Here is a 56,239-nt window from a genome sequence, read left to right as displayed (position 1 = left end):
GCGGAAGAGCAGGCCGAGGCTGGCGCCGCTATCCTGGAAGGTGGGGGTGTTCATGAGGGGCGGCATTTTCCTGTCGCCTGCAATAGTTGTCAATGCAACTATTGTCCCATCAATGGAATTGCGAATCCCGGTTTCGGGCGAATCTGCCCCGGTCGCAGACTCAGCCGGCGCGGTGCAGCACCAGCTCCAGCACGAACTTGCTGCCGAAGAACGCCAGCACCAGCAGCGCCATGGCGGCCAGCGTCCAGCGCACCGCGATGCCGCCGCGCCAGCCGTAGCGCCAGCGGCCGAGCAGCAGCGCGCCGAATGCCAGCCACGACAGCACGCTCAGCACGGTCTTGTGCACCAGGTGCTGCGCGAACAGGTCGTCGACGAACAGCACGCCGGTGAGCAGGGTTGCGGTCAGCATCACGAAGCCCGCGCCGATCGTGCGGAACAGCAGCGTTTCCAGCTCCGTCAACGGCGGCAGCACGCGCAGCCAGGCGTGGAAGTCGCGCCGGCGCAGCGCGCGCTCCTGCAGCCAGAGCATGACCGCCAGCAGCGCGGCCACCGCCAGGGTGGCGTAGGCGAGCACGGCCGCCCATGCGTGCATCTGCAGGCGCGCGTCCAGTCCTTCGGCGAGGTGGTGACCATAGCCGGCGTAGCCGCCCAGCGTGGCCGCGGCGATCGGAAACACCACCACGCCCAATGTCGCCATTCGCCCGCGCGCGCCGACCAGCAGGGTCAGCATCGCCATGCCGAGCCCGACCAGCGACAGCGCAGAGAAGAAATGCAGATCGGTGCCGCCGGCGCCCCGCCAGACGATGGCGTGGTAGCCGGCATGCAGCACGACGGCGGCCAGCGCAGGGAACAACCAGGTGCGTGCGTGGCGTCGCGGTTCGCGCATCAATCCGACCACCAGCGTGACTGCGGCCAGCAGGTACAGGACGATGGCGATGAGAACGATTGTCATCGAAGAAGTGTCGCACGATCCGCGCCTGCCCTGCGAAGGTCGGACAGGTCGGGGGGGTGGGGGCGGGTGCCGGCATGGCTTCAGGAAGAAGGCCGCCCGGCGTTCCGGCTCGATCTTCCTCCCAGGCTCGGCTGCCTTCGCAGGGAGAGGGCAAAGCTATAATCGCCGCTCTTTTTCATCCGCGGCTGTCCTCATGTTCGAATCACTGACCCAGCGCCTGTCCGGCACCATCGAGCGCCTGCGCGGCCGTGGCCGGCTCACCGAGTCCAACATCAGCGAAGCGCTGCGCGAGGTGCGGATCGCGCTGCTCGAAGCCGACGTCGCGCTGCCGGTGGTGCAGGCGGTGATCCAGCGCATCAAGGTGCGCGCGGTGGGTCAGGAGGTGCTGAAGTCGCTGACTCCGGGCCAGGCGCTGATCAAGGTCGTGCGCGACGAACTGACCCTGGTGATGGGCGCGGCGGCGAGCGACCTCAACCTCAACGTGCCGGCGCCGGCGGTGATCCTGATGGCCGGCCTGCAGGGCGCGGGCAAGACCACCACCGTGGCCAAGCTTGCCAAGCACCTGAAGGAGAAGCGCAAGAAGAAGGTGATGGTGGTCAGCGCCGACGTTTACCGGCCCGCCGCGATCGAGCAGCTGAAGACGCTCGCCCAGCAGGTCGACGTGCTGTTCTTCCCGTCCACCGCCGACCAGAAGCCCGAAGCGATCGTGCGCGCCGCCATCGACGACGCGCGCAAGTCGTACGCCGACGTGCTGATCGTCGACACCGCCGGCCGCCTCGCGATCGACGAGGCGATGATGGCCGAGATCAAGGCGCTGCACGGCGCGGTGAACCCCGCCGAAACCCTGTTCGTGGTCGATTCGATGACCGGCCAGGACGCGGCCGTCACCGCCAAGGCGTTCGGCGAGGCGCTGCCGCTGACCGGCGTGGTGCTGACCAAGACCGACGGCGACGCCCGCGGCGGCGCCGCGCTTTCAGTGCGCTACGTCACCGGCAAGCCGATCAAGTTCATCGGCACCGGCGAGAAGGTCGACGGGCTGGACGTGTTCCACCCCGACCGCATCGCCAGCCGCATCCTGGACATGGGCGACGTGCTGTCGCTGGTCGAGCAGGTCGAGCAGCAGGTCGACCAGGACAAGGCGCAGAAGCTGGCCGAGAAGGTCGCCAAGGGCCGCAAGTTCGACCTCAACGACATGCGCGACCAGCTCGAGCAGATGCAGAACATGGGCGGCCTGTCGGGACTGATGGACAAGCTGCCGGGCGTGGGCAAGATCCCCGACCACGTCAAGGCGCAGGTCACCGGCAAGGAAGTGCCGCGGATGGTGGCGATCATCAATTCGATGACGAAGAAGGAGCGTCGCAACCCGACGCTGCTCAACGGTTCGCGCCGCTCCCGCATCGCCAAGGGCGCCGGGCTCAGCCCCGCCGACGTCAACAAGCTGATGAAGCAGTACCAGCAGATGGAAAAGATGATGGGCAAGCTGGGCCGCGGCGGCATGAAGGGCATGATGCGCGGCATGAAAGGGATGATGGGCGGCGGCGGGATGCCGTTCCGCTGAGATCGCAGCGATGCGGCCTGCGTGCGCGGCGGCAGCGGCCACGGTTGCGATGCCTGGCGCTGCAGTTCTGATCACGGCCATCGCCGTGCCCATGGCAGGCTGAGGCGTGTCCGTCGTCCTGTGCAACGGTCGCGTCCTGGATGCCGACGATTGCGGATCGGCCGCCGGGTCCGCGCTGCATGCGCTGGCGTCGCGCAACTATGGCCACTTCACCTCGATGCAGGTGCGCGGCGGGGCCGTGCGCGGGCTCGACCTGCACTTGCGGCGCCTGCGCGAGGCGACGCGTGACCTGTTCGCCACCGAACTCGACGATCAGCGCGTGCTCGACGGGCTGCGTCGTGGGCTTGATGCCGCGGCCACCGCCGATTGCAGCGCGCGCGTGACGATCTGCGCGGCAGCGTTCGATTTCCGAGATCCGCTGCGCGCGGTGGAAGTCGACGTGATCGTGTCGATCTCCGCGCCTGCCGAACCCGAACCCGAACCGGAACCGCGGCGCGTGAAGTCCTTCCACCACGAACGCGCGCTGCCGCACGTCAAGCACGTCGGAACGTTCCCGCTGTTCCATTTCGCTCGCGCGGCGCGCGGCGCGGGCTTCGATGACGCGCTGTTCGTCACCCACGATGGCCGGCTCAGCGAAGGCTCGGTCTGGAACCTGGGTCTCTGGGACGGGCGGCAGGTCACCTGGCCGCTGGCGCCTGCCTTGCGTGGCACCAGCGAGCAGCTGCTGCAGGCGGGCCTGGACGCGCTCGGCGTGGCGCAGGCCCGCCGCGAGGTGCGGCTGGAGGAGCTGGCGGGCTTCCGGGCCGGGTTCGCCTGCAATTCGCGCGGCGTCTGGCCCCTTGCCGGTGTGGACGAAATGGCGTGGCCACCGGCCCCGGACCTCGCCGAGTTGCTGGCGCAGGCGCTCGCGAGGCACCCCTGGCAGCCCGTATGACCGTGGCCGTTTGACCGCGGAGCACGGAACCGGGCAGGGCTGGCCGGGAAAGGGGGCCTCAGGGCGGGCTTTTCATGATCCGCTTCAGTGCCTTACAATGCCCGGCTTACCTCGCCGTCCTGGCGACTGGGCAACACGAGAACACACCATGGTCAAGATCCGCCTTACCCGTGGCGGCGCCAAGAAGCGCCCCTTCTACCACATCATCGTCACCGACCAGCGCGCCGCGCGCGATGGCCGCAACATCGAGCGCGTGGGTTTCTACAACCCCGTCGCGTCGGGCGCCGAGAAGCGCATCGAGCTCGATATCGCCCGCGTCGACCATTGGGTCGGACAGGGCGCGCAGCTGACCGACAAGGTCCGCAACCTGTACAAGGAAGCGGGCAAGCTCGCCGCAGCCGCTCCGGCAGCCGAAGCTGCCTGACGCCCGGGCCGCGCCACGCGCGGCCCTTGCCGAAATGGAATCGCCTCCCGCGCGCCGCATCCTGCTTGGCAGGGTCCACGGCGCGTTCGGCGTGCGTGGCGAACTGAAGCTTGAATCGTTCACCGAGCCCGCCAACGCCATTCTCCGCTACCAGCCATGGATCCTGCGCGACGCGCAGGGCCACGAGCGGGAACTGGCCGGCGCGCGCGGGCGCCTGACCACGAAGGGCATCGTCGCGACGTTCCCCGAGGTCGCCGACCGCGACGCTGCCGAGGCGCTGCGCGGCAGCGAGGTCTGGGTGGCACGCTCGGCATTGCCGCCGCCGCAGCCCGGCGAGTACTACTGGGTCGATCTGGAAGGCCTGCGCGTGGTCAATCGCGAGGGCGCCGACTTCGGCCGCGTGTCGCACCTGTTCTCCACCGGCGCCAACGACGTGCTGGTGGCCGAAGGCGAGCGCGAGCGGATGATTCCCTTCCTGCAGCCGGACTACATCGTCTCCATCGATTTCGACCAAGGCGTGGTCACCGTCGACTGGGATCCGGAGTTCTGAAGCCCTCCCCTTCAGGGGGAGGGTTTGGGTGGGGATGGGTTCCGAAATGCCGCAAGATCAAACCCATCTTCATCTCGGTTCCGGCCTGTCCGGCCGCGCGCAGCACGCGCGGCGTTCAGACGAATGCGAGCCAGTGGCTCGCAAACAATTCGTCTTCATCCCTTGAAGGGGAAGGGGCAAACCCCATGCGCATCGAGATCGTCAGCCTGTTCCCCGAATTCGTCGCCCAGGTCGCCGGTCATGGCGTCGTCGGGCGTGCGCAGGAACGCGGGCTGCTGTCGCTGCACGGCTGGAATCCACGCGACTACGCCGAGGGCAACTATCGCCGCGTCGATGACCGTCCCTTCGGCGGCGGCCCTGGCATGGTGATGATGATCGACCCGCTGCGGGCCTGCCTGGAGGCGGCGCGCGCGGCCGATCCGGCGCCGGCACGGGTCGTGTATCTCAGCCCGCAGGGCCGGCCGCTGACCCAGGCGAAAGTCCGCGAGCTGGCCGCCCAACCGCGCCTGGTGCTGCTGTGCGGCCGCTATGAGGGTGTCGACGAGCGGCTGCTCGCGGCCGAGGTGGACGAGGAAATCTCGATCGGCGACTACGTGCTGTCGGGCGGCGAACTGGCCGCGGCGGTGGTGGTCGACGCCGTCGCCCGGCTGCAGGACGGGGCCCTCAACGACGCGGAATCGGCTGTCCAGGACAGTTTCGAAGGCGATGGCCTGCTCGATTGCCCGCACTACACCCGACCGGTGGAGCACGCGCTGGGTGAAGTCCCGGCGGTGCTGCTGTCGGGCAACCACGCGCTGATCGCCCGCTGGCGCCGCCAGCAGGCCCTCGGCCGGACCTGGCTGCGGCGCCCGGACCTCCTGGACCGCGGCACCCTGTCGCCTGCCGATCACAAGCTGCTGGAGGAGTTCCTGGCCGGTGCGGGCCACGGGGCCGGATTCGACACGTAACCCCCTAGCGCGCAAGGGAAAATTGCCGCTATAATTGCGCGCTTCGCTCCACCCATGCCAAGACGCGGGTCCACGTGCACTCGCGCTACAACGACGCCTTCAAGGCACTCCCAACAGGCAAGCAACCCAGGTCATCGTCATGAACAAGCCTTCGCTCAACACGCTGCTGCAGAATTTCGAAACCGAACAGACCCAGCGCGAGCTGCCTGTCTTCGGCCCCGGCGACACCGTCGTCGTCAACGTCAAGGTCAAGGAAGGCAACCGCGAGCGCGTGCAGGCCTACGAAGGCGTGGTCATCGCCAAGAAGAACGCCGGTATCAACTCCGCCTTCACCGTGCGCAAGATCTCGCACGGCTTCGGCGTCGAGCGCGTCTTCCAGACCCACAGCGCGGTCATCGACTCGGTCGAGGTCAAGCGCCGTGGCGCCGTGCGCGCCGGCAAGCTGTACTACCTGCGCGGACTGGAAGGCAAGAAGGCGCGCATCAAGGAAGACCTGGCCGGCAACGCCAAGGCGCGTGCCGCCGCCGCTGCCGCCAAGTAATCCTCGGCATCGATGCACGAACGGCCACCTCCGGGTGGCCGTTTTCGTTTGCGGCCTTTGCTTCTTGCAGGAGCGGCGGAAGCCGCGATGCCTTCCCCAGAACTTCGCGGCTTCCGCCGCTCCTACGCAGCGCCACCTTCTGCCATCACGACCTCGGCCCCTGGTCGGCCACGGGCGACGGCACCTGCGACGGCACTTCCGATGGCACGGCGACCGCCTCCGGGTCCGGCTTGAGCATCTTCGCCTTGCGCCAGCCGCCCCAGCGGAAATACGCCAGCGACATCAGCATCGAGCACAGCGCGCTGACCGGGAAGCTCCACCAGATCGCATCGATGCCCAGCGCCGGTTGCAGCAGGTCGGCGAACGGGATGCGGATCCCCCACATCGCGACGCCCAGGATCAACAGCGGCGGGATCACCGCGCCGGTCGCGCGCACGACGCCGGAGACCACGAAGCTCACGCCGAAGAACAGGAACGACCACACCGCGATGTGGTTGAGGTGGCGGCCGTGTTCCAGCGCCGCGCTTCCGTCCGGCAGGAACAGCGACAGCGTGGTGTGGTCGAACAGGATGACCGGCGCGATCAGCGCACCGGTCATCAGGAAATTGAACGCCGTGCCGGCGCGCGCGGTGGCGTTGACCCGGTCCCAGCGGCCGGCGCCGACGTTCTGCGCGGCCATCGACGAGCACGCCGCGCCGATCGCCATCGCCGGCATCTGGATGTAGGTCCACAGCTGCAGCGCCGCGCCGTACGCGGACGCGTAGTCGACGCCGTAGGCGTTGACCATGCTGATCATCATGATCATCGCCAGCGAGATCACGATCATCTGCAGGCCCATCGGCACGCCCTTGACCACCAGCGCGCGCAGGATCGCCGGATCGGGACGGTAGACGGCGTTCTCGTGGCGGCTGATCCACAGCGGGTGTCGGCGATGCCGCAACCACAGCAGCATCGCCGCGAGGCTGACGACGTTGGCCACCAGGGTCGACGTGGCGGAGCCGGCGATGCCCATTTCAGGCAATGGCCCGAGGCCGAAGATCAGCAGCGGGTTCAATACGATGTCCAGCAGCACCGCCAGCATGAGGAATGCGAACGGCGTGCGGGTATCGCCCGAGCCCCGCAGGATCGCCGACAGGAAGGCGAACATGTACAGGAACGGCACCGCCATGAAGATGATGCGCAGGTAGGACTCCGCGAGTGCGAGCGACTCGGCCGGAGTGCTCATCCACACCAGGATGTGGCGCGACAGCGGCAGGCCGGCGAAGGCGATCGCCAGCGATACCAGGAAGAAGAAGGTGGCGCTGGTGCCGATCACGCGCTTGGCCTGCGCGGTGTCCCGGGCGCCCATCGCCTGCCCGACCAGGATCGTCGCGGCCATGCCGACGCCGAAGACCGCACCGATCAGGAAGAACATGATGTTGTTGGCGTTCGCGGTGGCGGTCAGCGCCTCCTCGCCGAGGAAGCGGCCGACCCAGATCGCGTTGACCGAGCCGTTGAGCGACTGCAGCACGTTGCCCGCCATGATCGGCAGCGCGAACACGAACAGCGTGCGCCCGATCGGGCCCTGGGTGAGGTCTCGCGTCTTGGCGCTCGGCATCGGCGCATCGTGCCAGAAGTCGGATGCAGCCCTTTTTCACGGCAACGCGCGCGGGGATTCGTGCAGACTTGCACCATGCGCAAGCGTGCAACCCCGTGACCATGGACACCACCAGGCTCGACATCTGGCTCTGGGCGGCGCGTTTCTACCGGACCCGCAGCCTGGCGAAGCAGGCCGTCGAGGGCGGCAAGGTCGACGTCGGTGGCCAGCGCGCCAAGGCCTCGCGCAGCGTGCGCGCAGGCGACGCGCTGCGGATCGTCCGCGGCGAGGAGATCTTCGAGGTCGAGGTCGTCGCGATCGGCGAGCAGCGCGGCCCGGCAACCGTGGCGCGGACGATGTACGCCGAATCCGAAACCTCGCGCGCTGCCCGCGAAGCCCGGCTCGCCGACCTGCGAGCGGCCCGCGCCGGATACCAGCCGCCGCAAGGCAAACCCGACAAGCGCGCGCGGCGGCTGATCCGGACATTGGGCGACATTGACGCGTTCTGAGCGTGACGAGGCAGTCGAAGGAGGCACGTTTGTAGGAGCGGCTTCAGCCGCGAGCTCTTTGCCGAGCCTGTGGTCTGGTTTCGAAGATCAGGAGCTCGCGGCTGAAGCCGCTCCTACAAGAGCACCCTGGCAAAATGCCGTCACGCGGCCCCCACGAGTCAGCGTCGGCCGCCCAGCAGCCCGCCGCCGATCTTCATCAGGTCTCCAATCCCCAGTTGCCCGTCGCCGTCCTGGTCGAGTACCGCGTCGAGCAGGCCGCCGCCGAGGCCGCCTTCCTGGCGGATTTCCTGCTGTTCCTGGCTCAGGATGCCGCTCAATGCGTCGGGACCGGTGTCTGCGGCGGCCCGGCCGTGGTCCTGGAACATGCGCTTGGCCAGATTGGCGAGGACGATCGGCGCGAGGATCTTCAGCAGCTGGCTGGCCTGCCCGCCCCGCAGTCCGGTGGCCTGGGCGACGGCGGCCTGCGCGCGCTCCTGCTGGCCGCCCAAGATGTGCCCGAGAATGCCCGCGCCGTCGGTCTGGCGACCCTGCGCACCGCCGAGCACCGCGCCCAGCACACTGCCCAGGTCGCCGCCGGCGTGATCCTTCTGCAATGCGCCGAACAGCGCCTGCGCGCCCTGCGGCTGGCTGGCGTTGCGGCCCAGCGCGCCCATCAGCAGCGGCAGGGCCGCGCTGACGGCGGAAAATGCCTGCGCCGGATCGATGCCCAGTTGCCGTGCCACCCGCTGGACCGGTTCGCCCTCCAGTTGCGAGGAGAGATCGTGGGTGAGGGTGGACATGGCATGTTCCCGGGATTCGGAAGCGCCATCCTACGACGGCCGCATGCCGGCGCGCGTTACCGTGTCGGCGGACCATCAATGCGGCGGCTCCAGTCCTCGACGGCGCACTGCTGCAGGCGATGTTCGAGCAGCTTGCGCCAGGACGGCACCAGCGGCAGTTCCAGCGCCGGCAACAGCGCCTCGCGCGCGAGCACGCGGTCGAACAGCAGCGCGCCCAGCCGCCGCAGCGACCAGTCCGGATGCGGGCGCGCTTCCAGGCGCAGCAATTCGCCTGCGGTCGCGCTGCCCGGCTGCAACACGCGGTAATACCAGCCGGTGCGACCGCTCGACTGCACGCGCCGGGCCATGTCGGGCACGCCGAAGCGGTCGTTGAGCTTCCAGCACGGCTGGCGGCCCTGGCTGACTTCGAGCAGCGCCGTGCCGAGGCGGAAGCGGTCGCCGAGGCACACGTTGCCTTCGTCGAGTCCGCGCGTGCTGACGTTCTCCCCGAACGCGCCCGGTCCGAGCAGCAGCGGCAGCGCCCCGAGTTCGCCGTGCCAGGCAGGGTAATGGTCGAATGGATAGTGGTGGATCGCCTTGTCCGGGCCGCCGTGGACCCGTGGATCGCCCTGTTCGTCGCCGGCCAGCCCCAGCTCCCGGATCGATACCGTGCCGGTCAACGCGCGCTTGTCGATCGCGCTGCGGCTGCCGGGACGGGTGTATGGCTTCGCGCCGCCCACCAGCAGCGCGTCGACGCGCACCTCCGTCACGACGCTCACGCCCGGGAGCTCATGTCAGGGACTTGAGCCGGTACAGCGCTTCCAGCGCCTGTTTTGGCGTCAGCTCGTCGGGGTCGAGGCCCGCCAGCGCATCAAGCGCGGCGGAGGCGGGCGCAAACAGGCCGATCTGACGCGGCGCGTCCAGGGTGGCCGGAGACAGCGGCGGGGCCGGGTCGCGCATGTGCCGCTCGAGCTGCGCCAGGCGACTGCGCGCCTGCGCGATCACCGGCTTGGGCAGGCCGGCCAGCGCGGCGACCTGCAGGCCGAAGCTGCGGTCAGCCGGACCGTCCTTCACCGCGTGCATGAACACCAGCGATTCGCTGCCGTCCTTCGCACGGTGCTCGACAGCGTCCAGGTGCACGTTGGCGATCCCGCTGCCCGGTTCGGCCAGCGTAGTCAGTTCGAAATAATGCGTCGCGAACAGCGTGTAGCTGCGGTTGACCGCCGCCAGGTGCCGCGCGCACGACTCGGCCAGCGCCAGGCCGTCGTAGGTCGAGGTGCCGCGGCCGATCTCGTCCATCAGCACCAGCGACTGCGCGGTGGCGTGGTGCAGGATGTAGCTGGTTTCGCTCATCTCGACCATGAAGGTCGACTGCCCGCGCGCCAGGTCGTCCCCGGCGCCGATGCGGGTGAGGATGCGATCGACCGGGCCGATCGTCGCGAGCGCCGCCGGCACGAAGCTGCCGATGTGCGCGAGCAGCACGATCAGCGCGTTCTGGCGCATGTAGGTGCTCTTGCCGCCCATGTTGGGGCCGGTGATCACCAGCATGCGCCGGTCGTCGTCGAGCACCAGGTCGTTGGGTTCGAACGGTTCGTCGCGCACCGCTTCCACCACCGGATGGCGGCCGCGTTCGATCCGCAGACAGGCATCCTCCACGAGACGCGGTCGCGACCAGTCCAGGGCCTGTGCGCGCTGCGCGAAACAGGCCAGCACGTCGAGTTCGCTCAGGGCCGCCGCGCACTGCTTGAGCGATTCGAGGTGCTCGTTGAGCGCATCCAGCAGCTGTTCGTAGAGCAGCCGTTCGCGCGCCAGCGAGCGCTCCCGCGCCGAGAGCACCTTGTCCTCGAAGGCCTTGAGCTCCTCGGTGATGTAGCGCTCGGCACCGGTGAGCGTCTGGCGCCGGGTGTAGTGCGTCGGGGCCTTCGCCGCGTGCGCCTTGCCGATTTCCAGGAAATAGCCGTGGACGCGGTTGTAGCCCACCTTCAGCGTCGGGATCCCGCTGGCGGCGCGTTCGCGCTGTTCGAGGTCGACCAGGAACTGGTCGGCGTGTGTCGACAGCAGGCGCAGTTCGGCGAGTTCCGCGTCGTGGGCGTCGGCGAACACACCACCATCGCGGGCCAGCGCCGGCGGCCGTTCCACCAGCGCCTGCGACAGCAGCGTCGCCTGCGCATCGTGTTCGCCCAGGCCCGCCACCAGCACCTGCAGCCGCGGCGAATCCAGTGGCGAGAGCAGCCCGCGCACCTGCGGCAGCATCCCCAGCGCGTCGCGCAGCGTGCCCAGGTCGCGCGGTCGCGCCGAACGCAGGGCGATGCGCGTGAGGATGCGCTCGACGTCGCCGAGCGCGCGGAAGGTCTCGCGCAGGTCGGCATCGCGGCCACTGTCGATCAGCGCGGCCACCGCATGGTGGCGCTGGCCGACGATGCCGCGGTCGCGCAGCGGGCGATGCAGCCAGCGCCGCAGCAGGCGTCCGCCCATGGGGGTGATGGTGCCGTCGAGCACGCCGAGCAGGGTGTGCTTCTGTTCGCCGTCGACGCGCGTGTCCAGTTCCAGGTGGCGCCGCGTGGCGGCGTTCATCGCGATTGCGCCGTCGCTCGATTCCATCGCGATCGAGGTCAGGTGCGGCAGGCGCTGCTTCTGGGTTTCCTCGACGTAGCCGAGCAGGGCGCCCGCGGCGGAGATCGCCAGCGGGCGTTCGTCGATGCCGAACGCGGACAGGTCGTGCAGGTTGAAGAACTGCAGCAGCTGGCGGCGCCCGCTGTCGGCGTCGAACAGCCACGGCGCACGGCGTCGCAAGCCGCCGCGCGTGGCGGTGAAGGGAGGCCAGCCGTCTTCGTCGGGAACCAGCAGTTCGGCAGGTTCCAGGCGCGCGAGTTCGGCCTCCAGCGCGTCATCACCGGCGACTTCGTTGACCAGGAACCGCCCGCCGGCCAGGTCCGCCCAGGCCAGGCCGTAGCCGTTCTTGCCCCGGGCAACCGCGAGCAGCAACGTGTCGCGGCGCTCGCTCAGCAGGGCCTCGTCGGTGACCGTGCCGGGGGTGACGATCCGCACCACCTTGCGCTCCACCAGGCCCTTGCCCGCGGCCGGGTCGCCGATCTGCTCGCAGATCGCGACGGACTCGCCCAGCGCCACCAGCCGCGCAAGATAGCCCTCGGCGGCGTGGTAGGGCACGCCCGCCATCGGGATCGGCTTGCCGGCCGACGCGCCGCGCTGGGTCAGGGTGATGTCGAGCAGCTTCGCGGCCTTGCGCGCGTCGTCGAAAAACAGCTCGTAGAAATCGCCCATGCGGAAAAACAGCAGCACGTCCGGGTGTTCGGCCTTGGCTGCGAAAAACTGACGCATCAAGGGGGTGTGCTGTTCGTGGGACATCGGATCCGGGGCTGGGCGGCGGGCAGAACCGTAGTGTGCCCGAAGCGTCCGCGCGACCCGAACCGGGGGATGCGCAAGCCGCGCGCGGGGCGATCGCCAAAGGGCGATGCGCCTGTGCTATACGTTGCCCGGTTCGGTTTTTCCGCGGCATTCCATCGCCGCGGCCGCTCGCGGCCTTTCCCCCACGATGGCCACGTGCGAACCCGGCAGGCGCGGCTTCCATGCCGCTGTCGCGCCGGGCCGGAAGTTGAGTGACCGCATCGCGCGGGACAGGGCACGCTCATCCAATCCAGACTCGGGGGAACACATGGCCAACCGCCAACCGCAACGCAAGACGCTCGCCGCCGCTGTGTTCGCGGCCTGCCTGACGATGTCGATCGCCGCGCAGGCGCAGGAGGCAGCGACTGCGGCAGCTCCGGCCGCGCAGGCTGCCGATGGCGACCAGCCGGTCACGCTCGCCACCATGACCGTCACCGCGCAGAAGCGCGAGGAAGTCATGCAGGACGTGCCGATCATGATCACGGCGCTGCCGGAACAGCTGCTGCGCGACACCGGCGTGACCGACATCAAGGACGTGCAGCTGCTGGTGCCGGGCCTGCACGTGAGTTCGACCACCAACGAATCCCAGACCACCGCGCGCATCCGCGGCGTCGGCACCAATGGCGACAATGCCGGGCTGGAGTCGGCGGTGGGCGTGGTGATTGACGGCGTCTACCGTCCGCGCACCGGCGTGGGCTTCGGCGACCTGGGCGAGATCGAGCGCATCGAGGTCATCAAGGGTCCGCAGGGCACGGTGTTCGGCAAGAACACCTCGGCCGGCGTCATCAACGTGATGACCCGGCGCCCGAGCTATGCGCAAGGCGCGGAGGGCGAGGTCACCGTCGGCAACTACGGTGAGGTTGGCGTGTCCGGCGCCTACAACGACGCGCTCGGCGACAACGCCGCCTTCCGCATCTACGCCGCCAAGCGCACCCGTGACGGCGTCACCGACGTCAACACGGGCAAGGGTCCGCGCACCGAGACCGTCGACAGCGACCGCAACTTCCACACCGTCCGCGGCCAGCTGCTGTTGGAGCCCACCGAAGACCTGTCGATCAATTTCATCGGCGACTTCACCAGCCGCGAGGAACACTGCTGCGTCGGCGTGACCACCTCAAGGAACGCCACCGGCGCCGGCCCCGCCGCGATCATCAACGCGCTCGCCGGCGGGCAGGGCGTCATCGGCACGCCAGACCCCGAGCGCAGACTGGCCTACAGCAACCGCAGCACCGAGCAGGACGTCAAGGACAAGGGCGTCTCGGCGCAGGTCGACTGGAATATCGGCGGGCCGGGCGATGCCACGCTGACCTCGATCACCGCCTTCCGCGACTGGAAGACGATCAACGCGCTGGACTTCGATTTCTCCGGGGCGGACCTGCTGTACCGACGCAACCAGTACGACGATTCCTCGACCGCGTTCGAGACCTTCAGCCAGGAACTGCGGCTGGCCGGGAGCACCGATCGCTGGGACTGGATGGTGGGGATGTTCTATGCCGACGAGGACCTCGAGCGGCACGACCAGTACGTCATTGGCGCCGACTACGAGCCCTACCTCTCGACCCTGGTGGGCAGCCGGGTCCTGGGCGGGCTGGCGGCGCAGCTCGCACCGCTGGGCGTCACCGTCGATACCAGCAACCCGGCGACGTTCTTTTCGCAGGTCAGCGGCGTGCCGTTCGGCACCAACTTCATCGGCGACGCGGCGCAGGACCTGTACCAGCAGAATTCCAGGAGCGCCGCGCTGTTCACCAACAACACGTTCCACGCCACGGAAAAACTCGATCTCACCTTCGGACTGCGCTACACGCACGACAAGAAGAACCTGACATCGATCTACGCCAATCCCAACGGCAGCGCGGGCTGCGGGATGCTGCTGTCGAACATGGGGCTGCGCGTGGGCTCCGCGCTCGCGGGGCGGATCCCGGCGTGGGGCTTCCTGTCGCCGGAACAGCAGGCCGCGCTGGTCGGCGCGGTGGCGCCCAACATCGCCGGCTACATGTGCCTGCCCTGGGCCAACGCGCTGCATGACGGGCGCGTCACCGACCAGCAGATGACCGAGAAGGAATGGTCCGGCACGGTCAAGGCCGCGTACCGCTGGAACGACGCGGTCATGACCTATGTGTCCGCCGCGCGCGGCTACAAGGGCGGCGGCTTCAACCTCGACCGGGTGCAGTCCAACACCGGTCTGTCGAGCGGCACGGCGGGGATCTTGCCGGTCGACGACACGTCGTTCCCCGGCGAATTCGTCGACAGCTACGAACTCGGCGCCAAGACCACCTGGATGGACGGCAACCTGCTGCTCAACGGCGCGCTGTTCTACCAGGAGTTCACCGACTTCCAGCTCAACAGCTTCCTGGGTACCAGCTACGTCGTGCGCTCGCTGCCGGAGGTGGTCTCCCAGGGCGCGGAGATCGAGTTGCTGTGGCAGACAGGATTCGAAGGCCTGAGCCTGCAGGGCGGCGTGACCTACGCCGACACCCGCTACGGCGACCAGGCCCCGTACCCGGATCTGCTGCCCGGCGGCGCGCTGGAAAACCTGCCTGGCAGCGCCATCAGCTTCGCGCCGCTGTGGTCGGCATCGGGATCGGCAACCTACGCTTGGACCATGGGCGGCGACCTGATGGGCCGCTTCACCATCGGCACCAAGTACCTGTCCAAGCACAACACCGGCTCGGACCTGGATCCGGAGAAGGTGCAGGAAGGCTACGCGCTGGTGAATGCCCGCGTGGGGATCGGTTCGCAGGATAAGCGCTGGATCGTCGAGTTCTGGGGCCAGAACCTCACCGACGAAACCTACAAGCAGGTCGGCTTCGACGCGCCGCTGCAGCCGGGTGCCTGGAACGCGTTCCTCGGCGCGCCACGAACCTACGGCGTGACGCTGCGCGTGCAGTACTGAGCGGGATTGAACGAATGCAGGCCCGCCAGCGATGGCGGGCCTTTTTTCTGGCCAGCGGACGCCTGTCCCGGTCGGCGCCCGCGGTGCCGGCCGCGTTGTCTCCCAGGTTGCGCATGCAGGTGCGGCGGCGGCTCGCGCATCCCGCGGCACGAAGCGCACAAGCCCACAGCCTGCAGCGCGACAGGCGCGGGGATTTGGGCTACAAGGAAGCCCCGTCGCCCCGCAAACCCCCATCGATGCCGACTCCCTCCGACGCCGAACTCCGGATGCTTGCCGACTCGCTCGGCACACGACTGCGCGCGTCGCGCGATCACCTCGTCACCGCGGAAAGCTGCACCGGTGGCTGGATCGCTAAGACCGTCACCGACATCGCCGGATCGTCTGACTGGTTCGACTGCGGCATGGTGGCTTATAGCTACGAAGCCAAGCAGGCGCTGCTCGGCGTCCGCGCCGAAACCTTGGAACTCCACGGGGCCGTCAGCCGCGAGACCGTGGTGGAAATGGTGTCCGGCGCGCTGGTCAATTCGGGCGCCAGCATCGCCGCGGCCGTGACCGGCATCGCCGGCCCCGGCGGCGGCAGCGACGACAAGCCGGTCGGCACCGTCTGGATCGGCTGGAAGCGCCGAGGCGGCTATGCCCGCGCCGAAGTCTTCCTATTCGACGGCGATCGCGACGCGGTGCGCCGGCAGACCGTGGCCGCTGCGCTGCGCGGGTTGGAGGACCTGTAGCAACGCGCGTCGGGTGAGATCGCGTTACCAGTCGCGGGCATCCGCCGGACCCGGCTGGTACGCCAGCAGGTCGCCCGGCTGGCATTCCAGCGCGTGGCAGATTGCCTCGAGCGTTCCGAACCGCACCCCCCGGACATGTCCCTGCTTGAGCAGCGACAGGTTGGTTTCGCTGATGCCGATGGTCGCGGCCAGATCCTTGGATTTCATCCTGCGCCGGGCCAGTACCACGTCGAGATTGACCACGATCGGCATCAGACGAACCCTTCGTTTTCCGCCTTCAGCTCGACCGCCGCGTGCAGGATGCGTGTGATGACCAGTACACAGACGCACAGCAGGCACACGGCATGGAACGCCATCCAGTTGAACTCCCAGTCGAGCGGCGGCACGCCGCCAGGCCGCGGGCCGAAGATGGGATCGAACTGCAGCAAGGTACCGAAGCCGCAAAGCAGGATCGACCATGCACAGCCACGCACCGCTTCCGCGACCTGCGGGCTGATCGGCGCATACCGCGACAGCGACACGCCGATCCGGCGGATGCATTCGAAAGCCCAGACGTAAAGAGCGACGCGCAGCCCGCCCCAGCCATTGACCATCGCGGACGCGGGATCGTCGAACAGGCGCGAAAGGAAGTCGATGAAGCCCGGATGCCAAGGACGGGCGATCCGGTACATCACGTGCACCACGGCCAGCATGCCTGCGATGGTCAGGACCTGGCCGAGGCGTGCAAGGACGACCAACCATCGGGCGGTGGCTTGGATTCGTTGCTGTGAAGGTGTCACGCGGAATCTCTATTTTCGTTTAACGTGAATTTATTCAACCTCTACCTGAAAAAAAGCTTGGCGAGCAACAAAAGGGGGGGAACTGTTGCGCGCCTCGGCCGTTAGTAGTATTACTACTAACCCATGGATCTGTCCGAAACCCAGCAAGCCATCCTCAGCCTGATCGCGGAGCGCCTCGAAGCCGAGGGCATGCCGCCTTCGCAGGCGGAAATCGCCCGCGCGTTCGGTTTCAGCGGGGTCCGCGCGGCGCAGTACCACCTCGATGCGCTCGAGGCCGCTGGCGCCATCGAGCGCGTCCCCGGGCGGGCGCGCGGCATCCGACTGCTGCGCGCGCCCGCGGCCGCCCAGCAGGAACTGGCGCTGCCCGCAGCCAACGGCGATGTGCTGCACCTGCCCGTGCTCGGGCAGGTCGCGGCCGGCCTGCCGATCGGCGCGGGCGCCGACGAGTTCGGGGCTGCCGACCAGATGGTGCTGATGGACCGTGCGTTCTTCTCGCCGGCGCCTGACTACCTGCTCAAGGTCAGGGGCGATTCGATGCGCGACGAAGGCATCTTCGACGGCGACCTGATCGGCGTGCACCGCACGGCGGACGCGCGTTCCGGACAGATCGTCATCGCCCGGGTCGGCGAAGAGATCACGGTCAAGCTGCTGAAGATCGGCAAGGACCGCATCCGCCTGCTGCCGCGCAATCCGGACTACTCGCCGATCGAGGTGATGCCGGACCAGGACTTCGCCATCGAAGGCCTGTATTGCGGCCTGGTGAGGCCCAACCGGTGAGTCGGGGATCCACGCCGGGACGCCGCGGCGTTTTCCGACGCGCACGCGGGATGTGCACCGATTCCCCCGGCCTGCCAGCCGAAGCCATCCTGTTTCCCGCCGCCCGGGTCGCAGCCCCTGCGACCGTGGCCGGCCAGACTGCCCCGAACGCCCCATACACACAATGACGAGGACCACCACGATGGACGAGAACAAGAAGCGCGCGCTGTCCGCCGCCCTGACCCAGATCGAGAAGCAGTACGGCAAGGGTTCGGTCATGCGCATGGGCGACCGCGTCGCCGAAGTGGTACCGGTGATCCCGACCGGTTCGCTGCTGCTCGACATCGCGCTGGGGATCGGCGGTCTGCCGCGCGGCCGCGTGATCGAGATCTACGGTCCGGAATCCTCGGGCAAGACCACGCTGACCCTGCAGACCGTCGCCGAATGCCAGAAGCTCGGCGGGGTGTGCGCCTTCATCGATGCCGAGCACGCACTCGACCCCACCTACGCCCAGAAGCTGGGCGTCAACGTCGAGGACCTGCTGGTCTCACAGCCCGACACCGGCGAGCAGGCGCTGGAAATCGCCGACATGCTGGTGCGTTCCAACGCGGTCGACATGGTGGTCATCGACTCGGTCGCAGCGCTCACCCCGCGCGCCGAGATCGAAGGTGAGATGGGCGACCAGCTGCCCGGCCTGCAGGCGCGATTGATGAGCCAGGCCCTGCGCAAGCTCACGGGCAACATCAAGCGCAGCAACTGCATGGTGTTCTTCATCAACCAGCTGCGACACAAGATCGGCATCATGATGCCGGGGCAGAGCCCGGAAACCACCACCGGTGGCAACGCGCTGAAGTTCTACGCCTCGGTGCGCCTGGACATCCGCCGCATCGGTTCGATCAAGAAGGGCGACGAGATCATCGGCAACCAGACCAAGATCAAGGTGGTCAAGAACAAGATGGCGCCCCCGTTCAAGCAGATCGTCACGGAGATCCTCTATGGCGAGGGCATCAGCCGCGAAGGCGAGCTGATCGACATGGGCGTCGAAGCCAAGCTGGTGGAGAAATCCGGCGCCTGGTACAGCTGCGATGGCGAACGCATCGGCCAGGGCAAGGAGAACGCACGCCAGTACCTGAAGGACAACCCGGCGGTGGCTGCCAAGATCGAAGCGGCGTTGCGGGCCGACATCCTGCCCGCGGCAGTGGAGCAGGCCGCGGAAGAAGACGCGGACGCCTGATCGGGCCGTGTCGTTCGCGAGGCCACCGGACCCGGCGGAACCCGCTGCGTCGAACGAAGACGGTCGGCGCAAGCGGCGCCGGCCCGAACCCACCCCGGCGCAACGCGCGCTGGGACTCCTGGTGCGGCGCGAGCACTCGCGCAAGGAGCTGGCGAACAAGCTGGCCGCGCGCGGTGTTTCCAGGGACGAAGCGGAAGCGGCCGTCGAGCGCATGGCGGCGGAGGGCTGGCAGGACGACACCCGCTTCGCCGCAAGCGTCGCGCGGTGGCGGGCAGGGGCGGGGCACGGTCCGTTGAGGATCCGCGCGGAACTGGGCACCCATGGCCTCGACGAGGCCGTGGTCCAGGCCGCTTTCGCCGCCCTGGCCGAGGCCGGCGAGGACGATTGGCCCCGGCGCGCTCATGAGCTCGCCTGTCGCCGCTTCGGTGACGGCTTCACCGCCGACCTGGCTCGCAGGCGGAAAGCCGCCGATTTCCTCCTGCGCCGCGGCTTCGATGGCGACACCATCCGCCGCGCGACCCGTGGCGATCCCGACTTCGATTGAACGCGGCAACCACGCGTCAAGACGAGGTCAGCCGTGGGCGGCGGCCTGCTAATCTAGACGGCTTGGGTTGTTCGCCCGGCTCCGTGCCCGCATCTTTGGGACATCGCGGCCCGGGCTGCGCCCGCCAGCCCACAGACGCCAGCATGTCCACGCCAAAGATCCCGACCACCGCAGATATCCGCCGAGATTTTCTCGAATTCTTCGCCAGCCGCGGCCACACCATCGTTCCGTCGGCGTCGCTGGTACCCGGCAACGATCCGACCCTGCTGTTCACCAACTCGGGCATGGTGCCGTTCAAGGACGTGTTCCTCGGCGCCGAGAAGCGCAGCTACGTGCGTGCGGCCGACGTGCAGAGGTGCCTGCGCGCGGGCGGCAAGCACAACGACCTCGACCAGGTGGGCTACACCGCGCGTCACCACACCTTCTTCGAAATGCTCGGCAACTGGTCGTTCGGCGACTACTTCAAGGGCGACGCGATCGCCTGGGCGTGGGAACTGCTGACCGGCGTGTGGAAAATCCCCGCAGCGCGCCTGCTGGTCACCGTCTACCACGACGACGACGAGGCCTACGGCATCTGGCGCGACGTGGTCGGCCTGCCGCCTGAGCGCATCATCCGCATCGGCGACAACAAGGGCGCGCCTTACGCCTCCGACAATTTCTGGCAGATGGCGGACACCGGCCCCTGCGGCCCGTGCACCGAGATCTTCTACGACCACGGCGCGCACATCGCCGGTGGCCCGCCCGGCTCCCCGGACGAGGACGGCGACCGGTTCATCGAAATCTGGAACCTGGTGTTCATGCAGTTCGACCGCCAGCCCGATGGCGCGTTGCTTCCATTGCCGGCGCCGTGCGTGGACACCGGCATGGGCCTGGAGCGACTGGCAGCCGTGCTGCAGCACGTTCACGGCAACTACGAGATCGACCTGTTCCAGGCACTGATCCGCAAGGCGGGCGAGTTCACCAACACCACCGACCTGGAAAACAAGTCGCTGCGCGTGATTGCCGATCACATCCGCGCCTGCAGCTTCCTGATCGTCGACGGCGTTCTGCCGTCCAACGAAGGACGCGGCTATGTGCTGCGCCGGATCATCCGTCGCGCGCTGCGCCACGGCTGGATGCTGGGGGTGCGCGAACCGTTCTTCCACAAGCTCGTCGGCACGCTGGACGAGCTGATGGGCGCCGCGTACCCGGAGCTCACACGCAACCGCGAACTGGTCGAGCGCGCGCTGAGGGCGGAGGAGGATCGCTTTGCCGAAACCCTGGATTCCGGCATGCGCATCTTCGACGAGATCGCTGCGCGCGCGGTCGGTTCCGCGTCGTCCAGCGCTGCTCCGGGTGACGCCTCGGCTCCGCACGCGACGATCGCCGGCGCCGACGCATTCCGCCTCTACGACACCTACGGCTTCCCGGTCGATCTCACCGCCGACATCGCGCGCGAGCGCGGCCTGTCGGTCGACATGGCGGGCTTCGACGCAGCCATGGCCCACCAGCGGGAAACCGCGCGCGCGGCGGGCAAGTTCTCGTCCGCCACCGGCCTGCCGGCCGATCTGGTCGCCAGGCTGCAGCCCACCGAATTCATCGGCTACGAAGCGCTCACCGCGGGCGGACTCGAAGTGGTGGCGCTGCTGCGCGACGGTCGCCCGGTCGATTCAATCGCCGCCGGCGATGAAGCGGTGGTGTTCCTCGACCGCACGCCGTTCTATGCCGAATCGGGCGGGCAGGTCGGCGACACCGGGGAGCTCGACGAGCAGGGCGTGCGCTTCCTGGTTTCGGACACGCAGAAGTACGCAGGCCAGTTCCACGGCCATGTCGGCAGCCTCGCGGCCGGCACGCTGCAAGTCGGCGACCACGTCGTTGCCGCTGCCGACGGCCTGCGTCGCGGCGCGACAATCCTCAACCACAGCGCCACCCACCTGCTGCACGCGGCGCTGCGCCAGGTGCTGGGCACGCACGTCACCCAGAAGGGCTCCCTGGTCGCACCGGACCGGCTGCGCTTTGACTTCTCGCACTTCCAGCCGGTGAGCGCGGCCGAACTGGCCGAGGTCGAACGCCGGGTCAACGCCGAGATCCGTGCCAACCACGCCGCCGAAGTCCAGCACATGGGCATGCAGGAAGCGCTGGATTCCGGCGCGATGGCGCTGTTCGGCGAGAAATACGGCGAACGCGTGCGCGTGCTGCGCATGGGCGAGGCATCGACCGAGCTGTGCGGCGGCACCCACGTCTCGCGCACCGGCGACATCGGCCTGTTCAAGATCGTGTCCGAAGGCGGCGTCTCGGCAGGCGTGCGCCGGATCGAGGCGGTGACCGGGCAGGGCGCACTGGACCACGTTGCCGCCGAAGAGCGGCGCCTGGGCGAAGCCGCGCACCTGCTGGGCGGCACGTCCGCGGAGGTCGCCGACAAGCTGCGCGGCTTGCTGGACAGGCAGAAGAAGCTCGAGCGTGAAATGGAAGCCATCAAGGCCAAGGCCGCGAGCGGCGCGACCGCCGATCTCGCGGGCGAAGCCATCGACGTCGAAGGCATCAAGGTGCTTGCCGCGCGTCTGGAGGGGTTTGACGCCAAGGCGCTGCGCGATGCGGTCGATCGCCTCAAGCAGCAACTCGGTAGTGCCGTCGTCGTCCTGGCGGGCACCGCGGGAGGGAAGGCCGCGCTGGTTGCCGGCGTCGGCGGCGAGGCGCTGCAGCAGGTCAAGGCGGGCGAACTGCTGGCCCACATCGCCGGTCAGATCGGGGGCAAGGGCGGCGGTCGCCCCGACCTTGCGCAGGGCGGCGGCGAGGATGGCCAGGCACTGGTCGCGGCGCTGCGCGGCGTTGCCGCATGGGTCGCTTCGCGACTGCATGAATGACGCCCCAAGCCATGACTTCAGGCGCTTGCTGCTGGCCGGTTCAAGCCCTTAACATCGTTCGCTTTTCCGACTTGTAAGCGTTTTTTCGGCAATCAGGCCGGAGACGTTCCGGACCGGCTCGCCCGGTCTGGCCCATGGAGACAGAGATAATGTTGATCCTCACCCGCCGCGTCGGCGAAACCCTGATGATTGGCGACTCGGTCACGGTGACCGTGCTCGGCGTCAAGGGCAACCAGGTGCGTATCGGTATCACGGCGCCCAAGGACGTGGCCGTTCATCGCGAAGAAATCTACGAGCGCATCCAGCGCGGCGATGAGGCTGAGCCGGGTGCGAAGCCCGCGACTTCGAAGGGAGATTTGCCGGACCAGGAATGACCCGGTATTCTTCGCGTCCTGTTCCGGCTCCGCGATTGCGGGATCGACAGGCCCGGAGACTTGCCCGAGTGGCCGAAGGGGCTCCCCTGCTAAGGGAGTATGGGGTCAAAAGCTCCATCGAGGGTTCGAATCCCTCAGTCTCCGCCAGTTCCAGAACAACGCCCGCGGAAGCTTTCGCGGGACCCCGCCCCGCCCATTCGGGCGACGGCAGGAAAATCGGTCGAATGGGTGCCGTCGATTGACGAAGCAGCCGGTAGTCCGGCAAAATTCCGCTTCTGTTTCATGTGCGCCCGTAGCTCAGCTGGATAGAGCACCAGGCTACGAACTTGGGGGTCGGGAGTTCGAATCTCTCCGGGCGCACCACCGTTGAACACATCAAGGCCAATCAGCATGCGCTGGTTGGCTTTTTTGTTGGCTTGAAGCGTTGCGGAACCGGCTCCGCCCCAGGGATCGGAACACTGGCTTGTCCGACAGAAAATGCGTGGCTCATCGACGTGCGGCCCGTAATGAAAAGAGCGCGAGGCGCGCTCCACGCATTCATGCAGCACCGGACCGGGACGGTTCAGCTTGCTGGCCGCTTCATGCGTCGCGTGGCGTTAGAGTAGACGCCCGTTTCTTCGCGGCCGGTCATACAGGGGGGTTGCTGCGCTTTCGATGGCGCACCAGGCCGCGACACGCCCTCGCCCCCGGAGTCCGTCATGTTTCGCAAGTCCCTCCTGCCCCTCGGCTGCCTGCTGGCGCTTTCCACGCCGACCACGGTGCTCGCGGCAACCTATACCGTCGGCCCCACCGGTCGCCAGTACACCCAGCTCTCGCAGCTGTTCGATGCACGCAACCTCGCCCCCGGCGACGTCGTGCTGGTGGATGGCAGTGCCGTCTACGACGGCGACATCGTGATGGGGGAAGACGACGGGGGAGCGGCCGGCAATCCGGTCGTCGTGCGCTGGAGCCGCGCTGCGGGCACCACCCGTCCGGTGCTGCAGGGCGGCACGCACACGTTCAAGTTCGAACGCGCCAACCATGTCGTGTTCGAAGGCTTCGAAGTGCGGGGAGGCAGCCGCACGTGCGTCTTCAGCGAGGCCGACGACATCACCGTGCGCGACAGCGTCATCCACGACTGCCCTTCGCACGGCATCCTGGGCGCCGACAACAACTCCGGATCGTTCACGCTCGAGTACAGCGAGCTCTACAACTCCGGCGCCGGCACCACCCGGCATACGATCTACATGCAGTCCGATGAGATCGCGTTTCCCAACGCGCTGTTCGTCATGCGCTACAACTACGTCCATGACGGCACCGGCGGCGTCCTGGTGCGCGTACGACACCAGCGCAGCCAGATCTATTACAACTGGATCGAGAATGCCGTCTACGGCGAGATGGAGCTGATCGGGCCGGACTGCGAAACCCAGCAGCCCGGCTGGACAGCCGATCTCAAGCGCGAGGATGCCGACGTCGTCGGCAACGTCATCATTCACCGCAACAGCTGGCGCAATGCGATCCGCGCCGGCGGCGACCTCAATGGCCGGAGCCAGGGGCGGGTGCGGCTGGTGAACAACACGATCGTGTTCGATCGAGGCGGCGCCGCGAACGCGGTGATGGTGCAGCTCGGGCTCGAGTCGCTGGAGATGCACAACAACGTCATCTACCAGACCGCCTCGGGGAGCACCCCGGCGATCGTTCGCGAGAACCCGGCGAGCGAAGTCGATACGCCGTACTGCGGCCCCATGGGCAAGGATCCATGGACGAGCGGGCGCAAGGTGTTCGGCACCAGCAACTGGGTGCAGAGCGGTGCCAGCCTGGTGCCGTACGAATGGACGGGCACGCTGAGCGGCAGCGATCCCCGCTTCACGGCGCTGGCGCAGTACAAGCTGCGGCCTGCGGCAGGCAGCCCGTTGCTGGACACGGGAAGCAACGCGCCTCCCGCGCCGCCGGCATTTCCCTATCCATCGCCGCTGTCGATCCCGCGTTTCGAACCGCCGCAGCGCGCGAAGATGGCGATGGGGGGCGCGGTCGCCCGCCCGATCAAGGGCAGCAGGATCGACATCGGTGCAATGGAAGGCGGGTCGTCGGCAAGCGCACCCATGCCCCTCAACGGCGCACAGCCGCTATTGCCGCCGCGCGCGCAGGGCACGGCCGGGGGCGGGACCGCCGCCGTCGCGCAGAGGCAGGGCGCCGATACGGACCGGGCCGCCCCTGCGGATCCACCGCAGGCGCAGGAGCTGTCATGGTGGCAGCGCATCTGGCGCTGGCTCGAACGGCTGCTCCAGTTGCAATAAGGGAATCCACACCCGCCGTCTGGCGAACGGAGACCGCGGCGCAAACGCGCGCTCATCGAGCGCTGGCTCATCCGGGGCTCGCGCCGAAGACGGGTCGCGCCTGGCCTGACCACAACAGCCCCACGATCCGCGTCGCCACGCCCCGCGTCGTCCCCGCTGGCCGGTCATTGCAGCAAGCCTCGTTCATAGGAGGAGCGAACAGACGGTAGAAGCAGGGGAACATGGATCTTCATATCAAGCACGACACGGCGGCCCCGGTCGCCAATGCCGGCGGTGGCCCGGCCGGACCGGTCCGTGACTGCGACAGGTCCTGTCGCGAGATGCCGGCCGGGGAGCCGCTGCCATGAAGCCGGGTTCCTCCAGCCGCATCATCCGGGCGATCCGCGTGCTCTGGGTCCTCGAATTCCTGCTCCTGATGCTCGCCGTGAGCGCCGCCGTGTGGCTGCGTTTCATGGACGATCCGGGCAGCCGCTCCGCGTTCATCGAAACCGCCCCGTTCCGGACGGCGCTGGTGGCGCTGTTCATCACCGGATCGATGACCGCGTTCGGGCTCTACCAGGCGCACGTGCGGTTCAACCGGACCGACTTCCTGCTGCGCCTGGTGTTGTCCTTCGCCTTTGGCGGCATCGCGCTGCTGGTGCTCTATTACGTGCTGCCGGTGACCTACATCGGTCGTGGCGTGCTGGCGATGTCGCTGCTGCTGGGGTTGCCGGCCGTGATGCTGGCGCGCGCACTGGTGCACCAGGTGTTCGGTGCCGACGTGTTCAAGCGACGCCTGCTGGTCTATGGCGCGGGCAGGCATGCCGACCTGATCAACAGCCGGTTGCGCAGGAGTTCCGATCGCAGGTCGTTCGTCGTGGTCGGATTTCTGCCGGTACCCGGCCATGAGGTCAGGGTCTCGGAGGATCTGCTCCTCACCAGCGACAAGACGTTGGTCGAGCTGGCCGATACGCTCAACATCCACGAGATCGTGATCGCGCCGGACGAGCGCCGCGGCGGGGTGCCGATGGAAGATCTGCTGGCCTGCGCGCAACGCGGCATCGGCGTGACCGATCTTGCCGCGTTCTTCGAGCGCGAGGCGGGCATGATCAAGCTCAACGTCGTCGATCCTTCCAACCTGGTCTTCTCGGGGGGCTTCGACCATTCGTTGCCGCGACAGCTGAGCAAGCGCTTCTTCGACCTGGTGGCGGCCTCGGCCCTGTTGCTGGTGACCTGGCCGCTGATGCTGCTGGTGGCGGCCTGCGTGTGGCTGGAATCGGGTGGTCCCGTGCTGTATCGGCAGACCCGCGTCGGCGAGAGCGGCCATGCCTTCGAGCTTGCCAAGTTCCGCAGCATGCGCACCGATGCGGAAAAGGACGGCGTCGCGCGCTGGGCGAGCACCAACGACGACCGCACCACGCGCGTCGGCCGCTTCATCCGCTCCACGCGCCTGGATGAACTGCCGCAGCTGTTCAACGTGCTGCGCGGTGACATGAGCTTCGTCGGACCGCGCCCGGAGCGGCCGCAGTTCGTCGACCAGCTGAACTCCGAGATCCGCTACTACAACGTGCGCCACTCGGTGAAGCCGGGCCTGACCGGCTGGGCGCAGCTACGCTATCCCTACGGCGCTTCGGTGCGCGATGCCGAGGAAAAGCTCAAGTTCGACCTCTTCTACGTCAAGAACCACGGCCTGGTCCTGGACCTGATGATCCTGCTGCAGACGGTGGAGGTGGTGCTGTTCCGGCGTGGGGCGCGTTGACTTCGGCCTGCCGCCGCGGCGGGGCGGCACGGCCCTGGTGCTGGTTGCCGGTCCGTCGAGGCGCCGGCTCAGTGCCGCTTGAGCACGTTGTGCACCAGGCGCCTGCCGGCAAACGCGAGTTGCGCGAACACCTGCCTGCGCACGCCCAAGTTCCCGCATCGCCACGCCTTGGCCAGCAGGCGCGCCGCTTCGCCCCAGCGCGATCCGAGCATCAAGCCCCGGGCGTTGCGGATGTAGGCCATCGCGAGCGCTTCGCGTCGTTCCGGATCGCTGACCACGCCGCGGGCCGCCTCCGCGGCGCGTTCGAAGACCAGCAGGTAGTCGTCGTACGTGCGGGCCTGCGCCGACAGGCCTTCATGCCCGCGCATCGTGCGGACCAGGGTTTCCTCGACCACGCCGATCTGCCAGCGTCGCGCGATGCGCAGGTGATAGTCGATGTCCTCCGCGGTCCGCAGGCTTTCGTCGAACCCGCCGATGTCCTCGTAGACTTCGCGCCGCATCAGCGTCGACGCGGGCGCGAGCGCCGGGTTCGCCAACGCCCAGCGCAGCGCCCAGCCGTCCTCGCGGATGACGTCGCGCCGGCGATAGATGCCGATGACCTGAAGCTCGCCGTCGACCATCTCGATGTCGCACACCACCATGCCGAAGCCGGGGCGCTGTTCGAGCCATGCATGCTGTCGCGCGGTCTTCTCGGGAAACCACTCGTCGTCGCTGTCCAGCAGCGCGATGTAGCGTCCGCGGGCCATCGACATGCCAAGGTTGCGCGCCGCCGACACGCCCGCGTTGGGCTGCCAGGCGTAGCGGATGCGCTGCCCGTAACGGTCCTGCAGCATCTGTCCGGTGCCATCGGTGGAACCGTCGTCGACCACGATGATTTCGTCGACGGGAAAGGTCTGCGCCAGCGCCGAGTCGATCGCGCGGCACACCAGTTCGCGCCGGTTGAACGTCGGTATGATCGCTGAAACCTGGACGATGTCTGCCATGCTCAAGGATCTTTCGAAGAAGGCGCTGTACGCCAGCGGACTGCTCGGCCTGTACCACCGGATCCGGAATGCCGACACGCTGACGGTGGTGATGTTCCACCGCATCCTGCCGCCCGACGATCCGCGTTTTGCAAGCTGCGATCCTGACTATACGTTGACGACCGAGGTATTCGGCCAGTGCCTGGCGTTCTTCGGCAGGCACTACAGCGTGGTGTCCGAGGCGGAGGTGCTGGCATCGCGCGCCGAGGGCCGGGCTCTGCCGCGCAACGCGCTGCTGGTCACCTTCGACGATGGCTGGTCCGACAACGCCGACCACGCCCTCCCGGTGATGCGCAAGTTCGGCTTTCCGGGGCTGCTGTTCGTCGTCTCGGATGTGATCGGCACGCGGCAGCCGTTCGTGCAGGAAGCCATCGTGGCCGCTTGGAGGCGCGGCGCGCTGACGGTGGCCGGGCTTTCGGCCGCCATCGATGCGATCGCCGGCTCGCCCGCACCGCGTGCCGCCGCCGGCGAGGAAAGCATCGACGCGCTGCGGGTCGAGATCGCGCGACTCGAGGCGCTCGACGCCGCGGGCTTTGCAGCCGTGGCGTCGCTGCTCGGCGACGTGCTGGACGATGGCCTGCGCCACATGGTGGACGTGGACGACCTGAGGCGCCTGCAGTCCGGGAACATCGCCCTGGGCCTGCACGGCAAGACCCATGCGCGCATGACCCGCGTGGACGACCTGGAGGCCGAACTCGGCGGTGCGCGGCAGGCGCTGGAGGCGCGCCTGGGCAGCGACCTGCCGGCTGCCAGATCCATGTCCTTCCCGCACGGCGCCCATGACGCTGCCATCGCGCGGCGCGCGCGCGATGCGGGCTACGAGCTGGTGTTCACCAGCCGGCGCCTGCTCAATCCCGTTGGCGATCGGCTCGGCTGGCTGCTTGGCCGGACCGGTTTCGAAACCGATACCGTGGTCGATGCGACGGGCAGGTTCCGTCCCGACCTGCTGGCGCTTGAACTGTTCCGCTGCGCGCGCGGACGGCTGGGCGATTGAAGCGCCAAAGTGGCGCCTACTCGTCCTCGTCCGCGGACGTGAACAGCAGGTCGAAACCTTCGTCCTCTCCCGGATCCAGGTCCGTCCGCCAGAAGGCGTAGATCGGACGCCGGGAGCGCTCCACGAATCCGCTCGCGCGCCAGTTCCCCAGCATGGCGTCGCGCGTGGCCAGCTCCACCGAGACTGCGGCCACGCCCACGCGGCGCGCTGCGGTGATCAGCGCGTCCAGCCAGTGCTTGCCGATGCCCGTGGCGGCATCGACCGACCAGAAATCGCGCACGTGCAGCACGTCGTCCACGACCTGGGTCGCGAACCACGCGTCGAGGCTGGCTCCATCGTCGGCCGAGAGCAGCAGGTAGCGGGTTGTCGCCAGCGGCGCTTCGTCGAAGCGCCAGCGAAGGCGCTCGGCATCGCGAACCGCAAGCAGACCGGGACCGTGTGGCGATCGCGCCCATAGGTCGTCCATGCGCGGATCGGCGCGGTCGCTCCAGCTCGCTTGCAGGCGGGGGGCGCCGATTCTGCGGATCGCATCGCGCGCCCGCAGCCCCAGGTCGAGCACCGCCCCCAGTGGCGCGGCCAGGTAGGCGGGGAGGCGACGTCGAAGATAGCTGCCCGGCCGCAGCACGCGGGCGTGGCGGACGATGTCGGCCAGCTTGCGCGCTCCAAGCCGTCGGAAGATTGCGGTCGCGCGCGCATTGGGAAAGCCGTAGACGAAGCCGACCTGTTCGAGGCTCGCCTGGATCAGGCCTTTCTGCATCGCCAGCGCCGGGCCCAGCGAGCGGTGTTCGGCGCGCACGGCGAGGTCCACCAGCACGCCCGCCTGCAGGTCCCCGCCGCGCCACACCATCCGGCGGCGTCCCGCGGCGCAGGTGCCGGCGATGTCGTCATCGGGCACGTGGCGCAGGAGCTGCAGGACCGGCGCGCCGAAAGGACAGCGCAGGTAGAACCATTCGTACTTGGCGCGCATGTGGGCCTGCTCGCCGAGGTTGCCGTGCCAGATCGAAAGCACGGTCTCGCGATCGGCCACCACGTCCCCGGCCTGCAAGGCGTAAGCGTCCACGGGAGCGGCGGTGACGTGCATGGATCAGTCCGGTTCGACCAGAAGGGGTCGCATGTGCAGGTAGCGCGTGGTGCGCCGCTTGTTGCCGATGTCGTCGTACACCGCCTGCGCGCGCGCGGGTTCCAGGCCAAGCACGCGGCCGAGATCGGCGACCGGAACCTCGTGGTTGAGCGCCCAGAGCGCGACGTCCATGTCGCGGTAGGGCAGGGCGAAATAGAACTCGTCCTGGCCCTGTTCCAGGCTGTACGTGTCGGTGGTGGGCTGCGCCTGGCACAGCCGGTCGGGCAGCCCGAGATGCCGCGCCATCGCGTAGACCTGGGTCTTGTACAGGTGCGCGATTGGCTTGACGTCGGCGGCGCCGTCGCCGTTCTTCACGAAGAAGCCCTGGTCGTACTCGAGCCGGTTCGGGGTGCCGACCACGGCGTAGTTGAGGCGATCGGCGTGGAAATATTCGATGGTCTTGCGGATGCGCTGCTTGTAGCTGGTCGCGGCAACGACGGTGAGGTATTCGTTGAGGCCCAGGTCGGCTTCGTGCCGCATCCCGTCGGGCGATTCGGCCACGATGCGGAAGCGGTTGATGGCGCCTTCCAGGCCGCCGACGATGACCAGCTTCATCTTCCAGTCGCTGGCGTAGCCGGGGATGACCTTGCGCACGGCGGCATCGCGCGCCGCGTAGCAGCCGATGGCGTCCAGGGTCGGGGCGATGTCCACGGTCTCCACGGCCACGCCGAGGTGGTCGACCAGCAGCTGCGCACGCGCGGCGCTGTCGGTGTCCGAATCGCGTTCGGGCAGGATCAGGCAGAACACCCGGCGAGCGCCGACCGCGCGCACGGCGAGCGCTGCGCAGACCGAACTGTCGATGCCGCCGGAGATCGCCACCACCAGTCCGCGGCGGTGCAGCTGGCCGGCGAGCGCCTCGCGCAACCGGGTGACGATCCTGAGCTCTTCTGCGGCGCAGTCGATGTCGAGGCAGTGGCGTCCAAACTCTTCCATAGCGTCCTTCCTGGGCTCAGGCGCGCGCGGCGATCACGCGCGTGGTTCCGGTTTCGTCAGCGACCTCGCGCACGTCCCGCCACTGGCGGGAGGCGCATACGCGCCGCGCCAGCGAGCTGCCTTGGCCCAGGCCGACTTCGAACGCCAGCCAGCCGCCGGGGCGCAGGAAGCGCGGGGCGTCCTGCAGCAGGCGCATCAGGATGCCGACACCCAGCGGGCCGCCGTCGAATGCCAGCACGGGTTCGTGCGCCGCGATTTCGGCATCCATCTGCGCGACCTTGCTGCTGCTGATGTAGGGCGGGTTGCAGGTCAGCAGATCGACCTGGCCGTGGAATTCGGATGTGTCCAGGGGGGCCAGCAGGTCGCCTGCGACGAACCGGACGCGATCCTGCAGCGCGAGGTGCCCGGCGTTGCGGCGCGCTAGCGCGAGGGCCTCCTCGGAAATGTCCGCGCCCACGACTTGCGCCCCCGGCAGCGCGTGGGCGATGGCCAGTGCAAGGTTGCCGCAGCCCGTGCAGGCATCGACTACGCGCAGTTGCCCGGCGTCGTCGCCATCCTCGTCGGCCATCGCCCGCGCCAGCGAGATGGCGGTGCGGCCGAGGAGCTCGGTTTCCCGCCGCGGAACGAGCGCTTCCGGTCCGGCGAGCAGTTCAAGACCGAGGAACGCCTGGCGGCCGGTCAGGTGCGCCAGCGGTGTCCCCGCGAGGCGCTGGTCGAGCAAGGCCTGCAGGCGTTGCTGTGCGGCGTCGTCCAGCGTCGGGAGCTGCGCACGCAGGGCAGCCGACGCGGATAGCGGCAGGCCTGCCGCCGCGTGCCACAGGGCACGCAGCGTGCTGTCGGTTGTTTCCTCGGGCTTGTCCGGCAACAGGTTCAGGCCCGCGGCCAGCTGCGTGGAAAAATCGGCGTAGAGATCGTTCATGCCGGGCTGGCTTCGGTGTCGGCCTGTGCCAGCAGCTTCCGGCTGACCTTGCCCGTCGTCGTCTTCGGCAGGTCCTCGCAGAACACCACGTCGCGCGGCACCATGAAGTTCTCCAGCCGCGCGCTGCAGTGCGCACGGACCTGGCGTTCGCTCAGCGTCACGCCCGGGTTGAGCACGACGTAGGCGCGGATCGCCTGGCCGAGCAGCTCGTCCGGAACACCGATGATCGCGGCCTCGCGCACGCCGGCAATGCCATGCAGCACGTTCTCCACCTCGGCAGGGCTGACCTTCTCGCCGCGGGTCTTGATGATGTCGTCGCTGCGGCCGACGAAGTAGAGGAAGCCTTCACTGTCCATGCGGAACAGGTCCTGCGTGCACAGGACGCGCTCGCCGGGCAGCTTGCCCGGCTTCAGCATGTGAGCGGTCAGGTCGGGCCGGTTCCAGTAGCCCAGCATCACGTGTGGTCCGCGCACGTACAGGATCCCGCTTTCGCCGGGCGCCACGGGCTCGCCCTGGGCCGAGAGCAGGTACAGCTCGGTGCCCGGGATTGCCTTGCCCACCGAGCCGGGTCGACTCTCGGCCAGTTCGGGTTCGAGATAGCTGACGCGCTTGCATTCGGTCAGGCCGTACATGCGGTAGATCAACGCGGCGGGAAACACCTCGCGCAGGCGGCTGCCGAAATCGTCGGGCAGGGCGGCGGCGGTGTTGGTGACCCGGCGCACATGCTCGAACAGCAGCGGCTCGCGCGAATGGAACGAGAGCAGCATCGCGAACATGGTCGGCACGGCCGGGAAGACCGTGACTTCGAACTCGCGCATCCTGGCGAAGACCTGCGCCGGATAGGTGAACGAGCGTTCGAGCACCAGCGTCGCCCCCAGGTGGACGCTCATCAGCAGCTGGTAGAGCCCGTAGTCGAACGCCAGCGGAAGCGCGCACAGGATGCGGTCGTCGGGATCCAGGCGCAGGTAGTCGACCAGGCTGCCGGTGGCGAACAGCATGGACTGGTGCGTCTGCATGACGCCCTTCGGGTTGCCCGTACTGCCCGACGTATAGATCAGGGCTGCGAGGTCAAGCGGAATCGTCGGAGTGGCCAGGGCCTGCAAAGGCGCTTGCGCCAGCATGTCGTCGAACGCCAACGCGGCAGGCAGCGCAGTCGCATCGCCGGAGCAGATCAGCACGGGCGGTGCGGGCAGCTGCGCGAGCGCGGCGTTGATCTCCACGGCCAGGTGGCCGTCGCTGAGCAGGATCCGCGCGCCGCTGTCCTCGAGGATGAAGGCGAGCTTGTCGGCCTTGGTCTGCGGGTTGACGACGAGGAACGCGCCGCCCGCCATCAGGATTGCGTAGATCGACACGACGCACGGCCAGGTGTTGTCCATGTACACCGCCACCCGGTCGCCACGCGCGACGCCCCGGGCCTGCAGCGCGCCACCCAGCCGCGTGGCGGCGTCGAGCAGCTGCGCGTAGCTGTAGGCCCTGCCCTCCACGATCACGGCCGGCTTGTCGCCGGCAGCAGCGGCGGCGCGCGGCAGGGCTTCGTGCAGCAGGCGTTGCGGGCGCATCGGCATCAGTTGGACTGCAGGCGCGACACGAAGCCGACGATGTTGTCGACCGAATCGAAATTCGCCGGCAGCATGTCGCTGTCCTTCACCTTCACCTGGAACTCCTCCTCCAGGTACAGGACGATCTCGAGCACGCCGGTTGAATCGATGATGCCCCGGTCGAGGAGCGAGGCGCCGTCGGCGAGGTCGCCGTCGTTGCTGCTGAACATCAGGTTTTCGAGGATATAGCCGCGGACCTTTTCGCGGGTCTGGATACCATCGGTGGACATGCGTCGCTCCGGAGTCGCGCTTGGTGGATGTTCGAGGCAGGGCGCGCTTGCCGTGCCACGGCAGTTCATCCGTGGCGATCCGGCGATGTCGCAATGCGTGCCCACCCGGTTGAATGAAACGTCGACCGGCCCGTTCTCCGGCCAGCGCAGCGCGCCCCGGCGGCCGCGGGCGGTAGTGGGGCGCGCGGGGCGCGGTGCTAGTATCCGCGGCACTTTCCGATCGCGCGGACGGACATGTCCCCGACCAGACGTTGCCCATGGTTGCTGGCGCTGGTACTCGCCGGCTGCGGCGGACAGCCGGCGCCGCCCGCGACCCGCCCCCACGTCGTCGACGCGACGCCGACGGTCTACGCCTCCGAACGCCTGCGGTATTCGGTGACCGAGCAGGTGGCCGGGCTGGTCCACCCCTGGTCGCTGGCCTTCCTTCCCGAAGGCGGCATGCTGGTGACCGAACGTCCGGGGAGATTGCGCCGCATCGGAGCCGACGGCACCGTGTCCGCCCCGATCGAAGGCTTGCCCGCGGTGTTCGTCGACGGCCAGGCGGGACTGTTCGACGTAGCGCTGTCACCGGGTTTCGCCGTCGACCACCTCGTCTATTTTTCGTACGCGGAAGCCAACTGGCGCGGGAACCTTGCCGGTGCGGCCGTCGCGCGCGGACGGCTGCAGGGAAACCGGCTGGACGACGTGCAGGTGATCTTCCGCCAGCTGCCCAAGCGATCCGCGGGCACCAACCTCGGGACGCGACTGGTTTTCGACCGCAAGGGCCACCTGTTCATCGGGCTGGGCGACGGGCGCGTTGCGGCCGAAGAGGCGCAGCAGCTCGACTCGCTGCAGGGCAAGCTCGTGCGCATCCGGCCCGACGGCAGCGTCCCGCCCGACAATCCTTTCGTCGGCAAGGCCGGCGCGCGCGCGGAAATCTGGTCGTACGGCCATCGCAATATCCAGGGCGCGGCGCTGGACCCGCGAACCGGGCAACTGTGGACCAGCGAGCACGGCCCGATGGGTGGCGACGAGCTCAACATTCCCCAGGCCGGGCGCAACTACGGCTGGCCGGTGATCACCTACGGGCTCGGCTATGACGGGCAACCGGTGCCCGGCTCGGTGGGCGCATCCGCGCCGGGGATGGAGCAGCCGTTGCACTACTGGAAGAAGTCCCCCGCCTTGAGCGGCTTGGCGTTCTATACCGGGCGGGCATTCGAGCCGTGGCAAGGCAACCTGTTCCTGGGCGCGCTGGCCGGAACCGCGCTGATCCGCCTGGAGCTGGACGGCAACCGCGTGGTGCACGAAGAACGCCTGCTGGCCGATCGCGGCCAGCGCATCCGCGACGTCAGGCAGGGGCCCGATGGCGCGCTCTACCTGCTGGTCGACGCCGACGACGGCAAGCTGCTGCGGCTGGCGCCGGTGGCGCCGCAAAGCGCGAAGTGATGCCGCGGCGCCCGTCGCACATCGCGACGTGCGGGGCTACATCGACGCCCAGGATCTCCCCTGGTCGTGCAGCAGCATCGTCGACAGCACGCCGACGAACGCCTGGTTGTCGGCAAAGCCGATCGCGCGGCCGCTGCGGCATTTCTCGAACAGCCGGCCGACGGCAGCAGCATTGAAATAGCCGGCCGAACGGATGCGCTCGGCGGACATCAGGTCGTCGACGTAGTCCAGCGGCTTGCCGTCGAAGAAGAAGCTCTGGCTGTCGGGCGCGCGATAGGGCTGCTTGGTGCGATGGAGGATGCTGTCGGGCAGCAGTCCGCCAAGCGCCAGGCGCAGGATGTGCTTCTCGGTCAGGCCGCGGATCTTGTAGCTGGGCGGCAGCCGGTTGGCGAACTCGATGACGCGATGGTCGAGGAACGGCACCCGTCCTTCGATCGAGCTGGCCATCGCCACGCGGTCGCCCTGCGAAGACAACAGGTAACCGGCGAGCAAGGACTTGGCTTCGACGTACTGGTCGCGCGCCAGCGGGCTCCAGCGCATGATCTCCGGCGGCAGCGTGCGCTCGTAGGCCGAAAGCGGTTCCCAGTCGCCCAGCCCCGCGCGCAGTTCGGGTGCCAGCATCGACAGCGCCCGCGAGGACGTGGTCCACCGCGGCAGGTGCGCGAACACCGGCCGGTCGATGTAGTCCATGCCCTGGCCGAAGAACGATTGCGCGAACGCCGGGTTGCCGACGGGCGAGTTCTTGAGATACCCGTACAGCCGCTGCAGCAGGCGCGGACGCATCGTCGAGCCGGGCTGCCTGGCCCAGAAGCGGCGCACCTTGGCTTCCTTGAACAGGTCGTAGCCGGCGAAGACCTCGTCGGCGCCTTCGCCGGTCAGCACCACCTTGTAACCGTGCTTGCGCGCGCATCCGGCCAGCAGCATCAGCGGCACCGGCGCGGTGCGCAGCACCGGCGTCTCCGCATGCCGGATCAGGCGGGGAAACGCTTCACCGATGTCACGGCGTGTGCAGCGCAGCGTCGTGTGGTCCGTTCCAAGGTGCCGGACCATTTCCTGCTGGTGCGGGCTTTCGTCGAACTCTCCATCGTCGAAGGCCACCGAGAAGGTGCGCACTGGCGTGCGGGTGAAGCCGCGTACCAGCGCCACGATGCCGGACGAATCCAGGCCGCCGCTGAGGTAGGCGCCCACCGGGACATCCGCGCGCAGCTGCAGGCGCACGGCGTCGATCAGCAGCTCTCGAAGCTCGGCGGCAGCCTGTTCCGGCGTGCGCGATTCGGCCAAGGGGCGGGTGTCGCCGGCGTCGGGGAAGGTCCAGTCCCAGTAGCGCGCCAGCGTGTGGCTGCCGTCGCGCTCGATCGCCATCAGGTGGCCCGGCGGCAGGCTCTCGATGCCCTGGTGGATCGTGCCCGGGTCCACGGCCGACCAGTACGTCAGCGCCTGCGCCAGAGCCATCGGGTCGAGCGCGCCGCACTGCGGCAGCACGCACAGCAGCGCCTTGGGTTCGGAGGCGAACCACAGCCTTCCGTGAGCGGCGGCATGGAACAGCGGGCGGATGCCGACGCGGTCGCGCGCCAGCACCAGGCGCTGGCGCTCGCCGTCCCACAGTGCGATGGCGAACTGGCCGTTGAGGTATTCGACGAAACGGTCGCCATAGCGGTCGTACAGGTGGACGATGACCTCGGTGTCCGAGCGCGTGTAGAACTGGTGGCCGGCGGCCTCCAATTCGGCCCGCAGTTCGACGTAATTGAAGATCTCGCCGTTGAAGACCGTCCACACGTTGCGCCGCGGGTTGTGGATCGGCTGCTCGCCCGTCGCCAGGTCGATGATCGACAGGCGCGCGTGCGCCAGGCCGACACCCGGTTCGGCATGGAAGCCGAATCCGTCGGGGCCGCGGTGCGCAAGCGTCCCGATCATGCGCCGCAACAGGGGCATCGCCGCATCGGGCGTGACATCCGGACCACTGAAACCTGCGATTCCACACACGCGATGTCTGATCCTTGTGTTGGAGGATGCGACCGCGATCGCATCCGGGTCCGGGGATGTCCCCGAAAATCAGCGCCGCACCGTGCAGTCAGGAATGGACGGAAGACACCCGATGCGCGGCTTCAGCCCCTTGGGCATCGGCTGCCCGGACATCGGCGTCGCGCACATCGGCCCGCAGCGCGCGGCGCGTTTCGCCAACCGCTTCCTTGCAGGCTTGCAGCGTATCGCTGGCCACGGCGTTCCAGTCGCGGGAGAAGCGACGCGACAGCGCCTTTTCGTCCCAGTCCCGATCCAGCGCACGGGTCAACGCGTGTGCCAGCGCCGCAGCATCGCGTGGCCGCACCAGGATGCCGCAGCCATCGTCGACCACTTCCGGGATGCCGCCCACGTCGGTCGCCACCACGGCGCGGCCGCAGGCGAGCGCCTCCACCAGCACGTTGGGGTGGCCCTCGGAGTAGCTCGGCAAGGTGACCAGGTTGGCCGCAGCCATCCACCGCGCGACCTCGGCCGGTGCTTGCGCGCCGGCCATGTGCACCCGCAGGCGGGGCTCGGCCTGCAGGCGTTCGGCGATCTCCGATCGCATCGGGCCGTCGCCGATCATCGCAAGCTCGAGCTGCGGGCAGGCGCCCGACAGCGACTGCACGGCGTCGAGCAGTTCGTTCAGGCCCTTCTCCGGCACGAGGCGGCCGACGTAGGCGATCAGCTGCGCCTCGGACGCGATCCCGAGTTCGCGGCGCGCCTCGGCGCGCGATGCGGGATGGAAGATGGAGGCGTCGCATCCATTCGGGATGACCCGGATGCGTTCGGGGTCCATGTCGTAACGCTCCACGGCGACGTTGCCCAGGTCGTCACTGACCACGAGCAGTCGCCTGGATGCAGACAGCACGGGGCGGGTGAGCAGACGGCTGACCTGGTCGCGGACCCGCAGGTCCGAGCCGCGTGCGCCACTGACCAGGGGAACCCCCGCGCGGCGCGCGGCCAGCATCGCCCCGTAGGCATCCGGATAGAGCCAGTAGGACAACATGACGTCGGGGGCGAACCCGGCAATCGCGCGGCCCACGGCGCGCCCGCAGAGCCAGCCGTTGAGCGGCCTGCTCAGGAGCGGGACCGCGGGGTACGGCGCGTACGTCACCTCGCAGCCATCGACCTGGCGGGTGGTGGCATCGGGTGCGCGGAACAGGTAGCTGTTCGGCCTTGCCCACGCCGGATACATCGCGACCGGGCTGACCACGCGCACGTCTGCCAGGCGCGACAGTGCGCTGATCGTCTGCAGCAGCGGCCGGCCGCGATTGGGCTCGCCGGCGATGGGGAACTGCGACGTGACGACGAGGATGCGCATTCGAAGGTCGGCCTGGTTGAGGGGTTGAACGCTGGCCGGCATGGCGTCTGATTTCCGTACGCTAGGGAAGGCAGGCGAATCGCCCGAGGCTCGTGGTGGAAAAGACCCTGTTGGATGGCGATTCAACGTCCCGCCAGCGCTTTGTCGAACTTGATGCATTGCGTGGACTGGCTGCCATGGCGGTCGTGCTCTACCACTACAGCACGCAATACGGAGACGAAATCGGCCATGCGAGCAGGCTGCCGTTCGGATTCCCCGAAGGCAACTATGGCGTGTATCTGTTCTTCATGATCAGCGGCTTCGTGATCCTGATGAGTCTCGAACGGTCGCACAGCGCCATGGATTTCGTCGTGTCGCGCGTGTCGCGGCTGTTTCCCGCGTACTGGTCCGCCGTGGCGCTGACCGCGGCCGTGGTCTGGGCTTGCGGCATGCCCTGGCAGCTGCTGCCCGCGCATGACCTGCTGCTCAACTTCACGATGGTCCAGCAGATCCTCGGTGGCCGCCACCTGGACGGCTCGTACTGGACGTTGCAGGTGGAGCTGTTCTTCTACGTGCAGATGCTGCTGTGGTTCATGGCCGGCCAGCTGGCGCGCATCCACTGGGTCATCGCGGCGTGGCTGCTGCTCGCGGTCTCGTACTCCCTGGCCGTCCGCTACCACATGCATTTTTCCTACACCGCGCGCGAAGTCTTGCTGCTGCGGCATATCGCATTCTTCGGGCTGGGTATCCTGTTCCATCGCATGCACGGCCATCCAGGAGAGAAAGTGCGCAATGTCTGCATGATCGGCCTGTGCCTGGGGACGATCGCGTTCGTCGGGCCGCCGGTCCTGCTGCTGGTGGCCGTGTTCGGCTGCATCGTCTTCTGGCTTGCCCTCGCCGGCGACCTGCAGTGGCTGCGGGCACGCCCGCTGGTGCTGCTCGGCGGGCTGTCGTACTCCCTGTACCTGCTCCACCAGGCGGTCGGGTTTGCCCTGATCCGCTTGCTGGAACAGCATGGACTGCCTGCCGGGGTGGCGGTCACGGTGGTCGTCTCCGCGATGCTGGTGCTGGCATTCGCCTTGCATCGCGGCGTGGAGCAGCCAGCCATGCGGATTCTGCGGGCGGCCTGGAAGCATCACCGGGAACTGCACGTTGCCGCACCCGGGCGTGCAACGGCGCTTTGAAGGGGAATGATGAAGAGCAAGATTGGAAAATCCGCGCGCCGAAGAGGCAGCGCATGATCGAACTGCATACCCGGGTCGTGTTCTGGCGGCCGGCACAGGCGCCCGACGCGGTGCAGCTGGCTGCCGGCGAGCGGTTGCTCGAACTGCGCCAAGACGCCGCCGGCGACATCGCGCAGTCCTATCGGCAGCACGGGATGCGCGGCGACATGGCGCGCATCGCGCGCCGGTTTGCGCTCGGCGCCAAGTTCTACGCGATCGAGGCGGAAGGCCAGGGGCTTGTCGCGTGGACCTGGGGGCTGGTGGGCGTGCCGCGCTACCTCGACGAGTTCGGCTGGCTGTTCGAACTCGAATCCGACCAGGCGTGGGGACGCGATGCGTTCGTGGTGCCGTCGCGCCGTGGCCACCGCATGCTGCTCGCGTTGATCAACGCCGCTTCGGTGGTGGAGGCGCGCCCGCTGCAGCTGTTCTCCGATGTCGATCCCGCCAACGTGGCGTCGATGCAGGCGCACCTGGCCATGGGCATGCGGCCCGTTGCGAAGATCCGCGCGCTGGCGATCGGCCGCCGGCTGCTGCTCCGGCAACGGCCGGTGCCGGCGTTGCCGCCGGTGGGCGCGGTGCAGCCGCGACGGCGCCTGCTGTGGCGGACCGGCCAGTCCCTCGAGTGGCACGAGGCGCACATCGCGTAAGCGCGGCTCAGGGATCCTTGTCCAGCCGATAGGCGAGCGGCCGGATCCAGCGGGCCGCTTCCAGCGCGCGCCGGGCCAGCCGCCCCAGCGGCAGGAACCCGGCGAGCATGTTCCGGCGATCGGGCAGCATGGCGCCGATGAACGAGTCTTCGCGCGAGTTGCTGTCGAACATGCGCACGTCGGGCAGCATCTCCGGCATTGCTTCGATCAGCGAGAGCACATTCGCCTTGCCGGGGCTGTTGCTCGCGAACTCGGGGTCGTGCCCGGTCTTGAACGCGTTGAGGATCCCGCCTGCGCGGAAGGTGCTGGCCGAGGCGATCACCCGGCCGTCCAGCAACGTTTCGCAGAACACCGCGCCACCGGTGCCGCGCAGCCTGTCGCACATGTCGTGGAAAAAAGCAGTTTCGGCCGCCGAGCTGCGCATCGAACTCCCCGCCTGTCCCTTCCATCCCAGGTGTTCGATGTCGAGGTGGCGCGTGACGACGTCGTCGGTCGCATGTCCATCTTGGAACAGCCGGAAAGACAGTTTGCCCATCGTCTCCAGCCGGCGGCGCTTGCGCGCGATGTCGCGGACCACGCGTCGCGGGATCCGCGAGGCGAAGCGGCCATCCGGGCCGCGATGCAGTACGGGGCGCGCCAGCGCGCGCAGCTGGTACCAGCCGTGCCCGGCGGCGGAGGCCCGCGCGCACAGCGCGTTGAACAGGGGGTCTTCAGCCGGGATGTTGCGCAGCGCGATCGCACCGGCGCCGCGCATCGCGCCCGTCGCGGCGTCGAGCAGCGCCTGTGCGACCTCATCCTCGGCGCCCGAAGCGCAGAGCATGCCGTCCTGGAACGTGTGCCGCGTCCGGTAGCAGCGCAGGTGCGGGAAAGGCGCGAACAGGGTGGGGCCGTGATGGGTGAAGCAGCCGATGCCGAGCAGCTCCGGACTTCCGCCCGAACGGCGCTCGACGACCGCGATCCGCGCCGGGTTGCGTGGCGTGAGCCAGCGTGAGGCAGGCAGCACGAACTGCGGCATCGCATAGAAGTCGGGTTGCGCGGCGTGCAGGCCCAACTGCGTCCACGCCTGGCACAGCCGCTCGTCGACGTCTGCGGCTGAGTGCCAACGCACGCTGATCACGCGGTCAGTCCCGTCGCCTGTTGAGCCGCCACCAGACGCGACGCAGGCGAGCGGCCAGGCCGATGCGGTCGATCGACGCCCAGGCCATCGAGCCGGCCTGCGCGCCAAGGCTGCGTTTGTACGGGGAGTCGCCTGCCATCAGTTCGAACCGGTTCGTGCCTTCCTCCAGGTGTCGTTCGATGACGCGCGACAGCAGCAGCAGGCCTGGGCTGCCATGGAATGCGCCCGCGGCGTAGTCGATCCCGGACTGGTAGAAATGCGCCGTTCCGTTGGCGACGATGTTGTAGGCATATCCGATCGGCGTGCTGCCGGCCGAGAGCCGCATCAGTTCGCCGCCGGCGGTCGAGGTGGATTGTTGCAGCAGGCGCTCGTGGAAGCGTACGAGCCGCGCGTCGCCGAATGCGCCGTCGCTGCCGTTCCTGCCGTGCCAGTAGCGCCGGTGTTGCGCAACCAGCGCATGGAAATATTCGAGCTTTTGCCCGGGACTGGTCGCGGTTTCGAGCCTGACCGGTCCCAAGGCATGTTCGAACCTGCGAGCGGTGCGGCGCACCGCTGCGCGGGTCTTGCTGCCCAGGGTGGGGAGGTACTCCAGCCCGCGATCGCGCAGGTCCTGGAGATCCACGAAAGGTGTGGGACGCAGATTCATGCGGATCTCGACCGGCATCTCCCGCAGCGCCGCCAGTGGAAGCGCGTCGACGTCGATGCCGGGCAGGAAGACCGTCAGCCAGCTCGGTTCGTGTTCGAGCAGGTGGCGCACCATCGCCGCCAGCGCATGCCCGTGGTGCCCCGTTTCGCTGAGCAGCCCGTTGTACTCGATGGTGAGGCTGTCGAGGTCCCGGCTCCCGGTTTCATGCAGGCGCAGGCTGGCCGGTGCGAAGCCGAAGAGGCGGCCGCGCCGCGTGAGGATGCCCATCGCCACCACGCGGCCGTCGTGGTGCACGCTCAGCAGGCGCGCCATTCGGGTCGGGCAGATCGTGTCCAGCCACGTGCCGATCCATTGCCACGACAGGAAGAAGCTGCTGTCGGAGCGCGCTTGCAGGGCCAGCCATGCGTCACGCAGCGTTTCGCGCGCCGGCAATCGCGCAAGCGTGACCTGGTAGCCGGGCGGACCGGCGCGTGCTGGCTGTTGCATCGTTGCTGCCTCCCCCCGGAGCAGTCCCACTCTCGGTCGGCGTTTAGCCGAATGTCAGTTCCATGCCACGTTCGACACCGATCTTCGGCGACCAGCCCAGCGTACCGCGGGCGGCGTTCGTGTCGAAGTTGGCCAAAGGCCTGAGCGAGCGCACCCGATAGCGCGTCAACGGTACTTCACGATGCAGGAGCTTGCCCAGCGTTTCCACGCCGTATCCAAGCAACAGGAACATCCACACGGGCACCCGGACGATCTTCAGTTCGTCGCCGAGCTTGGCCTTGCAGCGCTGCAGGTATTCCTGCTGGGGGATTTCATGCGGATCGACCACGTTGAACAGGCCCCCGGTGGCGGCCGGCGCGCTGCCCGCCAGCATCAGCGCGTCCACGAGATCGTCCAGGTAGACCAGCGGCAGCGTCTGCGTGCCGGGACCGACGGCCACCCAGCGGCCGGCCAGCGCGATGGTGCCGTTGGGCGTGACCTTTTCCGCGCCGGGACCGAAGATCTGTCCCGGCCGGATGATGACCGCCTGCAGGCCGCGCTCGGCGATCGCCGTGCTGACGATCCGCTCCGCGGTGAGCTTGGTCTGGGTGTAGGCGCCTCGCGATTGCGGCCTGGGTTCGAAGGCGGACGCCTCGTCGAGCCGGGCCGACGGATCGCGGCCGGCGTGGTCGAGCACGCTGAGCGAACTGACGTATACCAGGCGAGGCGTGCCGGCGGCAAGGCAGGCGTCGACGACGTTGCGCGTGCCCCAGGTCGTGCCCGCCTCGAAGTCGCGCAGGCTGCCACGCATCGCTGCGCCGACGTGGTAGACGGTGCGGACACCGTCGACGGCGTGCGCCACGATGCGCGGGTCGCCGAGGTCACCTACGACCACCTGGATGCCCGGATCGGCGTCATGTATGGCAAGTGGTTTTCGCACCAGCACCCGCACGCGCTTTCCTTCCGCGCGCAGGCGCCTGACGAGGGCACGGCCGACGAAACCGGCCGCACCGGTCACGAGCACATCGGCCGGCTCGATCGGACTGCGTCGCGCCGCCAGCATCTCCAGGCGTTCGCGGTCCGGTGCGACGCAGACCGGATCGAGCAGCCGCGCGATCCGCAGGGCATCCTGGCCGCTGAAGGGCGGCGCGGCGCGATCGCGCGCGGCATTGGCGAATTCGATCGCGCCACGCTGGATGCCCGGCGACGGCTTGAGCATGCCGGTGGCGAAGCGCAGCACGTTCCATGGGATCTGGACCAGGTCGGCGGCGGCGCGCGCCACCGCGTTGACGACGATGCCGATGAACTTCGGGCCCGGCAGCACCCGCTGGACGCGGCAGGTCTGCAGGAACCGGTCGACCTCGATGGTGCCGCGGGTGCCGCGGACGAACACGCGGTTCTCCATCGGGCGCGCGTTCCACGACAGCAGGAGGCGGCCGATGCCGCGTTCGGCCTGCGCCTGCGCCTGCCATTCGTCGAAGTGCAGGTTGGGGTCGGTTCCGCGCGACTGGTAGTCCACGCGCAATCCGGAAATCGTGCCGACAAACGCCTCGATCGTGTAGAGCCCATGGACGCCGAGGTCGCGGAACGGATAGCTGCCCTGGGTGACGCTGGACGGCAGCGGGCCTCCGGCGTAGGCCGGATACTCGGAATTGCGGATGATGTCGACCGACACCACGTCGCCGATGCGCCCGGCGCGAACCGCGTCCAGCGCGCGCAGGAGCACCGGGTCGAAGAGGTCCGAGTGGTTGACGCCCAGCAGCACGCCCTTGGCCTGCGAATGCGCGACCATGGCTTCGCAGTCGGCGACCGAGTCGGCCATCGGCTTTTCGACCAGCACGTGGCAGCCCATGTCCATCGCCTGCATCGCAAGCGCGGGATGCGAGGCGGGCGGGGTGAGGATGTAGGCCGCCTGCGGCGCGGCGTCGGCGAGGTCGGCAAGCGACGATGCGGTGCGCGGAATGCCGAAACGGCCCGCGATCGCCTGCGCGGCGGCGGGATTCGGGTCGCAGATGCCGACGATCTCGACGTGATCGAGCCGTTTCAAGGCCGCGGCGTGATGGCCGGCCACGTAGCCCGCGCCGACGATGGCGACGCGGAGTTTGCTGGAAGTCTGGTGGGTCATGGGGTCTGCGGGCTGATGCGGGAAAGAGGGGGCGCCATGCCGGATCTCGTCGCCAAGGCGTTCGAAACGACGGCAAGTATTTCGTCGACGCGGCTGTCCCACGACTGGTCGGACACGCTGGCCATGCGCTCCGCGGCCGCTGCCACCGGTTCGCCAGCGAGGACCTCGTCAAGCGCGGCAAGGAATGCCTCGCGGTCGTCGACGACGTGGACCCAGCGCGAGAACTTTTCGATCTCGGGATTGCGGGTGCTGACGATCGGCTTGCCGGTCGCCAGGTACTCGCGCAGCTTCAGCGGGTTGGCGTTGGCGACCTGCCGATTCTGGCGGTACGGAATGATCGCGACGTCGAACGCCCGGGCCCAGTTGGGCAGCGTCGCGTACGGCTGCGCCCCGACCAGGTGCACGTTCGGCAGCGCGCGGAGCGACGCGACGTCGGTGGCCGCGTGGCCGACGAGTAGGAAGTTCCAGGCGGGACGTTGGCGCGCCAGCCATTCCAGCAGCGGCACGTCGATCCATTCGTGGATCGAGCCGTGGAATCCGATCACCGGCGCAGCCAGGTCGCGGGCGGCGGGCGGGATGGGGGTCGTCGGGTCGGCAGCCAGGGCGAACAACTCGACGTCCACGCCGTGCGGCGAGAACACCACGTTCGGATTCAGCGCGCGCTTGCCCTCGAGCAGCGCCGGCGGGGCAACGAAGAGCAGATCGGCGCGGCTCGAGAGGTCGCGGTCGCGTTGCTCGATGAGCGCGACATCCACGCCCGGATGCGCGGCGTAGTCGTCGATGCAGTAGTAGACGCACAGTTCCTCGCGCAGGCGACCGGCGAGGAACCCGGGGTGGGGAACGACGAACCACGAGATGTTGCGCGAGATGCCGGCGTGGCGCATCGCCCGGCGCACGGCCCATCGGCCGAACAGACGGTTGCACAGGTCGACGCCGGGAATGCGCCGGAACGGGAGCTGCGGAACCGTGCAGTGCCACAGGCCTTCGGAGATCCGGCTCGGCGCGCGCAGGGACGCGGCAAGCTTGCGCACGGCGCGCTTGATGTCGCGTCCCGAGGCGTTGGGCGCGCGCATCCCGGGCGAATCGACGTACAGCAGCGGGACCGCCTTCGACAGGCGGGTCGCGATGTGATGGCTGCTTGTCCGGTTCTCCGCGTGCCAGTCGTTGCCGAAATACACGATGCCAAGGCCATGCGGCAAGGCGTGGTCACGCATCGCGCCACCACGCCGCCAGCCAGGCCGTCCTGCCATGGTGGAACCAGTCCTTGTGCAAACCGGGGATTGCATCCAAATGCGGCCCGAGCACGCCGCAGGCGGGAGCGAACAGGGTCACCAGCCCGCTGCGGCCGATCGCGCGCATGCGCGCGATGGTCGCGGCCGGGTCGCGCAGGTAGTAGAGCATCTCGCAGGCGGTGACGAGATCGAAGCGCTCGTCGTCGCGGTTCCAAGGCAGGTTGAAGATGTCGGTCGCGGCGAAGTGCGCTTGCGGCATGCGCAGGCGCGCCCGTTCGATCGCCTGCGGGCTGATGTCGACGCCGTATTGCGCCTGGCTGACGCGCGCCAGGTACTGGGTCTGGTGGCCTTCGCCGCAGCCGAGTTCCAGCAGCGAACCGACCCGGCCGAATGCCTGCACGATGATCTGGTTGGTGGCCTCGAAGCGAGCCTGCTCCAGCTCCGATTCCATGTTCCATGGGTCTTCGACGCGGTAAGCCAGGTCCAGGCGCGCGTGGTTGTCGTTGCCCGCGCCGCGCAGGGCGTACTTCATCCAGAGGCGACGCTGCACCTTCTTCGTAAACGCTGCAGCCTTGTTCAACATGCGACCTGCCTTGCCCGGATCAACAGCGCGCTTCCCCTGATTGCGCCGCGACGAGGTCGGCGGCGTCCGGTTCGGGCTTGCGCACGCGCAATGGATGGAGCGGCGAGCTGTACCAATCGCTTACCCTGCCGCATCGGAATTCGATCCACGACGGGCCGTAGCTCCAGTGCGCATCATCGTCATCATTGAACGGCGCCCCCTGCAATTGGCGCACCAGCGCGCGATCGGAACCCAACTTGAATATCGATACTCCCAGTACGTGGGCACCGGCCGGGTGGACTGATGCTGCCGTCTGCATTTCCGGCTCCGCCTGGTGACCGGGCGCGAGCCAGAGCAAGATGGCGCCCGCGAGTCCCGACAGCAGGAGATAACGCAACCAGGGGCGCGGAGCGGACACTTCGGATGGCGGCTGCGGTCGCGCGACGGCTTCGAAGGCCGCTGCATGCACCGGTGGGGTCGAAGCGGCGGCGCGGGGCAGGGCGCCGGGCAGTCGTCCGTACCGGCGCTGGAAATCCAGCGCCGCGGTGTACAAGCGGTTGAGCCGTTGCAGCTGTTCGACGCTGCCGCTCGCACCGGGCAAGTCGGGGTGCAGTTCGCGCACGCGGCGGCGATAGGCCTGTTTGAGGCTGGCCATCGGGCAATCCGCCGACAGCCCCAACTCCCCGTAGAGGGCTGCGAAATCGATGTCGTCCTGCATTGCCTTCCCCCGTGGACGGTTTCATTCGCAATTTGCGTTCAGTCAAGTGTGCATCGGGCAAGAGATGCTGTCACGAGCGGCAGCGAGAGCGCCAAGTGCAAGCCCCGCGGCGTGCGGGCGAAGAAGGGGAAGGAAAAGGATGGCGGATTCGGCAGGCTCCAGCATGGAAGCGCGCGCGCAGCGCGGCCGCCGGCAACGCCTCGCGAGCCTTTGCCAGCGTGCCGGGCTGATGCCGCTGGGCAGGGCGGTGCGGCAACTGCTGAGGCACGATGTGCGCATCCTCGCCTACCACCGGGTGCTGGAAAGCGCCGAGCCCGACGCGTTCGTGTTCGATCCCGAGCTGATCAGCGCCTCGGCCGGGATGTTCCGGAAACAGATGCAGCTGGTCAGGCGCCGCTTCCACCCGCTGCGTTTCGACGAGTTGCTCGACTGCATCGATCGCGGGCGCGCGCCGCCGCCGCGCTCGGTGCTGGTGACGTTCGACGACGGCTACGACGACAACTACCGGATCGCATGGCCGATCCTGCAAGAGGCCGGCCTGTCGGCGATGTTCTTCGTCTCGACCGGGCATATCGAGAGCGGTGCGCCCTATGCCTACGACTGGCTGGCGCACATGCTGACCGTGGCGCCGGAGGGTGAACTGGCGCTTCCGGAGATCGGACTGCAGGCGCGATTGCACGGGCCGCCCGCCGCGCGGCGCGAAGTGGTGGCCGAAGTGCTCGATCGGCTCAAGGCGCTCGATGCGCCTGCGCAGGAAGCCCTGATCGGCCGGCTGGAAGAGGTGCTGGCGATGCCCAGGGCGGGAGGGCATGACGATTGCCGGCCGATGAGCTGGGACCAGCTCCGGCGGATGCACGCGTCGGGCATGGAGATCGGCTCGCACGGCGTGAACCACCGGATGCTGGCCAAGCTGTCCCCCGCGCTGATCGAGGAGGAGCTGGCGGGTTCCCGCCAGGCCATCGGGCGCGAGATCGGCGTCCACGCGCAGGTGCTGTCGTATCCGGTCGGCGGCCGGGACGCCTACGACGGGACGGTCGTGGACATCGCGCGCGCTTGCGGTTACCGCCTGGCCTGCAGCTACATCAGCGGCACCAGCGGACTGGAACCGGCGAATCGATACGGGATGCCCCGGCTGCCGGTGGAACGCCACATGGATCTGGGATGGTTCGAGGCGATGCTTTCGTTGCCCGAAGTGTTCAGTCACACCTCGCGCAACCGCGGGCACTGAAGGACGCCGAACGCCGCATGTTCATTTTCATTGGCATTTACCTGGCGCTGGTGCTGCTCAGGCCGCAGGACTATCCGGTCTGGGCCGAGCAGATGGCCGGGATCCCCCTGTTGCCGATCAGCCTGGCGATGGCGGCGATGTTCTGGGCGCTGTCCCCGCAGAAATCCTTCGACGCTCCGCAGTACCTGCTGCTGCCGGTATTCATGGTGTTCGCGATGCTGACCAAGATCGCCAACGGCTGGGTCGGCGGCATCGTCCTGATCGTGGCGTACTTCGGGCCGGTGGTGATGGCGTTCTTCCTGATGGCCAACGCGCTCGATAGCCGGCGCCGCCTGGTGGCGATGATGGCCGTGTTCACCGTGTGTGCCGGGATCATGTCGCTGCACGGCATCGAGCAGGTGCAGCTGGGGGTGGGCTGGACCGGGATCGGGCTGTCCCAGGAAACCCGCATCCAGTACGTGGGCATCTTCAACGATCCCAATGACCTGGGCATGGTCTTCATCATGTGCCTGCCGATGGCGATGTTGCTGGCCGGCAGGGGCGGGCTGTTCGGCCTGCGGCGCCTGTTCTGGCTGACGGTGGCCGGGGTGCTGGTCTACGGCGTGTACCTGACCGATTCGCGCGGCACGCTGCTCGCGCTGGTGGTGATGCTGGGCGTGTACGCATGGCGCCGGTACGGGATGATGGCCGCGGGCGGATTGGGCGCCGTGGCGCTGGTGGGACTGATGGCGCTGCCTTCGCGGCTGCAGGAGCTCGAGGTCAGCGAAGACTCGGCGGCGGGCCGGGTCGACGCCTGGTACGAAGGCCTGCAGATGTTCTTCGCCGATCCCGTGTTCGGCATCGGTGCCGGCGGCTATTCGGACCTCGACCAGCTGACCGCGCACAACTCGTTCGTGCTGGTGTTGACCGAGACCGGGTTCATCGGATTCATGCTCTGGCTCGCTTTCATCGGCTACGGCGTCCGCATGCTGCTGGCCGTGCTGAATGCGCCGAGCGACATCGTCCTCACCGGATGGATTCCCGACGACATGCCCGACGGGGAGGTCGCGGAGCTGCAGCAGGCGTGGACGTTCGACCGCAAGCTGGGGCTGACCCTGTTCCTGTCGGTGTGCGGGTTCTTTGCGTGCGCGTTCTTCCTGAGCCGGGGCTACGTGGTCATCCTGTACCTGCAGGCGGCGATGATCGTCGCGTATTACACGCTGATGCGCCGCCGCTACCCCGGTCTGCCGGAGTTCAAGCTCGGCAATGACCTGCTCCGGTGGCCGATCTACGCCGTAATTGGCGTTGTTCTGCTCTTCATCATCGTCAAAGTCCTGCTTGCATTCGCATGAACATGCGCTCGAAGACCCTGCGCAATACCCTGTTCTCCTCGGCAGGGCTGTATACCGAGTACGTGCTGGGCATGCTGACGTCGATCATCATCGCCCGCCACCTGGGCCCGGACAGGTATGGCGTCTACAGCCTGGCGATCTGGCTGGTCGCGGTGGGGGTGGCCTTCACCAATTCGGGCACCGCCGGCGGTGCGATCAAGTTCGTGGCGGAACTGCGGGGCGCCGATCGCGATGAGCTGATTCCCTGCCTGCTGCGCTATCTGCGCCACGTGCAGCGCATCTTCCTGCTGGTCGTGCTCGTCGCTGGCGCGCTGCTGTTCGTCTTCGCGGGCGACAAGCTGATGCCCGGGCTGAACCACGCGATGCTGCTGGCGTTCCTGGTGGTCGCGGTGGCGATCCGCGCGTCGTACATGTTCAACATCGGGGTTGCCAAGGGCTTCGAGAATTTCCGCGCGACGGCAATCGTCGCCATGATCGCAACGCCGGCCAACCTGCTGATGGTGCTGGCGGTGATGTGGTTCGACGGCTCGATCGCCTGGCTGCTCGCGGTGTTCGTGCTTTCGGGGTTGGTGTTCTACGAAAGCTCGCGCCGGCAGATCAAGGGCTTGGTGCCCCCGGGCCTCCCCGGTGCCGCCATGGGGCCCGAGCTGGTTACGCGCGTGAAACGGCACATGAAGTTCACCGCCTGCATCGTGACCGTGGGTTTCTTCGCCGCCAGCGAGGTGGAGGTCCTGTTCCTCAACCTGTACGCGGAGCCTGCGGCGGCGGGGCAGTTCAAGGTCGCCTACCAGCTCGCCACCGGCGCATCGCTGCTGGTTCCGGGCGTGTTCGCCGCGCTCCTGTTGCCGATGATGGCCAACGCGCTGAGCCGCGGGCATGCCGTCGCGGGGCGCCGTTTCGTGGCTTCGACGGTCTACCTGACCTTCCTTGCCGCGCCACTGGTCGCGTTCGGGCTGGTGTTCTCCGATGCGGTGATCGGGCTGCTGTACGGACAGGCCTATGCGGCGGCCGGACCGGTCTTTGCCGCCTGCCTGGCCGTGGCCGGGCTGGTGATGACGACCCAGGGGGCATCGAGCCTGCTGATCAGCGCCGACCACCAAGGTCACGTACTGGTCATCTCGCTGGCGTGCGGCGTGCTGAAGATCGTGCTCGACGCGGTGCTGATCGCGCGTTACGGGCTGGACGGCGCGGTCATCGCATTCACCCTGGTCGCGGTGATCGGCGCGATCGCGATCATGTGGCAGGCGATCCGGGTCAGCCGCGTTGCTCCGAGCTGGAGCCGGCTGGCGCGGATCTGGTCGGCGGCCCTGCTTGCCGGCCTGCTCGTGCTGCCGATGCGCGGCCATCTTCCGTTCATCGCCCAGATCATCCTCGGCACGCTGGTGATTTCGCTGGTCTACGGCGGGCTGACGCTGCTGTTCGGCTGCTGGAGCCGCGACGACATCGGTTACCTGCAGCAGCTGCACGGGCGCCTGGCAGGGAACCGCCCGCGCGTGGGGGCGCGCATCCTGGCATGGGCACACGCGCGGGCGAGGCCGGAGCCCGCATGAGCGTCATGTACGAAAACCTGTTCCGCCGCCTGCTGTTCCCGCTGTACGAATCGGGCCTGCGGCGACGCCGGACCCTGCAGTACCTCGAGGAATACGAGCGCAACCAGTGGCTGGCCCCGGAGCAGGTCGCGGCCATGCAATGGGAGAAGCTGAAGAAGCTGTTGGACCACTGCTGGCGGCACGTTCCGTATTACCGGGAACGCTGGCAACAGGCCGGGGCGCAGCCGGGCGATATCCGGTCGCTGGCCGACTACGCGCTCCTTCCGACCCTGGGCAAGGCCGAGATCCGGGCCAACTTCGATCGACTGGTCGCCGATGGCTGGCGCAAGGACCTGCTGTACAAGACGACCGGCGGTTCGACGGGCGAACCGCTGCGCTTCGGCTATACCCGCGAAAGCTACGAACGCCGTGTCGCCGTCATGTTCCGCGGCTATGGCTGGGCGGGCGCGCGGATGGGACAGCGGACGCTGTACCTGTGGGGCCAGTCCGCGGGCAGGCGTTCGACAAAGGATTTCCTGCACCAGGTCGCATTCCACCGGCGGACCCTGAACGCGTTCACCATGAGCGAGGCGCTGATGCCGCGCTACGTGGCCGCGATCAATCGCTACAAGCCGGAAGTGATCGTGTCGTACGTCGCCCCGATCGTGAAGCTCGCCGAATGGGCCATGGCCAACGGCCACAGGCTGCACCGGCCGGCGCAGATACTCGCGGCGGCCGAAAGCCTGCACGAACCCCAGCGCGAAGTCATCGAAAAAGCGTTCGGATGCCCGGCGTACAACACCTATGGATGCCGGGAGTTCATGCTGGTGGCAGCGGAATGCGGGGAGCGCCGCGGCCTGCACGTCAACGCCGACCACCTGCTGGTCGAGCTCGGGGGCAACATGCCGCCTTCGGACGCGAACGAGGCTCGCGACGTGATCGTCACCGACCTGCACAACTACGGGATGCCGATGCTGCGCTATGCCAACGGCGACCTGGCAACCGCCGCGGACGAGACCTGCACCTGCGGCCGCGGCCTGCCGCTGCTGTCGAGGATCGACGGGCGCCGGCTGGATGCGCTGCGCACGCCCGACGGCAGGTTCCTTCCGGGCGAGTTCATCGTCTACGCTTTCCTCAAGGGTAATGGCATCGAGCGCTACCAGGTCGTTCAGCGGCAGCTGGACGCCCTCGATGTCAATGTCGTGCGCGGCGAGGGTTTCGACGAGCAGGCGATGGAGCAGATCACCTGCGAGCTGCGTTCGAAACTGGGGGAGCAATTGACGGTTCGCATCCACTACGTCGACCAGATCCCGTTGACACCCAGCGGGAAGCACCGTGTCACGATTTCGGAGCTGGCATGAAGGGCGCTATCGCATGAGGATCACGCATTTCGTCGAGAACCTGGCTTATGGCGGGCTTGAGCGGGTGGTGATCAACCTCGTCCAGGCCCAGCTGGAGGCCGGGCACGCGTGCGAGGTCATCTGCCTGTTCGAGGAAGGAGCGCTGGCGAGCGAATTGATCGATGCCGGCGTGGCGGTCACGGCCTGCGGCAAACGGCGCGGGCCGGACCTGCTCGCGCTGGCGCGTGCCCGCCGGGCGCTGGCGAAGAGCCGCTGCGATGTCCTGCACAGCCATAACGACCTGGCGCACTACTACGCTGTCGCCGCTGCGCTGGGGTTGGGCATCGGGCGCGTGGTGAACACCCGGCACGGCATGTCCGCGTCGGCGACCACCGGGCGCCGGGCCTGGCTTTACGGCAAATCGATGCGCTACACCGACACGGTGGTCGCGGTCGGCGACACCGTGCGCAGGTTCTTCGACGGCGCGGGCATCCGGCCGCGCAAGGGGATCGTGTCGATCCCCAACGGCATCCGCGTGCGGAAGTTCCGCCCCGCCAACGCCGCCGCGCACGCGCGGCTCACGTCCGAACTGGGGCTGCCGGAAGCGACCCGTCTGCTCGGCACCGTCGGCCGGCTCAATCCGGTCAAGGACCAGGCAGGCCTGGTCCGGGCTTTCGCGCTGCTGAAACGCCGGATGCCCGAGTCCGCGCTGGTCATCGTGGGTGATGGCCAGCTGCGCGATGAACTCGTGGCACTCGCCGCCGAACAGGGCGTCGCCGATGCGGTGTTCTTCCTCGGGATGCGCGACGATGTGGCGGACCTGCTCGAGGCGCTGGACGTGTTCGTCCTGTCATCGCTGAGCGAAGGCTATTCGATGGCCCTGCTCGAGGCGTGCGCCGCGGGGTTGCCGATCGTGGCCACCAACGTCGGCGGCAACGGCGAAATCGTGCAGCCGGGCATCAACGGCGTGATGGTGCCGCCCTCGGATCCCGACGTGCTGGCAGCGGCAATCGGCGAGCTGTTGCGTGACCCGGGGCGCGCCGCCGCGTTCGGCAGGGCCGGGCGCGAGTGGGTACTCGAGGAAGGCTCCTTCCAGACGATGGCCGAACGCTACGCACAGGTCTACGCGCAATGACGGCAATGCATCCGCTGACGCCGCGCCCCAAGCGGCTGCTGCTGCTGAGCCTGCTGCCTAATGCCTGGGTGGAAACCGTCGGCAGGCGCGGCGGGCAAAACCTGTACCTGAGCTTCGACGACGGCCCGCACCCCGCGCACACCGGGCCGCTGCTGGAGCTGCTCGCAGCCCACGGCGTGCTCGCGACCTTCTTCCTCGTCGGCGAGCAGGTGGAGCGCCATCCCGAAGTCGCCAGGCGGATCTTCGACGCCGGCCACACGCTGGGCAACCATTCGTATTCGCACCCGGTATTCGACTCGCTTTCGCTGGAGCGGCAGATCGAGGAGATCGATCGCACGGACGCGCTGCTTTGCGCCATCGACGGACGCCCGGTCCATCCGTTCCGCCCCCCGCGCGGCGTGCTGCCGCCCGCGATGGTGATGCACTTCCTGCGCCAGCGCCGCCGCATCGCCTACTGGTCGTACGACAGCCTCGATTACAGTCGCCGGCCGGCATCGGAGCTGATCGAAGTGGCGAAACGGCATCCGCCGCGCGCTGGCGACATCCTGCTGATGCATGACGACAGCGCGATTTCCATGCAGGTGCTGGAGGCGATGATCCCGCAGTGGAAGCGCGATGGATTCGGATTCGAGGCGCTGCCTGCGGAGTCGGTCCGCTAGGCGGGGCGACCGGCCGCGCACGTCGGGCGCTAGGTTGGCAAAGTGGTCGCGCACGCGCGTGTCTAGTTCGATCCTGCACCGCGCGGAATATCCAGGAGCCACGGGCGAACCTGCGCTGACAGGTCGGTGGCCTCGCGCGGGCCGGATTCGCGTTCATGAAGTAGGGGATTTACCCGTGTCATGCATCCATCGGAGCCGTACGTGAGCATCTGGGTCGTTGCTGGAGTTGCGCTTTTCCTGCTTGCCGCGGCCATGCTCGCGCTGTGGTTGCTGCTTCGCGCGCGCAACATGCAGAACTGGATCGGCAGCTACCTGTTCCGGTCGCGGCCGCCGAAGGTCGAAGGGCCGATCCACGTCATGTTCTGTTTCGTCGACCATTTCGAGCCCATGTGGCACGGCGCCGACCTGGCCACGCAGCGCTCGCGCGTCGATCGCTGGTGCAGCGAATATCGCGAGCTCGCCTCGCGCCACCATGATGCCGACGGTCGTCCGCCCCAGCACACGTTCTTCTACCCGGAGGAGGAGTACGCAGAGGAGCACCTGGACAAGATCGCGGCGCTTTGCGCCGATGGCTATGGCGAGATCGAGATCCACCTCCACCACGACAACGACACGGAGTCGAATTTCCGCGAGACGATTTCGCGCTTCTGCCGGATCCTGCACGAGCGCCATGGCGCGCTGCCGGTCGATCCGGCCAGCGGCGAGGTGCGATTCGGGTTCATCCACGGCAATTGGTGCCTCGACAACTCGCGTCCGGACGGTCGCTGGTGCGGGATCAACAACGAGTTGACCCTGCTGCGCGAGCTGGGCTGCTACGCCGATTTCACGCTGCCGTCGGCGCCGAGCGATACCCAGACCAGCACCATCAACAGCATCTATTACGCCACCGATGATCCGCTGGCGCCCAAGTCGCACGACAGGGGCGAACTGGTGCGCACCGGCGGGCGTGCCAGCGGCGATCTGATGATCGTGCAGGGGCCGCTGCGACTGAACTGGCGCGAGCGCAGGATGGGCGTGGTGCCGCGCATCGAGGCATCGGACGTGCGTCGCGGCTGCCCGCCCACGCCCGCGCGCGTCGATGCCTGGGTCGACACCGGCATCCACGTCCAGGGGCGCCCGGAATGGGTCTTCGTCAAGGTCCACACCCACGGCACCCAGGAACAGGACATGGATACGCTGCTGGGGTCAGCCGCCGACGCCATGCATTCCCACCTCGAGCAGGCCTACAACGATGGCAGCCGCCACGTGTTGCACTACGTGAGTTCGCGGGAGGTCTACAACATCATCAAGGCGGCCGAAGCCGGCAAGCGCGGCAACCCGAACGACTATCGCGACTTCGTGCTGCCGCCGCCGCCATCGTCCTGGGCGGGCGCGCGGATGCGCAAGGTGGCGTGACCATGGAGTCGGCAAGCTCGGGCACCGGCGTGCGTGTCAGCGTGGTCATGCCGGTCTACAACGCCGAGAACACCATGCGCCGATCGATCGAATCGGTGCTTGGGCAGTCGTTTGCCGATCTCGAACTGGTGGCGGTCGACGACGGATCGACCGACGCGTCTGTCGGGATCCTGCGCGAGTACGCAGCAGCCGACTCCCGGGTCCGGCTGATCCGGCAGGACCGCAACGCCGGCGTCGCCGCGGCGCGCAATGCGGGCCTGGCCGCGGCAAGCGGCAGCCACATTGCTTTCCTCGACAGCGACGACTGGTGGCATTGCCGGAAACTCGAGCTGCAACTGCAGCAGATGGATGCGGCAGGTGCCCTGGTCTCGTACGCGTCCTACCAGCGCATGGCGGAGGACGGGCGCGCGCTGTCGATCGTCCGCCCGCCGGCGGTTGTCGGTTACGCCGAGATGCTGCAGGGCAACCACATCGGCAACCTGACCGGCATCTACGATCGGCGCATGGGCGACGGCAGCTTCCGCAAGATCGGACACGAGGACTACGTGTTCTGGCTGGAGCGGGTGCGTCGGGCGGGGCGCGCGATCCGCGTGGAGCACGACGAGCCCTTGGCCTATTACCTGGTTCGCGAGGGGTCCGTATCGGCCAACAAGCTGCGCGCCGCCGCATGGCAGTGGCGCATCTACCGCGATGTGGAATCGCTCGGCCTGCTGCATGCTTCGTGGTGCTTCATGCACTACGCACGCAACGCGCTGTCGAAGCGTCGCTAGGCCTGCCCGTACCTCTGGCCGGCCACCCTGGCTCGCCGGTCGCGAGGCCAGGGTTGCGGAGTTGGCTCAGTTCTCGTAGAGCTCGACGACGTAGCCCGTGCTGCTGCCATTGACGTCGATGCGCCAGCCCTTGCTGTACTCGCCCGAATCGACGCTGTTCCAGTTGCGCACGCTGATGGTCGCGTTGCTGGGCTCGAGCACGCGCACGTGCAGGCGCCCGGCATTGGCCTCGCGGCCATTGACCGTGGGCTGGACG

At 68.2% G+C, this 56,239-nt stretch carries 51 protein-coding genes and 2 tRNA genes (1 of these 53 cut by a window edge); 30 read left to right on the top strand and 23 right to left on the bottom strand.

The features are described 5' to 3' along the window. Together ACFOM9_RS14050 and ACFOM9_RS14045 are read right to left on the bottom strand one after the other, a co-directional pair. On the bottom strand, positions 1–54 hold the 5' end (the start) of the coding sequence (locus ACFOM9_RS14050; protein WP_386712140.1) for a MarR family winged helix-turn-helix transcriptional regulator. It extends 399 nt beyond the left edge of the window; only the first 54 of its 453 coding nucleotides appear in the window; the start codon lies at positions 52–54; its stop codon lies off the left edge, out of view. Between the two features lie 106 nt (positions 55–160). Beyond that, positions 161–952, bottom strand: coding sequence for a cytochrome C assembly family protein (locus ACFOM9_RS14045; RefSeq protein ID WP_386712137.1), 792 nt, complete (start codon positions 950–952; stop codon positions 161–163). A 193-nt stretch (positions 953–1,145) separates the two neighbouring features. On the opposite strand from ACFOM9_RS14045, the gene ffh reads away from it, so the two are divergent. From ffh to rplS, 6 genes are all read left to right on the top strand, one after another. Then, positions 1,146–2,510 (top strand): signal recognition particle protein, encoded by a 1,365-nt coding sequence (gene ffh, locus ACFOM9_RS14040; RefSeq protein WP_386712134.1) that lies wholly within the window; start codon positions 1,146–1,148, stop codon positions 2,508–2,510. Between the two features lie 106 nt (positions 2,511–2,616). Next, entirely contained in the window at positions 2,617–3,444 is an 828-nt protein-coding gene (locus tag ACFOM9_RS14035; protein ID WP_386712131.1) for an aminotransferase class IV, read from the top strand. A 148-nt stretch (positions 3,445–3,592) separates the two neighbouring features. Further along, positions 3,593–3,868, top strand: a complete 276-nt coding sequence (gene rpsP / locus ACFOM9_RS14030; RefSeq protein ID WP_386712128.1) for a 30S ribosomal protein S16 — start codon at positions 3,593–3,595, stop codon at positions 3,866–3,868. Positions 3,869–3,902: 34 nt separating this feature from the next. Continuing rightward, on the top strand, positions 3,903–4,418 hold the full coding sequence (gene rimM, locus ACFOM9_RS14025) for a ribosome maturation factor RimM (protein WP_386712125.1): 516 nt from the start codon (positions 3,903–3,905) through the stop codon (positions 4,416–4,418). 185 nt (positions 4,419–4,603) lie between these two features. Beyond that, the gene (trmD, locus tag ACFOM9_RS14020) at positions 4,604–5,365 is read left to right on the top strand and encodes a tRNA (guanosine(37)-N1)-methyltransferase TrmD (protein WP_386712122.1); all 762 of its coding nucleotides are present in this window, start codon (positions 4,604–4,606) and stop codon (positions 5,363–5,365) included. 139 nt (positions 5,366–5,504) lie between these two features. Beyond that, positions 5,505–5,906, top strand: coding sequence for a 50S ribosomal protein L19 (gene rplS / locus ACFOM9_RS14015; protein WP_386712120.1), 402 nt, complete (start codon positions 5,505–5,507; stop codon positions 5,904–5,906). A gap of 145 nt (positions 5,907–6,051) precedes the next feature. Here the strand turns inward: rplS and ACFOM9_RS14010 are convergent, their stop codons facing one another. Next, entirely contained in the window at positions 6,052–7,503 is a 1,452-nt protein-coding gene (locus ACFOM9_RS14010; RefSeq protein ID WP_386712117.1) for an MATE family efflux transporter, read from the bottom strand. Positions 7,504–7,604: 101 nt separating this feature from the next. Here ACFOM9_RS14010 and ACFOM9_RS14005 point away from each other — a divergent pair, with 101 nt between their 5' ends. After that, positions 7,605–7,991 carry an RNA-binding S4 domain-containing protein gene (locus ACFOM9_RS14005; RefSeq protein ID WP_386712114.1) on the top strand — a complete coding sequence of 129 codons (387 nt, stop codon included), beginning with the start codon at positions 7,605–7,607 and terminating at the stop codon, positions 7,989–7,991. A gap of 158 nt (positions 7,992–8,149) precedes the next feature. Here the strand turns inward: ACFOM9_RS14005 and ACFOM9_RS14000 are convergent, their stop codons facing one another. From ACFOM9_RS14000 to mutS, 3 genes are read right to left on the bottom strand one after another with little or no spacing between them, the layout of a single operon-like run. Then, positions 8,150–8,770, bottom strand: a complete 621-nt coding sequence (locus ACFOM9_RS14000; RefSeq protein ID WP_386712111.1) for a DUF937 domain-containing protein — start codon at positions 8,768–8,770, stop codon at positions 8,150–8,152. A 56-nt stretch (positions 8,771–8,826) separates the two neighbouring features. Beyond that, entirely contained in the window at positions 8,827–9,528 is a 702-nt protein-coding gene (locus tag ACFOM9_RS13995) for an MOSC domain-containing protein (RefSeq protein WP_386712108.1), read from the bottom strand. 10 nt (positions 9,529–9,538) lie between these two features. Beyond that, positions 9,539–12,115 (bottom strand): DNA mismatch repair protein MutS, encoded by a 2,577-nt coding sequence (gene mutS, locus ACFOM9_RS13990; RefSeq protein WP_386712105.1) that lies wholly within the window; start codon positions 12,113–12,115, stop codon positions 9,539–9,541. 307 nt (positions 12,116–12,422) lie between these two features. Here mutS and ACFOM9_RS13985 point away from each other — a divergent pair, with 307 nt between their 5' ends. Both ACFOM9_RS13985 and ACFOM9_RS13980 read left to right on the top strand, forming a co-directional pair. After that, on the top strand, positions 12,423–15,047 hold the full coding sequence (locus ACFOM9_RS13985; protein WP_386712102.1) for a TonB-dependent receptor: 2,625 nt from the start codon (positions 12,423–12,425) through the stop codon (positions 15,045–15,047). Positions 15,048–15,283: 236 nt separating this feature from the next. Further along, a complete protein-coding gene (locus ACFOM9_RS13980; protein WP_386712283.1) occupies positions 15,284–15,775 on the top strand; it encodes a CinA family protein in 492 nt (163 codons plus the stop codon). Between the two features lie 24 nt (positions 15,776–15,799). Here the strand turns inward: ACFOM9_RS13980 and ACFOM9_RS13975 are convergent, their stop codons facing one another. Both ACFOM9_RS13975 and ACFOM9_RS13970 read right to left on the bottom strand, forming a co-directional pair. Next, complete coding sequence (locus tag ACFOM9_RS13975; protein ID WP_386712099.1) at positions 15,800–16,027, bottom strand: helix-turn-helix domain-containing protein; 228 nt, start codon at positions 16,025–16,027, stop codon at positions 15,800–15,802. Beyond that, entirely contained in the window at positions 16,027–16,512 is a 486-nt protein-coding gene (locus ACFOM9_RS13970; protein WP_386712097.1) for a DUF2975 domain-containing protein, read from the bottom strand. Before ACFOM9_RS13970 ends, ACFOM9_RS13975 begins: the two co-directional genes overlap by 1 nt. Before the next feature lie 165 nt (positions 16,513–16,677). Between ACFOM9_RS13970 and lexA the strand changes: the two genes are divergently transcribed. From lexA to ACFOM9_RS13925, 9 genes are all read left to right on the top strand, one after another. Then, complete coding sequence (gene lexA / locus ACFOM9_RS13965; RefSeq protein ID WP_386712094.1) at positions 16,678–17,331, top strand: transcriptional repressor LexA; 654 nt, start codon at positions 16,678–16,680, stop codon at positions 17,329–17,331. Positions 17,332–17,512: 181 nt separating this feature from the next. Further along, positions 17,513–18,544, top strand: a complete 1,032-nt coding sequence (gene recA / locus ACFOM9_RS13960; protein WP_386712280.1) for a recombinase RecA — start codon at positions 17,513–17,515, stop codon at positions 18,542–18,544. A gap of 7 nt (positions 18,545–18,551) precedes the next feature. After that, entirely contained in the window at positions 18,552–19,088 is a 537-nt protein-coding gene (locus tag ACFOM9_RS13955) for a regulatory protein RecX (RefSeq protein WP_386712092.1), read from the top strand. Positions 19,089–19,231: 143 nt separating this feature from the next. Further along, positions 19,232–21,931 carry an alanine--tRNA ligase gene (alaS, locus tag ACFOM9_RS13950; protein ID WP_386712089.1) on the top strand — a complete coding sequence of 900 codons (2,700 nt, stop codon included), beginning with the start codon at positions 19,232–19,234 and terminating at the stop codon, positions 21,929–21,931. Positions 21,932–22,080: 149 nt separating this feature from the next. Next, complete coding sequence (gene csrA, locus ACFOM9_RS13945; RefSeq protein ID WP_386712086.1) at positions 22,081–22,305, top strand: carbon storage regulator CsrA; 225 nt, start codon at positions 22,081–22,083, stop codon at positions 22,303–22,305. A 54-nt stretch (positions 22,306–22,359) separates the two neighbouring features. Further along, positions 22,360–22,452: transfer RNA gene (locus ACFOM9_RS13940), tRNA-Ser, on the top strand. Between the two features lie 139 nt (positions 22,453–22,591). Further along, a tRNA-Arg gene (locus ACFOM9_RS13935) sits at positions 22,592–22,668 on the top strand. A gap of 335 nt (positions 22,669–23,003) precedes the next feature. Next, positions 23,004–24,581: a right-handed parallel beta-helix repeat-containing protein gene (locus tag ACFOM9_RS13930; protein WP_386712083.1), complete on the top strand. Its 1,578-nt coding sequence runs from the start codon at positions 23,004–23,006 to the stop codon at positions 24,579–24,581. Between the two features lie 343 nt (positions 24,582–24,924). Further along, complete coding sequence (locus ACFOM9_RS13925; protein ID WP_386712080.1) at positions 24,925–26,319, top strand: TIGR03013 family XrtA/PEP-CTERM system glycosyltransferase; 1,395 nt, start codon at positions 24,925–24,927, stop codon at positions 26,317–26,319. 68 nt (positions 26,320–26,387) lie between these two features. On the opposite strand, the gene ACFOM9_RS13920 is transcribed toward ACFOM9_RS13925, so the two are convergent. Beyond that, positions 26,388–27,302 (bottom strand): glycosyltransferase family 2 protein, encoded by a 915-nt coding sequence (locus tag ACFOM9_RS13920; RefSeq protein WP_386712077.1) that lies wholly within the window; start codon positions 27,300–27,302, stop codon positions 26,388–26,390. Between ACFOM9_RS13920 and ACFOM9_RS13915 the strand changes: the two genes are divergently transcribed. Next, positions 27,301–28,335, top strand: a complete 1,035-nt coding sequence (locus tag ACFOM9_RS13915; protein ID WP_386712074.1) for a polysaccharide deacetylase family protein — start codon at positions 27,301–27,303, stop codon at positions 28,333–28,335. The two genes, ACFOM9_RS13920 and ACFOM9_RS13915, sit on opposite strands and share 2 nt — an antisense overlap. A gap of 16 nt (positions 28,336–28,351) precedes the next feature. Here ACFOM9_RS13915 and ACFOM9_RS13910 read toward each other — a convergent pair whose 3' ends face one another. Genes ACFOM9_RS13910 through ACFOM9_RS13890 form a run of 5 tightly spaced genes read right to left on the bottom strand, consistent with a single transcriptional unit; the run spans position 28,352 to position 33,135 of the window. Beyond that, on the bottom strand, positions 28,352–29,416 hold the full coding sequence (locus ACFOM9_RS13910; RefSeq protein ID WP_386712071.1) for a hypothetical protein: 1,065 nt from the start codon (positions 29,414–29,416) through the stop codon (positions 28,352–28,354). A 3-nt stretch (positions 29,417–29,419) separates the two neighbouring features. After that, a complete protein-coding gene (nadE, locus tag ACFOM9_RS13905; RefSeq protein WP_386712068.1) occupies positions 29,420–30,388 on the bottom strand; it encodes an NAD(+) synthase in 969 nt (322 codons plus the stop codon). 16 nt (positions 30,389–30,404) lie between these two features. After that, on the bottom strand, positions 30,405–31,307 hold the full coding sequence (gene prmC / locus ACFOM9_RS13900; protein ID WP_386712065.1) for a peptide chain release factor N(5)-glutamine methyltransferase: 903 nt from the start codon (positions 31,305–31,307) through the stop codon (positions 30,405–30,407). Beyond that, positions 31,304–32,866, bottom strand: a complete 1,563-nt coding sequence (locus ACFOM9_RS13895; RefSeq protein WP_386712062.1) for a class I adenylate-forming enzyme family protein — start codon at positions 32,864–32,866, stop codon at positions 31,304–31,306. Before ACFOM9_RS13895 ends, prmC begins: the two co-directional genes overlap by 4 nt. Before the next feature lie 5 nt (positions 32,867–32,871). Next, positions 32,872–33,135 (bottom strand): acyl carrier protein, encoded by a 264-nt coding sequence (locus ACFOM9_RS13890; RefSeq protein WP_386712059.1) that lies wholly within the window; start codon positions 33,133–33,135, stop codon positions 32,872–32,874. A 234-nt stretch (positions 33,136–33,369) separates the two neighbouring features. On the opposite strand from ACFOM9_RS13890, the gene ACFOM9_RS13885 reads away from it, so the two are divergent. Beyond that, entirely contained in the window at positions 33,370–34,560 is a 1,191-nt protein-coding gene (locus ACFOM9_RS13885; protein WP_386712056.1) for a PQQ-dependent sugar dehydrogenase, read from the top strand. 36 nt (positions 34,561–34,596) lie between these two features. On the opposite strand, the gene asnB is transcribed toward ACFOM9_RS13885, so the two are convergent. Then, a complete protein-coding gene (gene asnB, locus ACFOM9_RS13880) occupies positions 34,597–36,543 on the bottom strand; it encodes an asparagine synthase (glutamine-hydrolyzing) (protein WP_386712053.1) in 1,947 nt (648 codons plus the stop codon). Positions 36,544–36,631: 88 nt separating this feature from the next. Beyond that, complete coding sequence (locus ACFOM9_RS13875) at positions 36,632–37,882, bottom strand: glycosyltransferase (protein ID WP_386712050.1); 1,251 nt, start codon at positions 37,880–37,882, stop codon at positions 36,632–36,634. Positions 37,883–37,974: 92 nt separating this feature from the next. Here ACFOM9_RS13875 and ACFOM9_RS13870 point away from each other — a divergent pair, with 92 nt between their 5' ends. After that, positions 37,975–39,045: an acyltransferase family protein gene (locus tag ACFOM9_RS13870; protein WP_386712047.1), complete on the top strand. Its 1,071-nt coding sequence runs from the start codon at positions 37,975–37,977 to the stop codon at positions 39,043–39,045. A 53-nt stretch (positions 39,046–39,098) separates the two neighbouring features. Next, positions 39,099–39,731 carry a hypothetical protein gene (locus tag ACFOM9_RS13865; RefSeq protein WP_386712044.1) on the top strand — a complete coding sequence of 211 codons (633 nt, stop codon included), beginning with the start codon at positions 39,099–39,101 and terminating at the stop codon, positions 39,729–39,731. A gap of 7 nt (positions 39,732–39,738) precedes the next feature. Here the strand turns inward: ACFOM9_RS13865 and ACFOM9_RS13860 are convergent, their stop codons facing one another. The 6 genes from ACFOM9_RS13860 to ACFOM9_RS13835 are packed head-to-tail and all read right to left on the bottom strand — an operon-like array spanning position 39,739 to position 46,596. Beyond that, entirely contained in the window at positions 39,739–40,848 is a 1,110-nt protein-coding gene (locus ACFOM9_RS13860; protein WP_386712041.1) for a GNAT family N-acetyltransferase, read from the bottom strand. 4 nt (positions 40,849–40,852) lie between these two features. Further along, the gene (locus tag ACFOM9_RS13855) at positions 40,853–41,980 is read right to left on the bottom strand and encodes a GNAT family N-acetyltransferase (protein ID WP_386712038.1); all 1,128 of its coding nucleotides are present in this window, start codon (positions 41,978–41,980) and stop codon (positions 40,853–40,855) included. Between the two features lie 43 nt (positions 41,981–42,023). Further along, positions 42,024–44,084, bottom strand: coding sequence for an NAD-dependent epimerase/dehydratase family protein (locus tag ACFOM9_RS13850; protein WP_386712035.1), 2,061 nt, complete (start codon positions 44,082–44,084; stop codon positions 42,024–42,026). Next, on the bottom strand, positions 44,081–45,298 hold the full coding sequence (locus ACFOM9_RS13845) for a glycosyltransferase (protein WP_386712032.1): 1,218 nt from the start codon (positions 45,296–45,298) through the stop codon (positions 44,081–44,083). The genes ACFOM9_RS13850 and ACFOM9_RS13845 overlap by 4 nt, the downstream gene beginning before the upstream one ends. Beyond that, entirely contained in the window at positions 45,291–45,899 is a 609-nt protein-coding gene (locus tag ACFOM9_RS13840; RefSeq protein ID WP_386712030.1) for a class I SAM-dependent methyltransferase, read from the bottom strand. Before ACFOM9_RS13840 ends, ACFOM9_RS13845 begins: the two co-directional genes overlap by 8 nt. Before the next feature lie 19 nt (positions 45,900–45,918). Continuing rightward, complete coding sequence (locus tag ACFOM9_RS13835) at positions 45,919–46,596, bottom strand: J domain-containing protein (RefSeq protein ID WP_386712027.1); 678 nt, start codon at positions 46,594–46,596, stop codon at positions 45,919–45,921. Between the two features lie 139 nt (positions 46,597–46,735). Between ACFOM9_RS13835 and ACFOM9_RS13830 the strand changes: the two genes are divergently transcribed. The 8 genes from ACFOM9_RS13830 to ACFOM9_RS13795 all read left to right on the top strand — a co-directional run bounded on the left by ACFOM9_RS13830 (position 46,736) and on the right by ACFOM9_RS13795 (position 55,983). Further along, complete coding sequence (locus tag ACFOM9_RS13830; protein WP_386712024.1) at positions 46,736–47,824, top strand: polysaccharide deacetylase family protein; 1,089 nt, start codon at positions 46,736–46,738, stop codon at positions 47,822–47,824. A 17-nt stretch (positions 47,825–47,841) separates the two neighbouring features. Further along, entirely contained in the window at positions 47,842–49,155 is a 1,314-nt protein-coding gene (locus ACFOM9_RS13825) for an O-antigen ligase family protein (RefSeq protein WP_386712021.1), read from the top strand. After that, positions 49,152–50,705, top strand: a complete 1,554-nt coding sequence (locus tag ACFOM9_RS13820) for an oligosaccharide flippase family protein (protein WP_386712018.1) — start codon at positions 49,152–49,154, stop codon at positions 50,703–50,705. The genes ACFOM9_RS13825 and ACFOM9_RS13820 overlap by 4 nt, the downstream gene beginning before the upstream one ends. Beyond that, positions 50,702–52,045, top strand: a complete 1,344-nt coding sequence (locus ACFOM9_RS13815) for a phenylacetate--CoA ligase family protein (RefSeq protein WP_386712015.1) — start codon at positions 50,702–50,704, stop codon at positions 52,043–52,045. Before ACFOM9_RS13820 ends, ACFOM9_RS13815 begins: the two co-directional genes overlap by 4 nt. A 13-nt stretch (positions 52,046–52,058) precedes the next feature. Beyond that, positions 52,059–53,159 carry a glycosyltransferase gene (locus ACFOM9_RS13810; protein ID WP_386712012.1) on the top strand — a complete coding sequence of 367 codons (1,101 nt, stop codon included), beginning with the start codon at positions 52,059–52,061 and terminating at the stop codon, positions 53,157–53,159. A 5-nt stretch (positions 53,160–53,164) separates the two neighbouring features. Next, positions 53,165–53,818 (top strand): polysaccharide deacetylase family protein, encoded by a 654-nt coding sequence (locus ACFOM9_RS13805; RefSeq protein WP_386712009.1) that lies wholly within the window; start codon positions 53,165–53,167, stop codon positions 53,816–53,818. A 201-nt stretch (positions 53,819–54,019) separates the two neighbouring features. Continuing rightward, the gene (locus ACFOM9_RS13800; protein ID WP_386712006.1) at positions 54,020–55,213 is read left to right on the top strand and encodes a hypothetical protein; all 1,194 of its coding nucleotides are present in this window, start codon (positions 54,020–54,022) and stop codon (positions 55,211–55,213) included. A 2-nt stretch (positions 55,214–55,215) separates the two neighbouring features. Then, positions 55,216–55,983 carry a glycosyltransferase family 2 protein gene (locus ACFOM9_RS13795; protein WP_386712277.1) on the top strand — a complete coding sequence of 256 codons (768 nt, stop codon included), beginning with the start codon at positions 55,216–55,218 and terminating at the stop codon, positions 55,981–55,983. Between the two features lie 66 nt (positions 55,984–56,049). On the opposite strand, the gene ACFOM9_RS13790 is transcribed toward ACFOM9_RS13795, so the two are convergent. Continuing rightward, positions 56,050–56,239: hypothetical protein (locus ACFOM9_RS13790; protein WP_386712004.1), on the bottom strand; the 190-nt coding region annotated here is incomplete at its 5' end.

The organism is Luteimonas notoginsengisoli (assembly GCF_042648885.1).
GTDB lineage: Bacteria > Pseudomonadota > Gammaproteobacteria > Xanthomonadales > Xanthomonadaceae > Luteimonas > Luteimonas notoginsengisoli.
Note: the sequence above shows the minus strand (reverse complement) of the source record. Positions and strands in the feature narration are given on the sequence as shown.

Excerpts from the sequence above, each read along its gene's own strand:
- ACFOM9_RS13885 (WP_386712056.1), top strand. The coding sequence starts at position 33,370 with ATGTCCCCGACCAGACGTTGCCCATGGTTGCTGGCGCTGGTACTCGCC.
- rpsP (WP_386712128.1), top strand. The coding sequence starts at position 3,593 with ATGGTCAAGATCCGCCTTACCCGTGGCGGCGCCAAGAAGCGCCCCTTC.
- ACFOM9_RS13975 (WP_386712099.1), bottom strand. The coding sequence starts at position 16,027 with ATGCCGATCGTGGTCAATCTCGACGTGGTACTGGCCCGGCGCAGGATG.
- ACFOM9_RS14005 (WP_386712114.1), top strand. The coding sequence starts at position 7,605 with ATGGACACCACCAGGCTCGACATCTGGCTCTGGGCGGCGCGTTTCTAC.
- csrA (WP_386712086.1), top strand. The coding sequence starts at position 22,081 with ATGTTGATCCTCACCCGCCGCGTCGGCGAAACCCTGATGATTGGCGAC.
- ACFOM9_RS13930 (WP_386712083.1), top strand. The coding sequence starts at position 23,004 with ATGTTTCGCAAGTCCCTCCTGCCCCTCGGCTGCCTGCTGGCGCTTTCC.
- ACFOM9_RS13850 (WP_386712035.1), bottom strand. The coding sequence starts at position 44,084 with ATGACCCACCAGACTTCCAGCAAACTCCGCGTCGCCATCGTCGGCGCG.
- ACFOM9_RS13915 (WP_386712074.1), top strand. The coding sequence starts at position 27,301 with ATGCTCAAGGATCTTTCGAAGAAGGCGCTGTACGCCAGCGGACTGCTC.
- ACFOM9_RS13865 (WP_386712044.1), top strand. The coding sequence starts at position 39,099 with ATGATCGAACTGCATACCCGGGTCGTGTTCTGGCGGCCGGCACAGGCG.
- ACFOM9_RS13980 (WP_386712283.1), top strand. The coding sequence starts at position 15,284 with ATGCCGACTCCCTCCGACGCCGAACTCCGGATGCTTGCCGACTCGCTC.
- mutS (WP_386712105.1), bottom strand. The coding sequence starts at position 12,115 with ATGTCCCACGAACAGCACACCCCCTTGATGCGTCAGTTTTTCGCAGCC.
- ACFOM9_RS13925 (WP_386712080.1), top strand. The coding sequence starts at position 24,925 with ATGAAGCCGGGTTCCTCCAGCCGCATCATCCGGGCGATCCGCGTGCTC.
- ACFOM9_RS13810 (WP_386712012.1), top strand. The coding sequence starts at position 52,059 with ATGAGGATCACGCATTTCGTCGAGAACCTGGCTTATGGCGGGCTTGAG.
- ACFOM9_RS13985 (WP_386712102.1), top strand. The coding sequence starts at position 12,423 with ATGGCCAACCGCCAACCGCAACGCAAGACGCTCGCCGCCGCTGTGTTC.
- rplS (WP_386712120.1), top strand. The coding sequence starts at position 5,505 with ATGAACAAGCCTTCGCTCAACACGCTGCTGCAGAATTTCGAAACCGAA.
- ACFOM9_RS13795 (WP_386712277.1), top strand. The coding sequence starts at position 55,216 with ATGGAGTCGGCAAGCTCGGGCACCGGCGTGCGTGTCAGCGTGGTCATG.
- ACFOM9_RS13845 (WP_386712032.1), bottom strand. The coding sequence starts at position 45,298 with ATGCGTGACCACGCCTTGCCGCATGGCCTTGGCATCGTGTATTTCGGC.
- ACFOM9_RS13920 (WP_386712077.1), bottom strand. The coding sequence starts at position 27,302 with ATGGCAGACATCGTCCAGGTTTCAGCGATCATACCGACGTTCAACCGG.
- ACFOM9_RS13855 (WP_386712038.1), bottom strand. The coding sequence starts at position 41,980 with ATGCAACAGCCAGCACGCGCCGGTCCGCCCGGCTACCAGGTCACGCTT.
- nadE (WP_386712068.1), bottom strand. The coding sequence starts at position 30,388 with ATGGAAGAGTTTGGACGCCACTGCCTCGACATCGACTGCGCCGCAGAA.
- ffh (WP_386712134.1), top strand. The coding sequence starts at position 1,146 with ATGTTCGAATCACTGACCCAGCGCCTGTCCGGCACCATCGAGCGCCTG.
- ACFOM9_RS13840 (WP_386712030.1), bottom strand. The coding sequence starts at position 45,899 with ATGTTGAACAAGGCTGCAGCGTTTACGAAGAAGGTGCAGCGTCGCCTC.
- trmD (WP_386712122.1), top strand. The coding sequence starts at position 4,604 with ATGCGCATCGAGATCGTCAGCCTGTTCCCCGAATTCGTCGCCCAGGTC.
- ACFOM9_RS13835 (WP_386712027.1), bottom strand. The coding sequence starts at position 46,596 with ATGCAGGACGACATCGATTTCGCAGCCCTCTACGGGGAGTTGGGGCTG.
- ACFOM9_RS13805 (WP_386712009.1), top strand. The coding sequence starts at position 53,165 with ATGCATCCGCTGACGCCGCGCCCCAAGCGGCTGCTGCTGCTGAGCCTG.
- ACFOM9_RS13890 (WP_386712059.1), bottom strand. The coding sequence starts at position 33,135 with ATGTCCACCGATGGTATCCAGACCCGCGAAAAGGTCCGCGGCTATATC.
- ACFOM9_RS13830 (WP_386712024.1), top strand. The coding sequence starts at position 46,736 with ATGGCGGATTCGGCAGGCTCCAGCATGGAAGCGCGCGCGCAGCGCGGC.
- ACFOM9_RS14045 (WP_386712137.1), bottom strand. The coding sequence starts at position 952 with ATGACAATCGTTCTCATCGCCATCGTCCTGTACCTGCTGGCCGCAGTC.
- alaS (WP_386712089.1), top strand. The coding sequence starts at position 19,232 with ATGTCCACGCCAAAGATCCCGACCACCGCAGATATCCGCCGAGATTTT.
- ACFOM9_RS13820 (WP_386712018.1), top strand. The coding sequence starts at position 49,152 with ATGAACATGCGCTCGAAGACCCTGCGCAATACCCTGTTCTCCTCGGCA.
- ACFOM9_RS13895 (WP_386712062.1), bottom strand. The coding sequence starts at position 32,866 with ATGCGCCCGCAACGCCTGCTGCACGAAGCCCTGCCGCGCGCCGCCGCT.
- ACFOM9_RS14010 (WP_386712117.1), bottom strand. The coding sequence starts at position 7,503 with ATGCCGAGCGCCAAGACGCGAGACCTCACCCAGGGCCCGATCGGGCGC.
- ACFOM9_RS13815 (WP_386712015.1), top strand. The coding sequence starts at position 50,702 with ATGAGCGTCATGTACGAAAACCTGTTCCGCCGCCTGCTGTTCCCGCTG.
- ACFOM9_RS14000 (WP_386712111.1), bottom strand. The coding sequence starts at position 8,770 with ATGTCCACCCTCACCCACGATCTCTCCTCGCAACTGGAGGGCGAACCG.
- ACFOM9_RS13875 (WP_386712050.1), bottom strand. The coding sequence starts at position 37,882 with ATGCGCATCCTCGTCGTCACGTCGCAGTTCCCCATCGCCGGCGAGCCC.
- recA (WP_386712280.1), top strand. The coding sequence starts at position 17,513 with ATGGACGAGAACAAGAAGCGCGCGCTGTCCGCCGCCCTGACCCAGATC.
- rimM (WP_386712125.1), top strand. The coding sequence starts at position 3,903 with ATGGAATCGCCTCCCGCGCGCCGCATCCTGCTTGGCAGGGTCCACGGC.
- ACFOM9_RS13910 (WP_386712071.1), bottom strand. The coding sequence starts at position 29,416 with ATGCACGTCACCGCCGCTCCCGTGGACGCTTACGCCTTGCAGGCCGGG.
- lexA (WP_386712094.1), top strand. The coding sequence starts at position 16,678 with ATGGATCTGTCCGAAACCCAGCAAGCCATCCTCAGCCTGATCGCGGAG.
- prmC (WP_386712065.1), bottom strand. The coding sequence starts at position 31,307 with ATGAACGATCTCTACGCCGATTTTTCCACGCAGCTGGCCGCGGGCCTG.
- ACFOM9_RS13825 (WP_386712021.1), top strand. The coding sequence starts at position 47,842 with ATGTTCATTTTCATTGGCATTTACCTGGCGCTGGTGCTGCTCAGGCCG.